General features: G+C 30.8%; 50 protein-coding genes and 1 pseudogene. 36 read left to right on the top strand and 15 right to left on the bottom strand.

Features of this window, described 5'->3' with window-relative positions:
- Positions 1 to 1,047: 1,047 nt before the first annotated feature.
- From metK to CLCHR_RS13630, 14 genes are all read left to right on the top strand, one after another.
- The gene (gene metK, locus CLCHR_RS13695) at positions 1,048 to 2,223 is read left to right on the top strand and encodes a methionine adenosyltransferase (RefSeq protein WP_079440391.1); all 1,176 of its coding nucleotides are present in this window, start codon (positions 1,048 to 1,050) and stop codon (positions 2,221 to 2,223) included.
- Between the two features lie 103 nt (positions 2,224 to 2,326).
- A complete protein-coding gene (locus CLCHR_RS13690; RefSeq protein WP_079440390.1) occupies positions 2,327 to 2,767 on the top strand; it encodes a pyridoxamine 5'-phosphate oxidase family protein in 441 nt (146 codons plus the stop codon).
- 22 nt (positions 2,768 to 2,789) lie between these two features.
- Complete coding sequence (locus CLCHR_RS13685; RefSeq protein ID WP_207652319.1) at positions 2,790 to 3,806, top strand: aliphatic sulfonate ABC transporter substrate-binding protein; 1,017 nt, start codon at positions 2,790 to 2,792, stop codon at positions 3,804 to 3,806.
- Positions 3,807 to 3,852: 46 nt separating this feature from the next.
- Positions 3,853 to 5,049 carry a radical SAM protein gene (locus tag CLCHR_RS13680; RefSeq protein WP_079440389.1) on the top strand — a complete coding sequence of 399 codons (1,197 nt, stop codon included), beginning with the start codon at positions 3,853 to 3,855 and terminating at the stop codon, positions 5,047 to 5,049.
- Positions 5,042 to 6,268, top strand: a complete 1,227-nt coding sequence (locus CLCHR_RS13675; RefSeq protein WP_079440388.1) for an MFS transporter — start codon at positions 5,042 to 5,044, stop codon at positions 6,266 to 6,268. The genes CLCHR_RS13680 and CLCHR_RS13675 overlap by 8 nt, the downstream gene beginning before the upstream one ends.
- A gap of 89 nt (positions 6,269 to 6,357) precedes the next feature.
- The gene (locus tag CLCHR_RS13670; protein ID WP_242966055.1) at positions 6,358 to 7,728 is read left to right on the top strand and encodes an MATE family efflux transporter; all 1,371 of its coding nucleotides are present in this window, start codon (positions 6,358 to 6,360) and stop codon (positions 7,726 to 7,728) included.
- 44 nt (positions 7,729 to 7,772) lie between these two features.
- On the top strand, positions 7,773 to 8,471 hold the full coding sequence (gene mtnN / locus CLCHR_RS13665) for a 5'-methylthioadenosine/S-adenosylhomocysteine nucleosidase (protein WP_079440386.1): 699 nt from the start codon (positions 7,773 to 7,775) through the stop codon (positions 8,469 to 8,471).
- Between the two features lie 464 nt (positions 8,472 to 8,935).
- The gene (locus tag CLCHR_RS13660; protein WP_079440385.1) at positions 8,936 to 9,808 is read left to right on the top strand and encodes a nucleotide-binding protein; all 873 of its coding nucleotides are present in this window, start codon (positions 8,936 to 8,938) and stop codon (positions 9,806 to 9,808) included.
- Positions 9,809 to 9,822: 14 nt separating this feature from the next.
- The gene (locus CLCHR_RS13655; protein WP_079440384.1) at positions 9,823 to 11,220 is read left to right on the top strand and encodes a nitrogenase component 1; all 1,398 of its coding nucleotides are present in this window, start codon (positions 9,823 to 9,825) and stop codon (positions 11,218 to 11,220) included.
- Between the two features lies 1 nt (position 11,221).
- Positions 11,222 to 12,526: a nitrogenase component 1 gene (locus tag CLCHR_RS13650; protein WP_079440383.1), complete on the top strand. Its 1,305-nt coding sequence runs from the start codon at positions 11,222 to 11,224 to the stop codon at positions 12,524 to 12,526.
- A gap of 507 nt (positions 12,527 to 13,033) precedes the next feature.
- Positions 13,034 to 13,870 (top strand): ABC transporter permease, encoded by an 837-nt coding sequence (locus CLCHR_RS13645; RefSeq protein ID WP_079440382.1) that lies wholly within the window; start codon positions 13,034 to 13,036, stop codon positions 13,868 to 13,870.
- A gap of 14 nt (positions 13,871 to 13,884) precedes the next feature.
- On the top strand, positions 13,885 to 14,658 hold the full coding sequence (locus tag CLCHR_RS13640; RefSeq protein WP_079440381.1) for an ABC transporter ATP-binding protein: 774 nt from the start codon (positions 13,885 to 13,887) through the stop codon (positions 14,656 to 14,658).
- Positions 14,659 to 14,755: 97 nt separating this feature from the next.
- Positions 14,756 to 15,772, top strand: coding sequence for an ABC transporter substrate-binding protein (locus CLCHR_RS13635; protein ID WP_079440380.1), 1,017 nt, complete (start codon positions 14,756 to 14,758; stop codon positions 15,770 to 15,772).
- A 71-nt stretch (positions 15,773 to 15,843) separates the two neighbouring features.
- On the top strand, positions 15,844 to 17,289 hold the full coding sequence (locus CLCHR_RS13630) for an aryl-sulfate sulfotransferase (RefSeq protein ID WP_079440379.1): 1,446 nt from the start codon (positions 15,844 to 15,846) through the stop codon (positions 17,287 to 17,289).
- 109 nt (positions 17,290 to 17,398) lie between these two features.
- Here CLCHR_RS13630 and CLCHR_RS25205 read toward each other — a convergent pair.
- The 8 genes and pseudogenes from CLCHR_RS25205 to CLCHR_RS13595 all read right to left on the bottom strand — a co-directional run.
- Positions 17,399 to 17,665, bottom strand: a pseudogene (locus CLCHR_RS25205) (ATP-dependent sacrificial sulfur transferase LarE); the annotation flags it as partial.
- Between the two features lie 40 nt (positions 17,666 to 17,705).
- Positions 17,706 to 17,963, bottom strand: a complete 258-nt coding sequence (locus CLCHR_RS13625; RefSeq protein ID WP_079440378.1) for a TIGR03905 family TSCPD domain-containing protein — start codon at positions 17,961 to 17,963, stop codon at positions 17,706 to 17,708.
- A gap of 122 nt (positions 17,964 to 18,085) precedes the next feature.
- On the bottom strand, positions 18,086 to 18,295 hold the full coding sequence (gene thiS / locus CLCHR_RS13620) for a sulfur carrier protein ThiS (RefSeq protein WP_079440377.1): 210 nt from the start codon (positions 18,293 to 18,295) through the stop codon (positions 18,086 to 18,088).
- Between the two features lie 116 nt (positions 18,296 to 18,411).
- A complete protein-coding gene (locus CLCHR_RS13615; protein ID WP_079440376.1) occupies positions 18,412 to 19,215 on the bottom strand; it encodes a HesA/MoeB/ThiF family protein in 804 nt (267 codons plus the stop codon).
- Between the two features lie 24 nt (positions 19,216 to 19,239).
- Entirely contained in the window at positions 19,240 to 19,608 is a 369-nt protein-coding gene (locus CLCHR_RS13610) for a DNA-binding transcriptional response regulator (RefSeq protein WP_079440375.1), read from the bottom strand.
- A gap of 83 nt (positions 19,609 to 19,691) precedes the next feature.
- Complete coding sequence (locus CLCHR_RS13605; protein WP_202117253.1) at positions 19,692 to 20,270, bottom strand: aminotransferase class V-fold PLP-dependent enzyme; 579 nt, start codon at positions 20,268 to 20,270, stop codon at positions 19,692 to 19,694.
- An 82-nt stretch (positions 20,271 to 20,352) separates the two neighbouring features.
- Positions 20,353 to 20,607 (bottom strand): sulfurtransferase TusA family protein, encoded by a 255-nt coding sequence (locus tag CLCHR_RS13600; RefSeq protein ID WP_079440374.1) that lies wholly within the window; start codon positions 20,605 to 20,607, stop codon positions 20,353 to 20,355.
- Complete coding sequence (locus CLCHR_RS13595) at positions 20,604 to 21,470, bottom strand: 4Fe-4S binding protein (protein ID WP_079440373.1); 867 nt, start codon at positions 21,468 to 21,470, stop codon at positions 20,604 to 20,606. The genes CLCHR_RS13600 and CLCHR_RS13595 overlap by 4 nt, the downstream gene beginning before the upstream one ends.
- A gap of 381 nt (positions 21,471 to 21,851) precedes the next feature.
- Here CLCHR_RS13595 and CLCHR_RS13590 point away from each other — a divergent pair, with 381 nt between their 5' ends.
- The 13 genes from CLCHR_RS13590 to CLCHR_RS13530 all read left to right on the top strand — a co-directional run bounded on the left by CLCHR_RS13590 (position 21,852) and on the right by CLCHR_RS13530 (position 38,442).
- Positions 21,852 to 22,271: a M67 family metallopeptidase gene (locus tag CLCHR_RS13590; RefSeq protein WP_079440372.1), complete on the top strand. Its 420-nt coding sequence runs from the start codon at positions 21,852 to 21,854 to the stop codon at positions 22,269 to 22,271.
- 80 nt (positions 22,272 to 22,351) lie between these two features.
- The gene (locus CLCHR_RS13585; protein ID WP_242966046.1) at positions 22,352 to 23,032 is read left to right on the top strand and encodes a sensor histidine kinase; all 681 of its coding nucleotides are present in this window, start codon (positions 22,352 to 22,354) and stop codon (positions 23,030 to 23,032) included.
- A gap of 118 nt (positions 23,033 to 23,150) precedes the next feature.
- Positions 23,151 to 24,338, top strand: a complete 1,188-nt coding sequence (locus CLCHR_RS13580; protein WP_242966034.1) for a response regulator transcription factor — start codon at positions 23,151 to 23,153, stop codon at positions 24,336 to 24,338.
- 442 nt (positions 24,339 to 24,780) lie between these two features.
- On the top strand, positions 24,781 to 25,854 hold the full coding sequence (locus CLCHR_RS13575; protein WP_079440393.1) for a galactose ABC transporter substrate-binding protein: 1,074 nt from the start codon (positions 24,781 to 24,783) through the stop codon (positions 25,852 to 25,854).
- Between the two features lie 87 nt (positions 25,855 to 25,941).
- Entirely contained in the window at positions 25,942 to 27,441 is a 1,500-nt protein-coding gene (locus CLCHR_RS13570) for a sugar ABC transporter ATP-binding protein (RefSeq protein ID WP_079440370.1), read from the top strand.
- Between the two features lie 215 nt (positions 27,442 to 27,656).
- Positions 27,657 to 28,883 (top strand): galactose/methyl galactoside ABC transporter permease MglC, encoded by a 1,227-nt coding sequence (mglC, locus tag CLCHR_RS13565; RefSeq protein ID WP_079440369.1) that lies wholly within the window; start codon positions 27,657 to 27,659, stop codon positions 28,881 to 28,883.
- Positions 28,884 to 29,385: 502 nt separating this feature from the next.
- Positions 29,386 to 31,002 carry a response regulator gene (locus tag CLCHR_RS13560; RefSeq protein ID WP_079440368.1) on the top strand — a complete coding sequence of 539 codons (1,617 nt, stop codon included), beginning with the start codon at positions 29,386 to 29,388 and terminating at the stop codon, positions 31,000 to 31,002.
- A gap of 11 nt (positions 31,003 to 31,013) precedes the next feature.
- The gene (locus CLCHR_RS13555; RefSeq protein WP_079440367.1) at positions 31,014 to 32,822 is read left to right on the top strand and encodes a sensor histidine kinase; all 1,809 of its coding nucleotides are present in this window, start codon (positions 31,014 to 31,016) and stop codon (positions 32,820 to 32,822) included.
- Positions 32,822 to 33,802, top strand: coding sequence for a substrate-binding domain-containing protein (locus tag CLCHR_RS13550; protein ID WP_079440366.1), 981 nt, complete (start codon positions 32,822 to 32,824; stop codon positions 33,800 to 33,802). Before CLCHR_RS13555 ends, CLCHR_RS13550 begins: the two co-directional genes overlap by 1 nt.
- Positions 33,803 to 33,883: 81 nt before the next feature.
- Entirely contained in the window at positions 33,884 to 34,942 is a 1,059-nt protein-coding gene (locus CLCHR_RS13545; RefSeq protein ID WP_079440365.1) for a galactose ABC transporter substrate-binding protein, read from the top strand.
- 619 nt (positions 34,943 to 35,561) lie between these two features.
- Positions 35,562 to 36,605: a galactose ABC transporter substrate-binding protein gene (locus tag CLCHR_RS13540; protein ID WP_079440364.1), complete on the top strand. Its 1,044-nt coding sequence runs from the start codon at positions 35,562 to 35,564 to the stop codon at positions 36,603 to 36,605.
- A gap of 71 nt (positions 36,606 to 36,676) precedes the next feature.
- Complete coding sequence (locus tag CLCHR_RS13535) at positions 36,677 to 37,723, top strand: galactose ABC transporter substrate-binding protein (RefSeq protein ID WP_079440363.1); 1,047 nt, start codon at positions 36,677 to 36,679, stop codon at positions 37,721 to 37,723.
- 152 nt (positions 37,724 to 37,875) lie between these two features.
- Positions 37,876 to 38,442, top strand: a complete 567-nt coding sequence (locus tag CLCHR_RS13530; RefSeq protein WP_079440362.1) for a beta-class carbonic anhydrase — start codon at positions 37,876 to 37,878, stop codon at positions 38,440 to 38,442.
- Positions 38,443 to 38,488: 46 nt separating this feature from the next.
- On the opposite strand, the gene CLCHR_RS13525 is transcribed toward CLCHR_RS13530, so the two are convergent.
- The 7 genes from CLCHR_RS13525 to CLCHR_RS13495 form a co-directional block, all read right to left on the bottom strand.
- A complete protein-coding gene (locus CLCHR_RS13525) occupies positions 38,489 to 39,226 on the bottom strand; it encodes a TIGR03915 family putative DNA repair protein (RefSeq protein WP_079440361.1) in 738 nt (245 codons plus the stop codon).
- A 2-nt stretch (positions 39,227 to 39,228) separates the two neighbouring features.
- Entirely contained in the window at positions 39,229 to 40,650 is a 1,422-nt protein-coding gene (locus tag CLCHR_RS13520) for a putative DNA modification/repair radical SAM protein (RefSeq protein WP_079440360.1), read from the bottom strand.
- A gap of 263 nt (positions 40,651 to 40,913) precedes the next feature.
- Positions 40,914 to 41,927 carry a LacI family DNA-binding transcriptional regulator gene (locus CLCHR_RS13515; RefSeq protein ID WP_079440359.1) on the bottom strand — a complete coding sequence of 338 codons (1,014 nt, stop codon included), beginning with the start codon at positions 41,925 to 41,927 and terminating at the stop codon, positions 40,914 to 40,916.
- Positions 41,928 to 41,939: 12 nt separating this feature from the next.
- Positions 41,940 to 43,439 carry a UDP-glucose--hexose-1-phosphate uridylyltransferase gene (gene galT, locus CLCHR_RS13510; protein ID WP_079440358.1) on the bottom strand — a complete coding sequence of 500 codons (1,500 nt, stop codon included), beginning with the start codon at positions 43,437 to 43,439 and terminating at the stop codon, positions 41,940 to 41,942.
- A 158-nt stretch (positions 43,440 to 43,597) separates the two neighbouring features.
- A complete protein-coding gene (gene galE / locus CLCHR_RS13505) occupies positions 43,598 to 44,590 on the bottom strand; it encodes a UDP-glucose 4-epimerase GalE (RefSeq protein ID WP_079440357.1) in 993 nt (330 codons plus the stop codon).
- Positions 44,591 to 44,751: 161 nt separating this feature from the next.
- Entirely contained in the window at positions 44,752 to 45,921 is a 1,170-nt protein-coding gene (locus CLCHR_RS13500) for a galactokinase (RefSeq protein WP_079440356.1), read from the bottom strand.
- 347 nt (positions 45,922 to 46,268) lie between these two features.
- On the bottom strand, positions 46,269 to 46,742 hold the full coding sequence (locus CLCHR_RS13495; RefSeq protein ID WP_079440355.1) for an RNA-binding protein: 474 nt from the start codon (positions 46,740 to 46,742) through the stop codon (positions 46,269 to 46,271).
- A gap of 269 nt (positions 46,743 to 47,011) precedes the next feature.
- On the opposite strand from CLCHR_RS13495, the gene CLCHR_RS13490 reads away from it, so the two are divergent.
- The 9 genes from CLCHR_RS13490 (at position 47,012) to nspC (ending at position 56,492) form a co-directional block, all read left to right on the top strand.
- Positions 47,012 to 47,821, top strand: coding sequence for a hypothetical protein (locus CLCHR_RS13490; protein ID WP_079440354.1), 810 nt, complete (start codon positions 47,012 to 47,014; stop codon positions 47,819 to 47,821).
- A 198-nt stretch (positions 47,822 to 48,019) separates the two neighbouring features.
- A complete protein-coding gene (locus CLCHR_RS13485) occupies positions 48,020 to 48,583 on the top strand; it encodes an HDIG domain-containing metalloprotein (RefSeq protein ID WP_079440353.1) in 564 nt (187 codons plus the stop codon).
- 135 nt (positions 48,584 to 48,718) lie between these two features.
- Complete coding sequence (locus tag CLCHR_RS13480) at positions 48,719 to 49,321, top strand: HAD family hydrolase (protein ID WP_079440352.1); 603 nt, start codon at positions 48,719 to 48,721, stop codon at positions 49,319 to 49,321.
- Between the two features lie 243 nt (positions 49,322 to 49,564).
- Positions 49,565 to 50,257: a hypothetical protein gene (locus CLCHR_RS13475; protein WP_079440351.1), complete on the top strand. Its 693-nt coding sequence runs from the start codon at positions 49,565 to 49,567 to the stop codon at positions 50,255 to 50,257.
- 186 nt (positions 50,258 to 50,443) lie between these two features.
- On the top strand, positions 50,444 to 51,262 hold the full coding sequence (gene speD, locus CLCHR_RS13470; protein WP_182629296.1) for an adenosylmethionine decarboxylase: 819 nt from the start codon (positions 50,444 to 50,446) through the stop codon (positions 51,260 to 51,262).
- Positions 51,263 to 51,279: 17 nt separating this feature from the next.
- A complete protein-coding gene (locus CLCHR_RS13465) occupies positions 51,280 to 52,737 on the top strand; it encodes an aminotransferase class I/II-fold pyridoxal phosphate-dependent enzyme (protein ID WP_079440392.1) in 1,458 nt (485 codons plus the stop codon).
- Positions 52,738 to 53,592, top strand: a complete 855-nt coding sequence (gene speE / locus CLCHR_RS13460) for a polyamine aminopropyltransferase (RefSeq protein ID WP_079440349.1) — start codon at positions 52,738 to 52,740, stop codon at positions 53,590 to 53,592. It abuts the gene before it with no gap.
- 99 nt (positions 53,593 to 53,691) lie between these two features.
- Positions 53,692 to 54,894 carry a saccharopine dehydrogenase family protein gene (locus tag CLCHR_RS13455; protein WP_079440348.1) on the top strand — a complete coding sequence of 401 codons (1,203 nt, stop codon included), beginning with the start codon at positions 53,692 to 53,694 and terminating at the stop codon, positions 54,892 to 54,894.
- 455 nt (positions 54,895 to 55,349) lie between these two features.
- On the top strand, positions 55,350 to 56,492 hold the full coding sequence (gene nspC, locus CLCHR_RS13450) for a carboxynorspermidine decarboxylase (RefSeq protein WP_079440347.1): 1,143 nt from the start codon (positions 55,350 to 55,352) through the stop codon (positions 56,490 to 56,492).
- Positions 56,493 to 56,675 lie beyond the last annotated feature (183 nt).

Genomic DNA, 56,675 nt, shown 5'->3' with positions numbered 1-56,675 from the left:
CAAACTAGAAACATAATACTATCCAGTTTTAGTATTTCAAAAGAAATATAAAAATATAACTGGAAATGAAATTTCCAGTTATATAACACATCAAATATTCAATTTACACAAGTTATTCTACATTCTCTTTTTTTATTAGATTTTACTACAAAATACATAAAATTATAGTTTAAAAGCTGTGGGGTTAGTACCATAGCTTTTTTTATTTATGCATCAGCGTTTAGAAAACCACCTGCTAAGCGCAAGATCATAAATTTAAAGAGATTCGGGGCGTTGTTCTCTTTGTACAAAAAATGTTTAATCCTTAATATATAAAGAGAATTTTAAAATAAGTAGTGTAAATACTTTGCACTAACATAATAAGTTAGGAGGTAATGATATGAGTAATGTAAAATTTATGGTACCTGAAATGTTTGCAGGAATACTTTTGCTATCAGTACTAGGAGTAGTTCTTAATTACTTTTGGTGTGGATTCAAAGGAGAGTAACTTATTGGAAAGGTGATGTTGACAATGCCATCAATGGTTTATTAACAAAGTATATGAAGAACAAGGCAAATAACTTGTAAGAAATAAACTTTTTCATAAATTAGCGAAGATGTTATTATAATTATAGTATATAAAGCATAATAAAAAGTAAGACCATGTAAGACTAGATTTACTAGTGTATATGGTCTTACTTTTTGTAAACACAATGCAACTATGCTTCAATTATAATATAGGTTTTATTAAATTAATTAGGTCAATATATGACATTATTTATATTTAACTATGTGAAAATATATATGTTAGTGTATATGAATTGACATTATACACTGACCATCATAGAATTATATCATAGCAAACAGATATGAATAATGGATTATAATATTGCCTATAAATAATTTATTTTAAAGTTAAAAAATAACGTTTAGAAATATCAGTAGGTTGACCAGAAAGACTGGAGACTAATTATAAGATAAATAATAAATGTAATTCCGAAGATTTGCATAATAAGAATATTTTGTAATTAGTCTTTTTATTATCTCAAAATGAAAGGAAGATTTAAAATGAAAAAACTATTTACATCAGAATCGGTAACAGAAGGGCATCCAGATAAAATATGCGATCAAGTATCAGATGCTATTTTAGATGCTATTTTATCAGAAGATTCAGAAGGAAGAGTAGCTTGCGAAACATCAACTGGGACAGGCTTCATACATGTGTTGGGGGAAATTTCAACAAAAAGTTATGTAGATATTCCAAAGATAGTAAGAGAGACAATTAAGGAAATAGGATATACAAGTGGAGAATATGGATTTGATTATAAAACTTGTGCAGTTCAAACATCAATAGATGAACAATCAAGTGATATAGCAGTTGGAGTTGATACTGCAAAGGAAGTTAGAGATGGAGAAGATGATACTCTTTCATTAACAGGAGCCGGAGACCAAGGAATGATGTTTGGTTTTGCAACTAATGAAACAGATGAATACTTACCACTTCCAATAACACTCGCACAAAAGCTTGCAAGAAGACTTGCAGAAGTTAGAAAAAATGGTGAATTAGAATATTTAAGACCAGATGGTAAAACACAAGTAACTATAGAATATGAAGATGATAAGCCAGTAAGAGTTGATACGATTGTTATTTCGACACAACATGCACCAGAAGCTACTAATGATCAAATACACAATGACCTAATAGAAAAAGTAGTTAAAGCAGTTGTTCCATCAGAACTATTAGATGAAAATACAAAGTATTTTATTAATCCGACGGGAAGATTTGTTATAGGTGGGCCACAAGGGGATGCTGGATTAACTGGTAGGAAGATAATTGTTGATACCTACGGTGGGTATTCAAGACACGGTGGAGGAGCTTTCTCAGGAAAAGATCCAACAAAGGTAGATAGATCAGGAGCTTATGTTTCAAGGTGGATTGCTAAAAATTTAGTTGCAGCAGGAGTTGCGAATAAGTTAGAAATACAAATTTCTTATGCAATTGGAGTTGCAAAGCCAGTATCAATAACTGTAGACACATTTGGAACCGGTAAGATTGACGAAGAAAAGATAGCAGAAATTATAGATAAAGAATTTGATTTAAGACCAGCTGCAATAATTAAGACATTAGATTTAAAGAGACCAATATATAAGCAAACAGCTGCTTATGGACATTTTGGAAGAACAGATCTTGATTTACCTTGGGAAAAATTGAATAAGGTTGATGATATAAAAAAGTATTTATAATTAAAAACTGACTAGATAGCTAGAGGTTTTAAGAAATAAAAAATTATTTCTTAAAGCCTTTTATATTAAGAAAAAGTATTAATAAAAAAGAGGAGGAATTATAATGCCAAATAAAAATAAGGAAATAAGTGAATATTTAGAAAGCAGTAAAACAGCTGTATTAGCAACAGTAGATTCTAATAATAATCCAAATATAAGAACAATTGGAGGCTTTGGTGTAAATGATATTACAATTTATTTTTCAACAGCTAAGAAAAGTAAAAAAGTAGAAGAAATTGAAGGCAATAACAATGTGTCACTTTTATTTGAACATGAAAACCAAGAAAGATCTAAATTTGTGAATATTGAAGTAAAAGGAATAGCAGAAGAAGTTAAAGGTGAAGATCAATTTGATGAAGGACTTAAATATATTGCAAAGAGAAGACCTGAATTAAAGTTAGCAGGAGATACTCATAATATTTACAGAGTAGTACCTAAAGAGATAAAAGTTTTAGATTTTTCTAAAGAAAAACCAGAAGAAAGAATACAAAAGATTGAATTTTAGATTATACAAGGAGGTGTTAATAATGAAAAAAAGACTACTTGGTGTTATTGCTATATTAGGAATATTTACATTGAATATTATAGCATGTGGAAGTAATAAAAAAGCAGAGATAAAGGAAAAAAGTAGTGTTGATACGGTAAAATTTGGGTTCGTTGATGCTACTGGCACAGGGCAAATAACCGGTACTTTAGGTATTGCAAAAGATAAAGGTTATATTGATGAGGAGTTAAGTAAAATAAATGTAAAAGCAGAATTTGTTCCTATGACAGGTGCAGGACCAGCAATAAATGAATCACTAGCGGGTGGAAACTTAGATGTCGCAAATTTAGGGGATGTGCCAGCTGTTATTGGTAAAGCCGCAGGCATAGATACAGAACTAATAGCTACATCAGGACTTCGTAATGCTGCATCACTTATAGTCCCTAAAAATTCTAATATTAATTCAGTTAAAGATGTGAAAGGTAAGAAAATCGCAACTCAAAAGGGAGCATATATGCACGAGGTATTGCTAAATATATTGCAAAATGATGGACTTACAATAAATGATATTCAGTTTGTGAACATGAATTCTCAAAATTCAGCAGATGCATTAACGTCAGGAAATGTTGATGGAATTGTTATTGGTGGAGTATCTTTAGGAAAATTAGTGTTAAGTGGTTATGCTAAAGAAATAGTAGATTACAGACAAAATCCTCAATGGAATACTTCTTCTTATTATGTTGCAAGAACAGAATTTGCAAAGCAGAATCCAGAAATAATTAAAGCCATATTAAAAGGGTTAGTAAGAGCGAAGAAACTTTCTGAAGAAGATGAGCAAGCAAATTTGCAACAATGGGTTAAAGCTGGAAATTCAGAAGAAACTTATAAGTATTTGTATCCTAAAAATGATTATGTAGATGACATCGCTATAAGTGATGAAGTTATTAATAGTGGAAAGTCTACTGTAGAATTTTTAAAGAAAAATGATTTGATTAAGAATGATATAGATATAAATAAATGGATTAATACTAGTTATTATGATGCAGTAAAAAATAATTAATTATAAATTTAAATAATTTTTTAGATAATGAAGGAGGAAAAAATAAATGAGTAATATTAAAGAAATTCTTTATAAAGAATTAGAGCTTAAGGCAAAAGTAAATGTAGAAGGTGTTAATGCAAATCCAGCTATTTTTAAACATCTTGATTTAGGAGGGGAATATCAAGAGCAGATTCATTCACTTTTTGAAATGGATCATCATGATCATGTTGGAATTAGTTTTCCATGCGGATTTACATCACCAAATGGGTTGAGATATAACTTTAATTGGGATGTTAATTCTAGACTTTCAATTAAATATCATGATGACAAATATTATCTAGCAGAAAATGATAAGGAATTATTCCCAATAGAATTTGATAAAAGGCCTAATTACTATAAATTAAATACTTCTGATGGAACAGAGATGTCGCATGTTGCAAGCTTTACTCCAGGGGGAACTGTAGGTGTGGCTTATAGTAATGAATGTTCACTCAAGGAAAAGGGATTAGATTGCCTATTTTGTAATGCAAATGCAACAAAAGATACCTATGCAGAAAAAGAAAATATAAAATGGAAAAATCCGAAGCAAATAGGAGAAACAGTAGCAGCTGCATATAAGTATGATGGTGGGAAGCATGTTAATATTACAGGTGGATTTATACCTGAGAGAAGAGAAGTTGAATATTATATTGATGTCGCAGAAGCAATTCAAGAACATACAGGATTAGTAGATTTTAATGGTACAGCTGTAATAGGAGCTCCAGATGATTTTAGTGTTATAGATAAATATAAAGAAGCTGGGTATAGAACTATAGCTATCCAATTAGAAATATGGGATAAAAATATTTTTAAAACAATTTGTCCTGGTAAGGAAAAAGAATGCGGTGGATGGCAACATTGGGTAGACTTACTAGAATATGCAGTAAAAGTTTTTGGTTTTGGTAGGGTTAGAACAGGTTTTGTAACGGGAATAGAGCCAAAAGAAAAAACTCTTGAAGGAGTAGAATATTTGGCATCAAAAGGAATTATAAGTTTAACAAATCCTTGGAATCCAAATCCAGGATCTAAATTAGAAGGGCATAGAACACCAACTCCAGAATGGCATCTAGATATGGCTAATAAAACTTATGCAATATTAAAGAAAGCTGGATTTACTTATGAGCAGTACTTTGATGCTTCACCTTCGCCTGATTTTTTTGTTCATGACATATATAGAATAGAAGAAGAGCGTCTGCCTATATTCAAGAAAAAGAATGATTAGAGAAATATTTTGTGATGATGTGAAAGCAAGAAAGTTATCAATAGATAAGAAATATATATTATTTGGATTTGTAACAATAAATATTTTAACAGGAATGTGCTGTGGGATAATTTCTATGGTATTACCTCTTTTTGCAATAAGTATGGGCGCAAGTACTAGTCAGGTTGGAATTATTAAAGGAATGTCAGGTATAGGTGCTTTGATAATGGTATTACCTTCAGGACTTTTAGTAGATAATTATGGCGCTAAGAGGTTATATGTTTTTGGAAGTATATTTAGTACTCTGACAACATTTATGTTAGCATTATCAACATCGCCAGAGGTAATAATTATTGCTATGGCACTTCAAGGATTCTCAAACTCTTTAAGATTTACATCACTAAATGCAGCATTTTTTAATAAATTAAATGAAATAGGTATTGAAAAATCAGGATGGTATAGGGGTGCAATGTCAATAGGTTTGACGTTTATTGGTCCTTTAGCAGGAGGATATTTAATAAGCATATTTAGTTACATCAACGTATTTAATATAACTGCAATATTAACTTTATTACCTATGATCCCATTATTGTTTTTTATATTTATGGAAAATAATAATGAAAAGAGTGTAAAAATTAAATTTAATATTGTAGAGCAGTTAAAGGAATTTAAGGAACTGTTAAAAGATAGTATTTTGAGGCAAACTGTAATAATTGAGGGTGTAAGTACTGCATGTTTCTCATCATTTGCAACTTTTATAGTTGTATATTTGGTTAATATATTAAATGTAAAAATTCAATATGCTTCATGGTTTTTGATAACAGAAGGAATTGCTTATGTAATAGTAGTATTTCTTGGTGGAGGATTATTATATAGATATAGTAGGAAGAATCTATATTTAACCAGTATTACTATAATGATGTTGGGATTATTAATAATAGCTGTTTACAAAAGTGTTTGGATAATAATATTTGGAACAAGCATACTTGGAGCAGGAACCGGATTATTAAATATAATAACCTATTCTAGCCTAGGGAGTGTTAAAGGTAAAAAGGGGAAAGTGTCAAGTGCGTTATCAGCTTGCACTGGAATGGGGTCAACCTTTGGTCCAATGTTTGGTGGATTTATAGGAGAGATTTTTAGTTATAGTGCAATATTTTTAGGGTATATACCAATACTTCTTATAGTTGGGATATATATATATATTAATATGGATAATAGAGTGTCTGACAATAAGTAAGTTGGTTTATTTATAAAATATTTGTTAGAACCAGCCATGTAATTATATCACAGATAATATTATTTTGAAGGAGGAGGTATCTATTGGAGATGACAAGAGTTTCACAATCGGCAAGGGCACTTTATAAAGAGTTTACCATGTTGGCAATTCCACTTGTGCTTACACGAGTAGTGGATACTTCTGTCAATCTCATCGCTGGTATCTTGGTGGGACAGCTTGGCGAAAAAGCAATTGCTGCGGTAACTTTATGCAACAACTTTTACTTTATGTTCTGTTTGCTTACATTTGGGATTTGCAATGGAACGGCGATTTTTACTGCACAGTATTGGGGAAAAAAGGATTTTAACGGTATCAGGCGAATGCTTTGTCTCAATATTCTTATTGGAGGCTGCATTGGAGTAATTTTTGCTGTTTTTTGTTTACTGTTACCCAAAAGTGTTATGCTTATGTTCACTGATGATAGTGCTGTTATCGATTTGGGGGTGCAGTATTTAAATGCCACGGCTATCAATTACATATTCTCAAGTGCAATATTTACATTTAGCAGCTTGCTCAAAAGTGTGGAACGGTCAAAATTCTCGCTTGTTGCATCCGTTGTATCTATTGGCATCAACATATTCCTTAATTTGGGTTTGATTTATGGTAAATTCGGTATGCCTGTGTTAGGTGTATATGGCTCAGGTATTGCAACAACAATTGCGCGAGGCATCGAGCTTTTACTACTGGTTATTCTCATGTTTGGAAGAATATCGTTTTTGCGTCATAGTTTTGAGGGGTATTTCAGCTGGGAAATTGGATTTATGAAGCATTATCTGAAAACTGTTCTTCCGGTGACTTTCAATCAAGGACTTTATGGTATTGGAACGATGCTGTATAGCACAATTTATGGGCGGATGGGCACATCAGCCGTTGCTGTGGTCAGCATCGTGTCTATAGTACAAAAATGTTCAAATGTATTTATGACGGGAGCTGCGGCATCAGCTAGCGTATTGACGGGTAGGGAAATCGGTGCAGGCAATATGGAGGGTACTTATCATAATTCCCGCAGACTGCACAGAATTGCACCGTTGGTAGGTATTCTTTGCAGTCTTATATTTTTGCTACTTACCCCTGTCATAATAAACTACTACAACGTTGATAATTACGTGAAGGTACAAGCATTCCATCTTACAATATTACTAGCAATATCAATCGTGTTTGAAGCGTGCAATCATATCGGCATCGTTGGAATATTAAACAGTGGTGGTGACACGCTCTACTGTTTTATGCTGGATACTATTGGTGTATGGTTAATTTCACTGCCGCTGCTTTTTATTTCTGGCATCATTTTGCATACAGGGATTGAGGTTGCTTTCGGGCTAACTCTTGTGGAGATAATTATAAAAAGCTTTTTTGTACGGTGGCGGATTAACAAATATGCATGGGCAAAAAATATTGTAAATAAAGTTCAGAAGGCATAAAGATATTATCAATAATATAAAATTTAAGATGAAGGAGAATTTATATGATAAAAATAGCATTAGTTGCCGCAATGGAACAAGAGATTATTCCATTATTCGAACAATTTGCTACGGACAGCGCATGGTATCAAAAAGATGAAAAAATATTTATAAATGATACATTGGGTATTTCTGTTTATGGAAGTGTCTTGGGAGTTGGAAAAGTAAACGCTGCATATCATACGGCTGAGATTTTGCTAGAATTTTCACCAAAGCTAGTTATTAATATTGGTTTTGCAGGTGGTATGCAGCATGGGGTATCAAGGGGAGATATCGTTATAGGAAACGACTATCGTCAAGTCGATTTTCAGGGATTTAATATGGGTAATGAAGCAGGTATAATACCAAAGTCAAAGCCATATGTTATTCCAGAAATTTTTATTAAGATACTTGTAGAAAAGAGTAAGGAATTGGGATATCCATGTCATGTTGGAAGGATTACTACAGGAGATTTTTTCCTGAGTGACAGTAAAAAAAAGCAGGAGATCATTGATAAATTTACACCTGTAGCTTTTGATATGGAGTCGGCAGCAGTAGCACATGTATGTGCTGAAAAGGGAGTTGCATTTGTTGCGGTGCGTACGCTTTCAGACCTTGCGGATGATCAAGCTGAGGCGACTATCAAGACTTCCAGTGATAATATTGAGCAGCGTCCAGTTAAGCTTGTGCTCAATACCCTAACTAGATCTTTAGCATCTATATGAGCAGGAGATACGTAAAAAAGTGTCATAAAATAAAAAACAAGACCATATACACCTATATTTTATTAGAGTATATGGTCCTACTTTTTATTGACACAATGCAATCAAGTCTCAATTAGAAAATTGGATTTTAATAAATATACATTGCTCACCATAAAATAATATAATATGAAACAGATAAGATTAAGAGCATATTATGAAATTATTTATATTTAACCATGTGAAAATATAGGTGTTAACGTATTGTAATTGACATCATAAATTAGTAATTATATGATTAAATCACACTAAACATATATGAATAATAAAATATGTATTTTAACTACTATTTAATTAAATGTTAAGTTAATTTTTTATATAACATTCAAAATAAATCTATAGGAAATAGTCAAAATGATAATACCCCAAAATGGGGTGCTAATGAAATATATATAATACACAAAATTATATTCGAGAGGAAGATTATTATGGGAAAGATAGGAAAACATATAGCGATTTATGGAAAAGGTGGTATTGGTAAATCAACTACTACATCAAATATAAGTGCAGCACTTGCAGAAGCAGGATATAGAGTTATTCAAATAGGATGTGATCCAAAGAGTGATTCAACTAACACACTTAGAGGAAATAGTTATTTGCCAACAGTTTTAGATAGTATGAGAGAAGGTAAAAAAGTTCATTTATCAGATGTATCTGCAACTGGATTTGGAGGAGTGCTTTGTATTGAATCAGGTGGACCAGTGCCAGGAGTAGGATGTGCAGGAAGAGGTATAAATGCAGCAGTAAATTTACTTCAAGATTTAAATCTTTTTGAAGAATATAAACCAGATTATGTTTTATATGATGTTTTAGGAGACGTAGTTTGTGGAGGATTTGCAGTTCCTATAAGAGATGGAATTACAGACAGAGCTTATGTTGTAAGTTCTTCTGACTTTATGGCAATCTATGCAGCAAATAATTTATTTAAAGCAATTAATAAATATGCACCATCAGGAGGAGCGAAGCTTGGGGGAATAATTGCTAATGGATTAACAGCAGGATATTCACAAGCAATAGTTGATGATTTTACATCAAGAACAGGAACTAAGGCAGTTGGATATGTGCCACGTTCATTAGTAGTATCTCAAAGTGAATTATTTGGTAAAACAGTTATAGAAGCAAATCCAACATCTGGGCATGCAGATATATATAGAGAGTTAGCAAAATATATTGCTGAAAGTGAAGATTTAGTTGTACCAAATCCATTAGGAGTAAGTGAACTTAGAGATTGGGCAAGAGAATGGGGAGATAGAATATACGATACTGAAACAGGAGTTGTTCAAGAAAGTCTTGGAATATAGGAAGGAGAGTTTTAATGGGAGCATTTGATGGTATTAAACTTCAGGGGAGAGAAAAGAGATTAAGCACTTTAAGTGCATATTTAGGAACGGCACATAATTTAGCTACAGAAGATCAAGACAGACAAAATATAAGAACATATTCTGAAGCTACATTTGATGAAGTAATATATGCTTTAAAAGCAGTTGGAGATATAGAGGATTCTATCACAGTAGTTCACAGTCCTTTGGGCTGTGGAAATGCGAAACTTCGTTTTTGGGCAGATGGAAGTAAATCAAGTTGGTACACTACTAATTTAAATGAAAGAGACACTATTTTAGGTGGAGATGATAAATTAAGAGAAACAATTCTAGAGGCTTATAAAAAACATGAACCCAAAATAATATTTGTAGTAGCAACGCCAGTTGTAGCAATTAATAATGATGATATAAGCGCGGTAGTATCAGAATTAGAAGAAGAGCTAAATACTAAAATAGTTCCTATTTTTACAGATGGTTTCAAATCCAAAGCTGCAATAAATGGATATGATTTAGTACTTCATGCTATAGGAAGATATTTAGTTAAAGGCGATGCAGAGGAAGAAAAGAGTAATGTTTTAAATTTGATTTCTTTATCAGAAAATAATGAAGATATAAAAGAGATTCTTTTGTTACTTAACGAATTAGAAATAAAAACTAATATTATTCCGAAGTTTGGTACTTATGAAGATATAAAGAATTCTTCAAAGGCAAAAGTATCTATTGCATTAAATCATGATGAAGGGTTTTTCTTAGGAAGAGGATTAGAAGAAAGTTATAATGTTCCATATATAAAAACTAATGTTCCAATAGGAAGTAAAAACACAGCTGAGTGGCTTCAACTAGTAGCAGAAGTATTTAATGTACAAGATAAAGCTGAGAAAATAATAGAAAGAGAAAATTTTAAGAAAAGAAAATTAATTGACAAATCACCTCTTTCAGGATTAAAGATATATATTGATTTAAAAACTTCTAAAGCAACTAGTTTGGTATCTTTGATAAAAAATCTAGGTGGAGAAGTTATAGGGATTACAATAGATGAAGTGGACAAAGTTAATAAAAATAAATTGGAAGAATTAAAATACGATCTTCCAGTTCATGTAGGAAGTGGACAGATATTTGAAATTGCAAATATTTTAAATAAATTAAAGCCAGACATCTATATTGGAGAAGCAAAAAAGACAGCATGGGTATCAAAGCTTGGAATTATACCAATATCTATAGGAAATGTGGCTCTTTATGGTTTTGATGGAGGCAAAAAATTAGTCGATTTAATTAATAAATCTATAAAAAATAGAGAACTAATTGATAGTGTTGCTGCAAATAGTGATTTACAGTATAAAGATGCTTGGTTAAAAAAGAGTACGAATTGGTACATAAAACAGGAGGTGAAATAATATGGCACAAGGAGTAGAAAAATCTCGTAATAGTTGCGCGCTTCAAGGAGCTATTAGTACTATATCAGAAATAAACAGAGTAGTGCCAATAGTTCATTCAACAGCAGGTTGTACAATTCAACAAGCTATGGTAAATAGTGTAAGTGGTTATAATGGCTTTGATATTCCTTCAACTAATGTAGCAGAAAAACATGTTATTTTTGGTGGAGGATCAAGATTAAGAGAACAAATAAAGAATACAGTTAAGGTTGTAGATGGAGACTTATATGTAGCATTAAGTGGATGTGCTCCAGAACTTGTTGGAGATGATGTAATCACAATGACTAATGAGGCTCAGGAACAAGGTGAACCTGTTATATATTATAAGGCACCAGGATTTAAAGGAAGATTTCACTTAGGGTATGAAGGTGTTGTAAATGCAATAATAAATCAACTTTCAACAATAACAGCTGTAAATACATCAAAACAAAATGATTTAGTAAACATATTTGGAATAATTCCTAATCAAGATGTACATTGGAGAGGTAACTTAGAAGAATTAAGAAGAATACTTGAAGGAATCGGATTAAAAGTTAATACTCTATTTGGATTTGGACAAGGAATAGAAGCGTGGAAGGATATTCCTTCAGCAGCACTAAATATAGTATTTTCAAAATGGGGAGTTAGTATTGCGGAAAATTTAAAAAATAAATATGAAACTCCGTTTTTAAACTTAGAATCTATTCCAGTAGGAGCTAAAGATACAACTAGTTTTATTAAAAAAGTTACTAACCTTTTAGTAATTGATTCAGAAGAGATAGAAGAATATATTAATGAAGAAAAAGAGAAAGAAAATTATTATCTTAATAATTTATTAAATTTATATGTTGATTATAATTTTCAAAAGAACTTTGGAATAGTTGGAGATGAAAGCACTGTTAATGGCATAAGTAGCTTTTTATCTAAAACATTTGGATTAATTTCAAAAGTGAATATTTATACAGATCCAATACAAGAAGAAGATGAGGTTCTTGGAGAAAATGTATATCGTACAGATGATTTAAATGAAATTCAAGAAATATTAAAAGACAATAAAGTTGAATTAATTTTAGGAAGTTCATTAGAAAAGGAAGTTTCAGAAGAATTAAATATTCCGCTACAAGTTATTTCATTCCCAGAAGTGGATAAAGTTATTTTAAATAAAAGTTATTTAGGATTTAATGGGGGAATTAATATACTTGAAGACTTAAGTACAGTGCTCTTAAATTATGAAAGAAAACTACAACAAAAAATTAGTGATGATATAAAGTCATTATTAGCAAAATAAGAACTACTAGAAAACTAGAGGTTTTAGGAAACAATTTTTCTTGTTTCTTAAGACCTTATTTATAGCGTTGAAGATGGTGGATATTCCAGCCTTTGAACTAATAATATTTTAGATACAAAGGTAGATGAGATCATTTGTAACCCCATAAAGAAATAAATTCATCAGTTTAATTACAAGTCATTTTAGCCTGTTTTAAATATTAAAAATAAATTGGTGGCCTCAGAATCGAAACAACCACTCTGTTTTTAGTGCCTAAATATATGAAATTATTTAGATATAACCATGTCAAAATATAGGCATTACTATATTTTAATTGACACCAAACAGTTAATAACATATCATGATATCATAGTAAACAGGTAGGGATAATTGGTTATGATTTTATGCAGAAACTAATATGATGAAGCTCGTAATAATATATGTCTAGTTTTTGAGTGATTAAGGTTATAAATTGCCACATCAAGTAAAGTTATAACAATCAACAAATTAAGTGAGGGGGAGTGTAAGATGGAAAAGGTGCAAGAAGGATTAGAGGTAAGAATTAAAAGTGAAAAATCACAAAAAAAGAATATTATTAATATAGGTGGTGAAGGAATAATTAATTATATTAATATTTCAATTTTACCAATATTAATATTAATACTTTGGATTGTAGCCACAAATCTAGAATTATTCTCAGCAGCAATATTACCATCTATATCTACAGTGTTTGATTCTTTAAAAAGTCAATTAAATTCGGGTCAGCTTTGGAAAGATATAAGTATTAGTTTAGTAAGAGTTTTGGAGGGATATTTAATTGCTGCAACTTTAGGAATTACGCTTGGAGTTCTTATGGGTATTAGTGAAAGAATAAATAAATTCTTTTTCTTAACTTTTACGTCTATAAGACAAATACCAATGCTAGCTTGGATTCCATTAATAGTTTTATGGTTTGGAATAGGAGAAAGTTCTAAAATAATAGTAATAGTTATTGCAGCTTATTTTCCAATTTTATTAAATACTATGAATGGAATAAAAAGAACTGATGCAAAATTAATAGAAGTAGGTAATATGTATAAGTTAAGTAAATGGAAGCTATTCACTAAAATATATTTTCCATCAGCATTGCCTTCAATATTTGTTGGATTAAAGCTTGGTCTTGGTATATCATGGATGGCAGTTGTAGGTGCAGAAATAATAGCTTCAAGTTCTGGAATAGGATATAGAATGAATGATGCAAGAAGCTTGATGCAACCAGAAGTTGTGTTTGTTGGAATGTTTGCAATTGCACTTATTGGAATTATAATGGATCAGATTTTATCTAGAATTTCTAAAAAAATTACTCCATGGGAAAATAATAAATAAGGAGGTCTGGTAATATGGGAGAACAAAAATTAACAATTGAACATCTTAATAAGAACTTCGAAGTAGATGGAAAAAGTGTAAATATATTAAATGATATTAATTTAAATATAAATGAAGGAGAATTCGTAGCAATTGTAGGGCACAGTGGATGTGGAAAGAGCACTTTGCTTAAGATTATTGCAGGACTTCTGGATTATGAGGAAGGAAGCGTTATTTTAGATAATAAAAAAATTACTAAACCAGATATTGATAGAGGTATGGTATTTCAAGAGCACAGATTGTTTCCATGGCTTACAATTAAAGAAAATTTAGCTATAGGTTTAGACCAATTAGATAAAAAAGAGAAAGAAGAAATTATATCTGACCATTTAAAGCTAGTTGATTTAGAAGACTTTGGAAATGTATATCCTCATCAGTTATCAGGAGGAATGTCCCAAAGAGCAGCTATAGCAAGAGCACTTGTAAATGCACCTAAGGTATTACTTTTGGATGAACCTTTTGGAGCGCTTGACGCCCTTACTAAGATTACATTGCAGGATGAAATATTAAAAATATGGGAAAAAGAAAAGACAACAATGATTATGGTTACTCATGATATAGAAGAAGCTGTATATTTAGCAGATAGAATTGTGGTCATGTCAGCAAGACCAGGTAGAATTAAAGAAATAGTTAATGTTAATTTAGGAAGAAGCAGAGACAGAGGTAGTGTTGATTTTGCTAGAATAAAAAAGAGAATTTTAGTGCATTTCTTTGAAGATAAAAGTCTTACATTAGAGTACAATATTTAGATAATTTATCGGTATTAATTTTTGTTTGTTTTCCTAGTATTTCGATAATAGAACTGAATAAAATGAATTTATAAATTTGAATTGGAGGGATTTACTTATGAAAAAGAAATTATTGTCAATGTTTTTAGCAGCAACCACGGTGTTTATGTTAGTTGGATGCGGAAATAGTAAACAAGCAGAAAATACAAAGAGCACTGAAAAGGTGGAAAAGGTAGTCAGAATTGGTTTTCCAGGAACTCAAAATTTTATCGGTGGAGTAGCTGGTGTAGCACAAGAAAAGAAGTATATAGATGATGAACTTAGCAAGGCAGGTTATAAAGTTGAGTACAAACCTTTTGCGGCGGCGGGTCCAGCTGTAAATGAAGCATTGACAGCAAAAGAAGTTGATATTGCAATATATGCAGATTTTCCAGGAATTTTAAGTAAATCAAAGGGGGTAGAAACTTCGTTAATAGGGATAGCGGATAATTATATAACTTCTGCAATTATTGTAAAAGCGGATTCAACTATAAGCTCGGTTAAAGATTTAAAAGGTAAAAAAATAGGATTTGCTAAGGGAACTTATATGCAAAAATATTTATATCAGATATTAGATGCTAATGGTATTGCACAAAGTGATGTTGAATTGATTAACACTACTGATTTTGATTCGGCACTTTACGGAGGTGCTATAGATGCATTGGTTGTAACGGATACTCAAGAAGCAATACAAGTTTTAAGTAAAAAGACAGCTAGAACAATTGATACTTCGAAAAATCATCCTGATATTACTGCACAGTCAGTAGTAATAGGAAATAGCAAATTTTTAGCGGAAAATAAGGAGGCAGCAGTCGCATTATTTAAAGCATTAAAAGAAGCTAAAACTTTAATGAAAGAAAATACAGGTGAAGCATATGACGTTTTGACTAAATCAGGCCTAGATAAAGAAGCAACAAAATCACTTTATGGCAAAGACAATGGAAAATTTGATTATGTTTCATTAAAGGTAGATGATGCAGCTAAAAAGAAGATTAATGATAGTAAAAAGTTTATGTTAGATAATAATTTAATTTCAAAGGATTATGATACAGATAAATGGGTAGATAATTCATTTTATGAAGAAGCAAATAAATAAAAGACAAAACAGCTAAGTTTAAAAAGCGTTAATAAATAAAAATATGAAGATATTTTAAGGAGGAAATTATTATGGGACATCCAACTATTTATCCAACAGGAGCAACACTTTATAATCCAAAGAAGGCTTGGAGTGGTTATACTATTTTTCAAGTAAAAGGACTAGGTGCATTATTAATCAATATGAATGGAAAGGAAGTTAAGCTATGGAAAGGCCTTCAAGGCTTTCCTAATAAAATACTTCCGGGTGGTTATGTTTTAGGAAGTACTGGTGAAAGAAATCCTAAATATGGAATGCAGGATATGATTGATTTGGTGCAAGTAGATTGGGACGGAAACATCGTTTGGAAATTTGATCATAACGAATTTATATCTGATGATGGTGAAGAACCTCAATGGATGGCAAGACAACATCATGATTATCAAAGGGAAGGCAGTACTACAGGTTATTATACACCAGGCTCAGAACCATTAGTAGATAAGGGAAATACTTTCATACTTACCCATCAAAATGTTAAAAATTCTAAAATAACTGAAAAATTACTTTTAGATGATAAGATTGTTGAAGTTACCTGGGATGGAAAGATTGTTTGGGAGTGGAGACCTAATGAGCATTTTGATGAACTTGGCTTTGATGAAAGTGCTAAAAATATACTTTATAGAGATCCTAATATGAGACCAGCAGGGGGTGGAATGGGAGATTGGCTCCATATAAATTCTATGTCACTGCTTGGGCCTAATAAGTGGTACGAGAGTGGCGATGAGAGATTTAATCCAGAAAATATTATTTGGGACAGCCGCGAAGCAAATATTTTAGCGATTATAGAAAAGAAGAGTGGCAAAATTGTTTGGAAGGTTGGTCCGTATTATGATCAAAGTGAAGAACTCAAGAAGTTAGACTGGATAATTGGACAACATCATGTACATATGATTCCAAAAGGTTTGCCAGGAGAAGGTAATATATTAATTTTTGATAATGGTGGATGGGCAGGATATGGAAGTCCAAATCCAGTAGCTCCAACAGGAAGACAAAATGCTCATAGAGATTATTCAAGAATATTAGAAATTAATCCAATTACCCTAGAAATAGTATGGCAATATACTCCAAAGGAAGCTGGCCTTATTGAGCCATTAGATTCAAGCAGATTTTATAGTCCATTTGTAAGTAGTGCTCAAAGATTACCAAACGGAAATACTTTAATAACAGAAGGTTCAGATGGTCGAATATTTGAAGTGACAGTAGATCATGAAATAGTTTGGGAATATATAAATCCATATAAAGGTGAGACTGAGATACCAAGTATGAATATGGTTTATAGGGCTTATAGAGTTCCTTATGAATGGATACCACAATTGGAGAAGCAGACTGAAGTTGAAATACAAAAAATTGATGTAAAGAATTTTAGAGTTAATGGATCAGAACCTATAGGAGCAGTAGAGGAAACAGAGGTTAAAGGGGCAAAAGGATATAATCAAAATGATGCTTTTTGCGTTATTTCTAATAGAGAATCACAATAGGTAAGTAAAAATTTAATTAAATTAACTTTAAGTACAAACTTAATTTGCATTTAAAGTTAGTTTTTTCATTAAGTTATTAATATATAGGTCACAATTTGAAATGCACATTTGACAACTCACGTATATCATTTTTAGTCAGTTCTGCTTCTTTTAGTGGACCTGACTATACCAAGTTCTTTAGCAGTTTTCATACTGGTCTATAATTTCCTGTATCATCAATATTTGAACCATCAAACACATAATTAATACCATTATCTAAGGCAATGGTATTAATCTTTGTGTATAGTTCTTTTTTGCAATAATAGCATCTATTTTTAGGATTGGCAGCAAAACCTTCGATTTCTAATCCTTCTGAAGAAATTATTATATGTTTTATTTTTTACAGATGATATTTTAGTCTCAATAGAGGTTATAACTTATTCAATCTTTTCATATTTTTCTCTAATAGCTATAGCAAGCTGATCAGTACAAGATGTACCCTTACTATTACAATTGATTCCTTTGAAGTTTTCTTCAATTTCTTCAACTGTCATTCCTTCAACGATTTTGCAGATAGCTTTAAGATTACCATTGCAGCCGCCTCCAATAAAAGTAACATTGTGAACAACATTATTATCTAAATCAAAGGATATTATTTTAGGACAAATACCGTTTGTTATATATTGATTAGACATATTAAGCCCTCCTAGCTCGTATAATTTAACATGAATATTAATTTTTTATTGAAAATAAGGATGTCTTTAAAATGATTTTTAATCATTTTAAGGCATCCATTTAAAATATAGAAGTGAATTACTTAGTTGTTTCCTCCACCCATATAGTAAAGAAATTCAACAGTATCGCCATCCTTTATAATATGTGTTCCATAATTAGCACTAGGGATGATATCTTCGTTGACTTGGACTGTTACATATTCTTGCATTTCAACGTATTCTTTTTGTAAAAGCTCGTTTACTGATACCTCGTTTTCCAAAACCGTTTCTTTTCCATTAATAATTATTTTCATAATAAATATGTCCTCCTAGAATTATTTCTTTGATTGTGCCTTAATGTACATAAAATAAATAATAGACAAGCATGCTGGCCTATTATTTTTTAATTTCGACTAAAATGTATTTCAATTTAGCCACAAACATTTAACTCATAATCAATTAATTTATTAATAGTTGGTGCTTCACCGCAAATTGCACAATTTTTATCATGATGAATATTAATTGTTCTAAAATTCATTTTTTTTGCATCAAATGTTAGCAGTTTTCCAGCTAATAAATCACCAACACCTGTAATATATTTCAAAGCTTCACTTGCTTGGATAGAACCAATTATACCACCCATAACTCCAAGAACCCCTGCTTGCTGGCAAGTTGGTACTACGTCTGGTGGCGGTGGGGTTTGGAAAACACAACGGTAGCAAGGACCTTGTCCTGGAACGTAGGTCATGGTTTGTCCTTGAAATCTAATGATTCCAGCATGTGAAAATGGTTTTTGAAGCATAACGCAAGCATCATTGATTAAAAATTTAACGGGAAAGTTATCTGTTCCGTCAATAATAAAATCATAATCTTTATCTTTTATAATATCTAAAATATTTGAAGCTGTAGCGCGTTCTTGATATGTAACCACATTAACATCTGGATTTATTGCATTAATAGTTTCTTTTCCAGAAATAACTTTTGGTTTTCCAACATCCTGAGTTGAATGAATAATTTGTCTTTGAAGATTAGATAAATCAACAGTATCAGCATCAACAAGTCCAATAGTTCCAACTCCAGCAGCTCCAAGATACATTGCAGCAGGTGCACCAAGTCCACCTGTACCAATGATTAGAACCTTACTATTTAATATTTTTTCTTGGCCTTTAACACTGACATCATCTAAAATGATTTGCCTTGAATATCTTTCAAGTTGTTCATTAGTAAAATTCATAGTTTACCACTCCTTGTAAATTTTTTACCTTGCTATAATGTTTCTGACTAAAATAGCAAGTTGATGTAAGTTTTCTTTTAAAAGATATGCACAACATCTGTTTTTCATTGCAAATTTAATACTTTCTGGTGAAACATCTTCTGACACAATGATAAAAGGTGTTTTAGGAGAAAGTTCATTTCTTATAAAAAGAGCTTGAATAGCATTAAAGTGAGGTGTTGAATTATCAGATAGAATAATATCAAATTTATTTTCTTTTAATGCATTCCTCATAGCTTCTTCACAGTATATATGCTGGCTATAAACCTCAAATCCCCCTCGTTTTAGTTCAAGAACATTTAAGTCAGCAATATATTTAAATTCTTCAATAATTAGAACACGTATATTTTTCATTATAATCTCCTTTTAGCATTTGAAAGAAAATAACTAGTCAAAGGTATCATGATATTGACTTGCTATTTTTAAATATGCCTTAACTAAATTTTACTGATTGTATTTTCAAAATCAGTAATTAAATCCTCAATATCCTCAAGTCCAACACTAATTCTAATTAAATCATCAAAAACTCCAGTATTTTCTTTGGCCATAGCTCTTATGGTTAAAATTGCACCAAAGTATCCATTAAATTGTTCAAGAGCTAAGCCATTTAAAAATGCATTAAAGGGAATAAGACAGGAACCTAGATTCTTAAATAATCCGCCTCTAAGCTTTGAATGGTAGGAAAACCTGCCAAATTTCTTCGATGTTGCTAAATTAGGATAGTGCTCAAAATCCCATTTGAAATTTCCACTATCAATAATAACTCCGCTAATTGAAATCCCACTTCCATTAATACATTTAGATGAGGAGTGAATTACTATATCAGCTCCTAATTCAGTTGGTCTAATAATAAATGGAGTTGCAAAAGTATTATCAACAATTAAAGGAATATTATAAGAATGGGCAATACGTGCAATTGCATTTATATCTACAACATTAAGTTTTGGATTACCTATGGTTTCAATAAAGATTGTTTTAGTATTTTCATTTATGAATTCTTCAAAATCCTGAAACAAAGCAATTGTTCCACCAAAAATTGCACTGCTTTAAATTATTTCATCGTCACTTTTTAGAATATTTAAATGTAAAAGAGCAGTATTATACTTCAAGCAAGCCACCCTTTACAACTGCAAGGGTATATGTTCCATCTTCATTTTTATCTACACTCAAAACTTTATGTTTTTCATTTTTTAAGCTTCGAGGTACATTTTGAATTGGTTCTCCATCGTTTAATTTTATTTCAAGAACTTGACCATTATTAAGATCTTCAAGTGCAACTTTTGCTTTTACAAAAGTTACAGGGCAGATTACATCAGTAATATCAACAAAGGAATCAGTTTTTATTTCACTCATTTTATAACCCCCTCTAGTTTTGCTTTAAGTTTGTCTATACCAACTCGGTCTAAAGTAAATTTAAATCTTTCACTTGCATTTCCATTTTCTTTGAAAAATTCCACGGTGGTATCAACAACTTTAAATAAAGTTTCCTTATCTGTGATTAAAGGAAGCAGGCTTTTTCCAGAAGCTATGTTATTTCCAAATAATCCACCAAATGAAATAATATATCCGATTTCTCCATTCCAAGCATCTGTAGGACAAGATTTAACGCATTTTCCGCAATATATACATTTATTTTCATCAAATTTAAGCTCGTTAGTTTCCTTATTAATTTCTATAGCCGTTGCAGGACATACAGCCTTACAAACCCCACAATATGTACAGGAATTTGTATCCCATTTAGGTTTTAATCCACCTTTTATACCTAGATCATTTTCTTCAGCTTTTAAGCAGTTATTTCTACAACCTGTAATGCCGATTTTAAATTTGTGAGGTAAATCCTTAGCAAAATATTTTTCATCAAGTTCCTTTGCTAAATTACTTGTTTCAATTAATCCACTTCCACAAATTGCATTACCTTGGCATGCCGTAATTGTTCGGACACGAGGACCACAAGCCCCTGGCTCTAAATTAACAGTGGCAAGTTCTGCTTTTACAGAATTAATATCCTTAAAATCTATGAATGGGATTTCAATACCTTGTCTTGATGTAAGATGAATGTAACCTTGACCATATTTATCAGCAATTTCACTTACTTTTTGAAGTTGGTTTGCATTTATTTGTCCTCCTACGCTTCGAAGTCTCAAGGAAAACTTTTCATTTTGCACTTGTCTCATAAAGCCGCCTTTTTTTAGTTCCTTATATATCAATTCGTCCATTTTGCTCCTCCTGAAATATTATCTTAGGCTTATGAATGAAAACAATAAGTCTATGATTTTATGAAGACTTATTATTTTTTTATGTGCCTAGTATACTACCAATTATAGAATGTAATAACTTTTAATTACAATAAGACTAAGTTTAGTATTATATTGGAATTTGTTTGGAAATGGATTTTTCTCAATTGACTTTAAATGGTCCTATGGTAAAATCTAATCAAATATTATAGAAAAACACTCACTAATGAACTTTGTACAAAAAAATGTAAGTTTTAGTAAAGAGTTTTTGACTAATAGAATAAATTGGTATATACTAAATTCATAGTAATCCTATTAGATTAATATGAATAAATTCAAAACAAATAATGGGAGGACGTAATTATGATTATATTTTCAAAGGATCAATTTAATGAGATTAGAGAGCATTGCATTAAAGTTTTGCCAAATGAAGCGTGTGGACTTTTGGCGGGAACTATTGATAATAGTAATAATAAAATTATTCAGAAAGTATATTTATTAAGAAATATTGATGAGAGTCCAGAACACTTTTCAATGGATATTAAAGAACAGTTTAAAGTAATAGCTGATATTAGAAGAAACGAATGGAGTTTAATTGGAAATTTTCACAGCCATCCTAAAACACCTTCAAGGCCATCAGAAGAGGATATTAGGTTAGCATTTGATCCAAATTTAAGTTATGCAATATTATCTTTAGCAGATAAAGAAGAAATTATTTTTAACAGTTTTATTATAAAAGATAATATAGTCTCAAAGGAGAAGTTAATAGTAATGGGGGGATAGCTATTAATACATCAAGCAAATCAAATAATATAGATGAGATTAAGGAAAAAACAAAACTACTTGAAAATGCAAATAATGAATTGATAGCTTTTAATTATACAATTTCACATGAGATAAAGGCTCCTGTACGTGCTATAGATGGTTATGCAAGAATTTTCATTGAGGATTATGGAAAAGAAGTTGATAGAGATGGAATTGAATTAATAAAAAGCATCAGACATATTTGTGGTGATACATTGCTGCTCATTAATAAACTTTTAGAATATATAAAGTTTGCAGATATGGAACCTAATAAAGAAACAATAGATTTAGAACAGTTGATACAATCTACCTTCAATGAATTGGTTGTTGGATATAAGGATAAGAAGAATATTCAATTAAAATTTGAGAGTAAGCTGCCAATTATATTAGGTGATAGCATATTAATGAAGCAGGTAATAATTAATTTAATTTCGAACTCACTAAAGTTTACTAGTAACAAGGATTCTGCAATTATTACGGTGGGGTATGATTTAGAAAATAACGAGAATGTATTTTATATTAATGATAATGGAGTTGGGTTTGATATGAAGTTTTCAGAAAATCTTTTTGGAATGTTTAAAAGGATGCATTCTGAAAGCGAGTTTGAAGGCAGTGGAGTTGGACTTGCTATTGTGAAGAAAATAATTCAAAAATTTGGCGGGAGAGTTTGGATTACAGGAGAAGTTGGGAAAGGTGCCTGCACATACTTTACCATCGGTGAAGAAAGCATTTTAAAATAAAATTATTAAGGCACATGAAAATAAATAACAAGTCCAAAGCTACTATGCATATTTTTCATCAGGCAAGGAAGCAAAGTGACATCATAGCAGATCTATTATGACATTTTGCTGACGCAGGATGATGGAAAATAGGCTAGCAGATAGACTTGTTATTTATTTGATTGTGCCTAAGGTAGGAGGTAAATATAAGTTGTATAAAATTCTTGCAGTTGATGATAGAGAAATATTTTTGACAGAATTAAAAAGACTTAAACTATGGGGTGAAAAAGCTGAATTTAAAATTATAGATACGGCTTCAAATGGTAAAGAAGCTCTTGAGTTTTTACGTAGGAATTCATATGACCTAGTGCTTACTGATATCAGAATGCCAGTAATTGATGGATTGCAGTTACTTAGGGAAATTCAGAAAGATAAATTATGTCCATGTGTAGTGATTTTAAGTGAATATAGTGAATTTAATTATGCTAGGCAGGGTATTGTATTGGGTGCATTTGATTATCTTGTAAAGCCTGCAAATGAAGAAACTATGACTGAATTGCTTGAACGAACAAAAATATTCTTAGATAATACTAGAAATGAGACACAAAAATCATTAAGAAATATAAGAGATACGGCTGATTTAACAAAAGATAATTCAGAATGGATGTATTTAGCAGCTGATGAGAAGCAAATTATTAAGAAATTAATTAATAAAGAAGATTATGCTCTAAAATTATTTAGCATAACCACAGAAAATATTTATAAAGCTTTATCTAATAATATAATTAAAGCCGATATCATTATAAAAAAAATGTATCACAATATTATTGCAGGAGTATATGAAAATTTTAATTGGTTGAATGATTACATAGGTATTGAATATTTTGAAACAATAGATTATGTAAATGAAGAAGATTCAAGTAATTTTATAGAATTCTATTGCACAAAGATAACATATCTTTTAGATTTCTTAAAAAAATTTTATCTTGAAGCATCTGATGAATTAATAAAAAACATTTGTGAATATATATTAAAAAATCATAACGCAGATTTAAAGCTAAAAGTTATAGCTGAAAAATTTTATATAAATAATACTTATTTAAGTAATAATTTTGCTACAAAAACAGGCACACGATTTAATGATTATGTGACTATGGTTAAGATGGCAAGAGCCAGGTATTTGTTAATTAACACCCAGCTAAAGACTTATGAGGTTGGATATCAGCTTGGTTATCATGATATTAATTATTTCTCAAAATTATTTAAAAAATATTATGGAGAAAATCCATCAGAATATAGAGTTAATCTGAAAGATAAGGAAAATTAAGATAAGGACTAAAATAAGATTATAAGAATATAAATCTTATTTAGTCCTTATTTCTTCAGAAATAATACTAGCATATTAATACAATAAGATAAAATTACTGCTCTTCTAATTTGATTGTGGAAACAAATATCACCAATAATAAAAATGAAGGAATACATTGAAGTAAATCTTCATTTATTGTATTTAGAATACCACCCATTAGAACCAACATCATGAATTTAACCAGATCTGATATAGTTTTCAATGTTTCTAAGATTTTTCTACTAATTTATCCCTATTACTTAAGAAATTCGATAAAAGAGTGAAGAATTTCGTATGGAGACTCTTTAATAAAGTCTTTATAATTAAGCATGTAAACGAAAAACAAATAAATCAATTAAATAATCTATTGATTTATTGATATTTGTTTAAGAGGATTTATATGAAATATGGAGGGGTAAAGATGAAAAGGTTTAAAAAATTATTACCAATAGTTATGTCAGTGGTAGTTGTAGCAGCTACAATGGCAGGATGTGGAGCAAGTAAAAGTGGTGGTTCTGGAGCTGATACAAGCAAAAAAGCAGACAGCTCAAAAGTTTTAGTTGGTTCTGCAATCTATAAGTTTGATGATACATTCATGACAGGTGTTCGTACTTCAATGGAAGGACAAGCAAAAGAAAAAGGGTCAACTATTGAATTAGTGGATTCACAAAATAAGCAACCTACTCAAAATGAGCAAGTTGATACATTTATTACAAAAGGTGTAAACGCTTTAGCTATAAATCCAGTTGATAGAACTGCAGCAGGTCCAATTATAGAAAAAGCTAAAGCTAAGAAACTTCCAGTGGTATTCTTAAACCGTGAACCAGAAAAGGCTGATATGGATAGCTATGATAAAGTTTGGTATGTAGGTGCTAAAGCTGAACAATCAGGAACTCAATCAGGTGAAATTATATCTGATTATTTCAAAGCACATCCAGAAGCTGATAAAAATAAAGATGGAGTAGTACAATATGTAATGCTTCAAGGTGAACCAGGACATCAAGATGCAACTCTTCGTACAGAATATTCTATAAAAGCTATAGAAGCTGCTGGACTTAAGACACAAAAGCTTGCAGCAGATACAGCAATGTGGGACAAAGCAAAAGCAACTGACCTTATGAAAGCATTTATTACAGGTCAAGGTATTGATAAGATAGAAGCTGTTCTTTGTAACAACGACGATATGGCTCTTGGAGCAGTAGAAGCTTTAAAAGCTGAAGGATATAATAAAGGTGATGCAGCTAAATACATCCCAGTAGTTGGAGTAGATGCAACAGCACCAGCATTACAAGCTATGAAAGAAGGATCACTTCTTGGAACAGTTTTAAATGATGCAGAAAACCAAGGTAAGGCTACTGTAAATATTGCTATAGCAGCAGCTCAAGGTAAAGAAATTAATAAAGAAAACATTGGTTATGATGTAACTGATGGAAAATATGTATGGATCAACTATGTAAAAGTTACTCAAGAAAACTACAAAAACTATATGAAATAAGCTATACCCAACATTAAAACTATATAGGGATGTGAAATTTTTAAAATTCTCATCCCTAATTTATTATTTGTAAAGGAGGATGGTTGTATGGGGGAATATGTACTGGAGATGAATAATATAACCAAGGTATTTCCAGGCGTAAAAGCATTAGATGGTGTTTCATTAAAAGTTCGTAAAGGTAGTGTCCATGCACTAATGGGAGAAAATGGTGCTGGAAAATCAACCTTAATGAAATGTCTTTTTGGTATTTATCATGAAGATGGTGGAGAGATCATATTAGACGGAAATAAAATGGAGATAAATAGTTCAAAACAGGCATTAGATTTAGGAGTATCAATGATACATCAAGAATTGCACCCAATTCGTTTCCGTCCAGTTATGGAAAACATTTGGCTAGGTAGATTTCCTATGAAGGGAATTGCAGTAGATAAGAAAACAATGATTAAAAAAACAAAGGAATTATTTAAGGAAATAGAACTTGATATTAATCCAGAAGTATTAGCTGGAACACTTTCATCATCAAGTCTTCAATTAGTTGAAATAGCTAAAGCTGTTAGTTATAATTCAAAAATTATTATTATGGATGAGCCAACCTCATCATTAACTGAAAATGAAACTAAGCATTTATTCAAGATAATAAAGCAATTACAAAATAAGGGATGTGCAATTATATATATATCCCATAAGATGGAAGAAATTCTTAAGATATCAGATGAAGTAACAATTATGAGAGATGGTCAATATGTGGGAACTTGGCCAGCCAAGGAACTTACAACGGACTTAATTATAAATCGTATGGTTGGTCGTGATATGACAAATAGATTTCCACCAAGAACATATACACCAAGTAAGGATGTAGTGCTAAAGGTAAAAGATCTTAGTTCTCCAGCTCCTAAATCCTTTCAAGATGTAAATTTTGAATTATGCAAAGGTGAGATATTGGGAATAGGTGGACTTGTTGGTGCGCAACGTACAGAATTAGTAGAAGCGTTATTCGGGCTTCGTGAAATACAATCCGGAACCATAGAGAAGGACGGAAAAATAATTAAAATTAAGACTCCAAGGGATGCAAAGGAAAATGGTTTAGCACTGTTAACTGAAGAAAGACGTGCAACTGGAATATTTGGAATACTTTCAGTATTAGATAATACCGTAATTGCAAGCCAAAAAGATTATGCAAAAGCGGGTGTACTGCAAGATAGTCCAAGGTACAAGGCAGCTAAAAAGTCTAATGAAGAATTAAGAACTAAAACACCAAGTATGGAACAATTAATTAAGAATCTTTCAGGAGGAAACCAACAAAAGGTTTTAATTGCACGTTGGCTTCTTACAAATCCAGATATTCTTATATTAGATGAGCCAACTAGAGGAATAGACGTTGGAGCTAAGTATGAAATTTATTCTATCATGCATGAATTGGTTAAGAAGGGTAAGTCGATTATAATGATTTCTTCTGAAATGCCTGAATTACTTGGAATGTCAGATAGAGTTATGGTTATGTGCGAAGGAAAGGTTACTGGAATTCTAAATCAAAGTGAAGCAGATTCAGTAAAGGTTATGAATCTTGCAACAAAATTTATGCAATAAAAGTTATCTCCTTTATCAAGTGAAGCTTGATTCAGGTGGGGAACCCACGGCTGAATCTTAGTTGAACTTATACCCTCAAGGGGTACAATGTACAGGAGCGTACAGCTGTTAACGACTGCTTAAAGAAGTAGGAATATTACGGATGCTAGCTATCGGATCAATAGATTGTAGTAACAAATGATTTTTAGTAGGAGAAAGAAAGTGAGGTATATAATATGAATGGGGAAAAGATAGTTTCGCGAAAAGACTTTGGAAAAATATTTTTAGGTATTGGTGCTCTTTTTGTGGCTTTAGGAATTGTATTTAATTTTATTTTAGATCCAGATGTATTTTATGATTTACCAATTTACATAGATGGAATTGGTATAGCATTGCTTATATATGGAGGAAAACAGTTTTTGGATAAGAATAATGCAGATATGGAGGTTATTTTTTCTAATAAAACTGTAAAGAACTTTTTAACAGATAATGCAATTATTATAGCATTATTGCTACTAGTAGTGGTAATTATGGTAATCCAACCACGTTTTATGCAATATGCTGTATTTCTTGATATTTTAACACAATCATCAACAAGAATGATTGTTGCTCTTGGTATCTGTTTCACACTACTTATTGCAGGTACTGACTTATCAGCAGGACGTATGGTTGGACTCGCAGCTGTAGTATCAACTTCAATGTTACAAAACCCAGACTATGCTAATAGATTCTTCCCTGATATGCCACAATTAGCAGTTATTATCCCTATATTAATAGCAATAGCTGCATGTGCTATATTTGGAATACTTAATGGTTTCTTAGTTGCTAAATACGATATGCATCCATTTATAGCAACATTGGCATCGCAAGTTATAGTATATGGTGTGACTTCTTTATACTTCGATTTACCTCCAAATAAGTCACAACCTATTGGTGGTATCCGTCAAGATTTTATTGACATTGGACAAACAAAGTTATTTCAAATAGGAAGTTTTCCAGGAATATCAATTCTAGTTCCAATTGCGGTTGTATTCATAATTTTGGTTTGGTTTATTCTAAATAAAACTGTTTTTGGTAAGAATGTATATGCAATCGGAGGTAATCGTGAAGCAGCTGTAGTTTCTGGTGTTAATGTATTCGTAACTATCATGGGAATATTCATCTTTGCATCACTTTTATATGGTGTAGCAGGTGTACTTGAAGCAGCTAGAACGGCCGGTGCAACAAACAACTATGGTAATGGTTATGAACTTGATGCAATTGCAGCCTGCGTAGTTGGTGGTGTTTCACTAAATGGTGGTGTTGGTAAAGTAGGCGGAATCGTGGTCGGAGTATTAATCTTCACTGTTATTCAATATGGATTACAATTTATTGCAGTAAGTCCTATGTGGCAACAAGTTATCAAAGGTGTAATAATCGCAGTTGCAGTTGCAATTGACCTTGCAAAATATAGAAGAAAATAAAATTTAGAAATGTTTATATAAAGTACAGATAAATCTATGTGTTTAAAAGCAGAAGATTTGTCTGTATTTTTATTGTTTAAAATTAGCAAATGGAAATGTTTGCAATTACACTAGAAATAATATAATACTTAATGTATAATAGTATCTGAATCTTGTAAGATATTACTAATAATTTTGGTTATTATTATATTATAAAGTAAAACTTTTCGGGTAGAGTTTTGCACTCCAGCCGAATTTAGTCGAGTTTATGCCCTCAGAGGGTATCACATCTAGAAGCATGCAACCGTTATCTACCACTTAAGCAGATAAGTGAAAGTCCAAATTTATGATTTGATGATGGTCGTTTACTCTGTGAGTACTCATCTGACTTTAGTAAGAGGCGTTACATATATAGAGGGAATTCTTGGGTGACAAGTATTGAATAAAGGTAAAATCCTTACACAGCTAGTTTAGGTGATAATTATATTTATAATAGTTAATTCATCTATTTGGAGGAGATTAAATGAGCTTATATAGAATTATGATAGTAGATGATGAAGAAGAAATTAGACTTGGAATTATAAAAAAAATTGATTGGGAATCTAACGGATTTATAGTAGTTGGAGATGCAGAAAACGGACAAGATGCTCTCGAAAAAGCAGAGAAACTTCAGCCTGATGTTATAATGACTGACATAAAAATGCCTTTTATGGATGGCTTGGAACTAGGGAAGAAACTTGTAGAGTTAATGCCTTCTACAAAGATAATTGTATTTTCAGGGTGTGATGATTTCGAGTATGCACATAAAGCCATAAAAATTAATGTAGTAGAATATGTTCTGAAACCGATTAACTCCATTGAACTTACTGAAGTATTAGTAAGATTAAAAGAACAATTAGATCGTGAATATAATGAAAAAAGAAATCTCGAGACACTTTATAAGTATTATGTTAAAAGTTTGCCGGTAATTAGGGAGCAATTTCTAGTTGGGGCAATAGAAGGAAAAATAAATGAAGGCCAATGGAATGAACAGGCTGAAAATTTGGGGATAGATTTTAAGTATGAAAATTTTGCTGTAGCATTAATCCATGCTGATGGCAAAATAAATATTGAAGAAAGTGAAAGTAATATGTCAATTCAAAATGAATTAACATTAACACCTATTTCAATAAAAAAAATTATTGATGAGAATATGGACAAATACTGTAAGTTTGTCAGTTTCCTCTATTCTAATATGGTTGTAGTTATAGGGAATTTGCAAAATAAGGAAGATATATTGCTATTTATAAAAGGAATTAATGAAGTTTGTAAAATATATAAGCGTATTATGAATTTAACTATATCATCTGGAATAGGATACGTTTATAATAACACTTCAGAAATACGTTACTCCTATAGAAGTGCCCAAAGTGCTTTAGATTATAGGTTTGTTCTTGGCACAGGAAAAGCTATATATATTGATGATGTCGAGCCAGATAATTCTATTCAGCTTCAATTTGATGAGCAAGAAGAGCGAGCAATGCTAAATGCTATTAAGATATCCTCTGAGGATGAAATTGCAATAACAATCGAGAATTTATTTAAGAAGATAGAAGATTTGCTCTTACCATTTAATCAATATAGAATTTATTTTATGGAGATAATCACTTCTATTCTGAAACTTGTTCAAACATATAATTTAGATGTTGAAGAACTTTTTGGCAAGAATTTTGATTGTTACAGTTTCTTGGAAGGGTTTAATTCTATAAATGAAGTAAGAGAGTGGTTTGTCCAAAAAGCTGTTAAGGTGAATATTTATATAAAGAGAGAACGTATAAATTCATCAATGCTGCTTATTGAAAAGGCAAAGCAATATATAAAAGATAATTATAGTGATTATGATGTTTCAGTAGAGAAACTTTGTTCAGAGCTTCATGTTAGTCCAACGTATTTTTCCACAATATTTAAACGTGAAACAGGAATGAATTTTGTAAATTACCTCACGACGCTTCGTTTAGAAGAAGCAGTAAAACTTTTAAATACTACTGATGATAAAACATATATGATAGCGGAGAAAGTGGGATACCCAGAGGCTAACTATTTTAGTTATGTTTTTAAAAAGAAATTTGGAGTATCGCCATCAAAGTATAGAAAGAATTGAGTTGATTTACTATGCTTAAATTAATAAGAGCAAGTGTACAAAGGATTGTTGGATATTTTAAAAACGCAAGTATACAGCATATAATATCAATCTCATTTACAGGGATTGCAGTTATAGGAATGATTGTTGTTGGGGGGGCGCTATATTTACGTTTTATTAATTCTACTGAAGATATGGTATCAGAGAATAATAAGTCCATGTTGGATCAAGTGAACTTGAATTTAGATAACTATTTAAGAAATATGATGAAGGTATCAGATGCAACTTACTATAATGCAATAAAGAAGAAAGATTTGGCATCTGATAGTATAGATAAAGAATTGGACTTATTGTATGAAACCAATAAAGATTCGCTTATCAGCATATGTGTTTTTTCACAAAATGGTGAAGTTGTAGCAGCATCTCCTGTTGTTCAGCTTAAAACCTCGGTTGATCCGAGGGAAAATGATTGGTTTACTATAGCAGGAAATAAGAAAGAAAATCTGCATTTTTCAACACCCCATGTCCAAAACCTATTTCAGGATCCAGACTCTAAGTATCGTTGGGTTGTATCGTTAAGCCGTGCGGTTGAGCTTACAAATAATAAGAAGACCACATCTGGTGTTTTATTAGTTGATATGAATTTTAGCGGAATTGAACAGATTTGCAAAAATGTAAATATGGGCAAGTCTGGATACGTATATTTAATCGATAGAGAAGGAGAAATAATATATCATCCTAGGCAACAGCTAATTTATTCTAATTTGATTGAAGAGAATAATAAAGCTGAGGCGGATTATGAGGATGGAAATCATGTAGAGACATTTCAAGGAGAAAAAAGGCTAGTTACAGTAAAAACTGTTGGTTATACAGGGTGGAGAATTGTAGGGATTACTCCGATGCTAGATATTACTTCAGATTATTCTCAGATGAGCATATTTGCAGTGTTTATTATGACTTTTGCTATTTTCATTCTTGTGTTTCTTAATATGTTTGTTTCTTCTCGTATTGCAAATCCTATAAGATCACTAGAGAAATGCGTGAAAAAACTTGAAAATGGTGTGAAAGATGTAGATATATCAGTTAGAGGCTCGTATGAAGTTCAACACTTGGGGAAAGCAATAAAATCTATGGTGAACCAGATGCATATACTTATGGAAAATATAATGATTCAACAAGAATCAAAAAGGAAAAGTGAACTGAATGCACTTCAAGCACAAATTAATCCACATTTTTTGTATAACACACTAGACTCTATTATATGGATGATAGAAAATGAAAATTATGATGGAGCTATTACAATGGTAACAGCTTTAGCTAAGCTTTTTAGAATAAGCTTAAGTAAAGGAAAAAATATAATAACAGTAAGAGATGAAATTGAACATGCCCGTAATTACTTAACAATTCAAAATATACGTTATAAAAATAAATTCACATATAGCATTGAGGTAGAGGAAGAGACTCTTGATTTGGCAAGTATTAAGTTGATAATTCAACCATTAATCGAAAATGCTATTTATCATGGAATGGAGTTTATGGGAGGCGATGGAGAAATTTTAATAAAAGCATATGCTAAGGAAGATAATCTATATATAGATGTAATAGATAATGGACTTGGTATGTTGCAGGAAGTAGCCGATACTCTTTTGACTAATGAAAGTAGGATCGAAAAGAAAAGTTCAGGTATTGGACTAAAGAATGTTCATGAAAGAATACAGTTATATTTTGGGACGAGCTATGGCCTTGAAATATACAGCGAACCAGATGAAGGCACAACAATTCGTATTCATATGCCAGTTAAGGAGTATAGTAAAATTAAAAAAGAGGAGGAATTAAGATAGTGAGAAAGAGAAGAAAGCAAACATTTTTTGTTGTGTTATTATTACTAATGCTATCATTCCTGCTCCTTTTAAGTGATACATTATGGCATGAAAAGGATAAAAAAATTTATAATATCTCAGTTGTAACTAGAGGGAAAAATAGTGAAAGTTTAATGATAATGAAACAAGGCATAGATCAAGCTGCTTCGGAGATGAATGTAAATATAAGTTTTATTACTCTATCAGAAGAAAATAGCACCCTTGAACAAACTGAACTTATTTCTCGGGAAATTAAAAATAAAGCAGATGCCATAATTATATCACCAGTAGATTATGAAAAAATGGCGGAACCTATAGAAGAGGCAATGAAGAAGGTACCAGTTATATTATTTGAATCATCTGTTAAATCGGACCAGATATTACCAAGCATTTCTTGTGATAATTATAAACTTGGAGTTAGTTTAGGTGAGGAAGTAACAAGGAATGGAAATGGCATTAGTACTATTGCTATCGTAAAAAATAATTTAGAGTGTAGCAGTATAAAGGAGCGATATGATGGATTTATGAGTGTCATGCAAAGAACAAAAAACAATTGTATGTTATGGGAAATATCTAATGATAAACAGCAGAACTATTATACTGGAGCTAAAAAATTATTAGAAGACAATAAGGCTGATGTAGTGGTGGCATTTGATACAGGTATATTAGAAAGTATTTCTCAAGTAAAAAAGGATTTAGCAAATACAAATAAAGAAAAGGCGAATATTGAAATCTATGGAACAGGAAGTACGAGTAAAATTATATCGTTTTTAGAAGATAGAGTGATTAATGCGACTGCTATTCAAAATGAATTTAATGTGGGGTATTTGAGCGTAAAAACAGCAGTAAATAAAATTAATGGAAATAAAATAGATAAAAATACTATTTCTTCTACCGTAATTAATAGGAATAATATGTATTCTGAAGAAAATCAAAGATTACTGTTCCCATTTGTTAGATAGATATTACTTCAAAGACTAATATTTTACCTTAATGTTTTAAATTTTGGTACCTAACAAGATCATATGGCGGGGGGATTTTGAGTGAAATTGATTAAGAGGTTATGTGGAATTTTGACAACGACATTAATTGTTAATTCATTAGCAGCATGTAATGTAAATGTAAATGTTGGAAATAAGAATACCTATATTAAAGAGATAAAAATAGGTGTAACGTTATATAAGCAGGATGATGTTTTTGTATCAACAATTACTAAAAATCTTGAGGAGATAGCAAAGGAAAAAGAGAATGAGGGGAAATATAAAATAATAATTAATATTGTAGATGCAAAGGGAAGCTTGATTAATCAAAGTAACCAAGTAGATAAATTTGTAGCGCAAAACTATGATGTTATTTGTGTTAATATGGTTGACAGAACGGCAGCCTCCATGATTATTGATAAAGCAAAGTCAGCAAACATTCCAGTTGTTTTTTTTAACAGAGAACCTGTGGAAGAAGACATGGAAAGGTGGAATAAGCTTTATTATGTTGGAGCTCAGGCAGAACAATCAGGTGAGTTACAAGCAGGAATAATAATGAATGCATATGAAAAAGATAATAGAATTGTAGATAAAAATGGAGATGGAAAAATTCAATACGTAATGCTTGAAGGAGAACCGGGTCATCAAGATGCTCTAATTAGAACAGAGTATTGTATAAAAACTTTAACTCAAAAGGGAATTGAGTTAGAAAAACTAGCTGATGACACAGCAAATTGGCAGAATGCTCAGGCAAATACAAAAATGACACAATGGATTAAAAATTTTGGTAATAAAATAGAAGTTGTTTTTTGTAATAACGACGATATGGCCCTTGGAGCTATACAGGCATTAGAAAATTCAGGTTTGACAGAAAAGCCGCTTGTTGTAGGAATTGATGGATTGCCTAAAGCGTTGGAAGCAGTGAAAAATGGATTAATGATTGGTACTATTATTAATGATTCGAAAAAACAGGCAAGTGCAATTTTTAATATTGCTTATACACTGGCTACCAATGGAGATGTGAATTCTGTAGAAGGATTAGAAAAAGGAAAATATATTAAAACCCCACATACTCAGGTTACAAGTGAAAATGTAGATTTATACTTAGAAAATAAGAAATAACTATAGATAAACAATACGAGACTTAGATTTATGAGGTAATTTGCCGAAAGGGAGTAGACTCTGTTATTCAATAGATTGAACGTCTGATTTTCCATATCTTGATGTATAAAAAAGAATTTATCACATCCTTCTATATATGTAGAAAGTTAAATAACGAACGATGATATCTAAATATAGAATTATACCTAGTTATTAAAGTTAAGGTTATATGAAATTTTTAAAATTTGTATAACTTTTACTTTTGGATTAGCGTATAGTTCTATTTTTTGGTTATGAGACTTAAATACTTGAGTCATTAGATAAACATGTCTGAAAATTTACGAAAACTTTAAATTGATATCTTAACTAAGAATTGTGCAATCTATTGGAATTTAGTATTAATGATAAGTATAAACTTATATATTAGATGCATAATAAAATTATAAGTAATTTAGAGAATCATAATACATGAGTTTAATAATTTATCCTAGTAAAAGAAGAAAATATGACTTATTCTGATCAAGTATATTTGACGAGACAGGAGTTTAAATTCGGATTCCTCATAAGGAGTATATGATAACTAATTAAATAATTAAATTCAAATCGCAAGATTTCGATTGAAAGATACTGGAGGGTAAGAATGAAGAAATTTATAAGAGTTTTAACATTCACTATATTTTTTATAATAATAACTAATATAACTAGTCATTATAAAATGACATATGGTAGTGTAAATGAGGAAAAGCCTGTTAGAATAAGTATATTAATACGTACTTTAGAGGATCCATACTCTGTATTGCTTAAACAAAGCTTTGAAGAAATTCAAAAGAAAAACGAAGGTAAAGTTGAAATGACTTTTTATGACTGTAAAGACAATCAAGCAATACAAAATCGAAACCTTGATTTAGTACTTAAAAGCGATAGTGCAGATTTAATACTATTAAATTTAGCAGATTCTAAAGGATCGCAATATATCATAGACAAGGCGAAGCAAAGCAATATGCCAATAGGTTTATTTAATATAGAGCCGCCTAGCATAGATGCTGTAAGATCTTATAACAAAGCTTATTTTGTGGGAACAAATTCAGCAGAAGCGGGAATACTTCAGGGAAAGATCCTTGTTAATGAATGGAATAAACGTAAAAAAGATATAGATAAAAACGGTGATAATATATTGCAATATGTTATGTTAACTGGACCTCGTGATAATTTGGAGGCAATTGGTAGAACCAAATATTCTGTTTTAACTTTAAATGATGCAGGTATAAGAACACAAGAAATTGCTTTAAGAGTATGTGATTGGAAGGAAGATTTAGCTAGAGATGCTATGGAACAAGTATTTTTACAAAATGGTGATAAAATTGAAGCGATAATAGCTAATAACGATGCGATGGCAATTGGTGCAATTGAAGTGTTACAAAAGTATGGTTATAATAAAGGCGGTAACAGTAAGATGATACCGGTTGTAGGTGTAGATGCTATTCCGGAAGCTCGTGAGTTAATTAAACAAGGTGTTATGACAGGCACTGTTTTGCAGGATGCTAATGAAATGGCTCAAGCGACTTATGATATTGGATTAAATCTAGTTTTTGGCAGACCACCACTTGAGGGCACTAAATATACATTTGATGAGACAGGAGTTGCAGTTCGTATACCTTATAAAGAATATATAGCGAGTAGTTAAAATATTATTAAGAATAATTATAGTAAAATTTTAAAATCATGTCTAGAAAAGTAAGGAGGGATTGAAGGAAGATGTTTAAAAAGGTATTAAAGTTTATTGGACTTTTCGTTATTATGGTTACAATAATGTTAAGCTATAGTGAAAATTTAGCGGAGGCTGATATGCGACTTACTGAGGGGAAAATTATTAATGTAGGAGTATTATTATATAGATTTGACGATGATTATATTTCTTTTGTGCGTCAAAGCCTAGAAAAAATTCAAAAGGAAAATGAAGGTAAAGTCCAATTTACTTTTTTTGATGGAAAAAATCAACAATCAATTCAAAATAAAACTCTTGATGTATTACTTGAAAAAAACAATATGGATCTTTTATTGGTAAACTTAGTAGATACTAATAGTACACGAGATGTAATAAATAAAATTAAAGAGAAAAATATTCCTGGAATTTTGTTTAACAGGGAACCAGTTTCTATAGAAGCTATTAAATCCTATAATAAATCGTACTACATAGGAACAGAAGTAGCTGAAGCTGGTGTGCTTCAAGGAAAAGTTATTACGAATGCTTGGAATAGCAACGAGCCACCAATAGATAAAAATAATGATGGAATATTACAATATATTATGTTGATGGGAGAAAGTGATAATCTTGAAGCAGTTACAAGGACAAAATATTCTATATTATCAATTAATAATTCAGGAATAAAAACACAAGAACTTGCTTTAAAGGTTTGTAATTGGAATAAAGATGAAGCTAAAAGTGCTACAAAAGCATTACTCTCACAACTTGGAAATAAAGTTGAAGCAATAATTGCGAATAATGATTCTATGGCAATAGGTGCAATTGAAGCGTTGCAAGAGTATGGTTATAACAAAGGGGATAAAACTCAAACAATAACAGTGGTTGGAGTGGATGCGATACCAGAAGCCCAAAAATTAATAAAGGAAGGGATTATGGCAGGTTCTGTACTTCAAGATCCTGATGCTTTAGCTAAAGCACTTTATAAAGTTGGAACTAATCTAGTTTATAATAGAAATTCTCTTTATGATACAGAATATAAATTTGATGAAACAGGAGTTTCAATCCGTCTTCCATATAAAAAATATATGCCTCAATAATTGTTTTTGTATAAAATGTAAAATAATTAGCTTTACAATATCATAAAGTTAAATTAGTATATAAATTAATAAAATATTCACAAATAAAAAAAGCAGCTATGCTGCAATCAAGAACTTTTCATAAATAAAATTATAAGGATGTGGGGCTAAAAATGAGTAAATTAGAACAAATAATTACGTATAACAAAAACTTTATACATAATAAAGAATATGAAGAATACGTAACAACTAAAATACCAAAAAAGAAAATGGTAATATTATCTTGCATGGATACTAGACTAACAGAATTATTACCAAAGGCAATGAACATTAAGAATGGTGATGCTAAAATCATCAAAGATGCAGGAGCGACTGTTATGCATCCATTTGGAGGGGTAATGAGAAGTATATTAGTTGCAGTGTATGAATTTGGAACAGAAGATGTTTTTGTAGTAGGACATCATGGTTGTGGAATGAGTAATTTAGACACAAAAAGTCTAGTTAATAAAATGATAGACAGGGGCATACAAGAAGAAACCATATCAACGTTAAACAATGCAGGTATAAATGTTGAAGGATGGCTTCATGGATTTGAATCAGTTGAAGAATCTATAAAAGAAAGTGTTAAGATGATTAAAAATCACCCATTAATGCCAAAGGATGTGAAAGTCCATGGTTTGATTATATCTCCAGATACAGGAGAATTAGAAATAATAATAAATGGTAGTGAGATTAAATAAAGTATTAAATGCCCTTAGATAATCTAAGGGCATTAATAATTAAATTTTAAGTTTCCAAGATGTGTTTCCAATATCTTTTAGGCATCATTCTAGACTGAAGTTTTAAATTTTTCCGTTCCTCAATAGTTGTTGATTTAAAGTAAGTTTTCCAAAGCGTTGAATATTCATCACTATGAGATTTAAGTTCCTCATAGCTTTGATTATCCATATGAATTATTTCATAGGAGGACTTATTGTATATTAAAGCCTTCTCTCTTGAAATATCATGAATTATAAAATATTCTTCTGGATATCTACTTTTAAAGTGGTCGCCAAGAAGTTCTAGAATGTCATTATCAGGCTCGATTGAAGAATATAAAAACTTATCATCTATATAATTAAATCTAACAAAGCCCTCAAATCTATGGCTTTCCAATGAAACTCGTCTATTTATATTATCTACGTGTCTTATTATATCTATATTAAGAAAACTATGAACATCATGCCCGAGTTTAAATGCTGCTTTCAAATATTTAAAAATAATCATAGCTTTTTCTTCAGTGCTACTTAAATATACTAGATATATCTTTTTTAAAGCTAGAAAATCTATTTTGTTTATTATTGCATCTTTTACTTTCTTAAATTTGTCTTTTTCAGTAGATATATCGATAATATTCCCAAGCAAAAGGGGAGTGTTCGATTCATTTCTTCCATAGATAGATGTAGGACTATCTTTAGAATAAAAACCATAATATATTGAAGTCAATAAACCTTCGAAAGTATCATCATATATGTAGATATTCATAATTAAAACTCTCCGCTTATAGAAGTAAATTTATCATTTATTAGTGAAATATTATGCTCAGGTAACAACAGATTAGGCTTATTAGATATATTATTTAATTTATCTAATGAAGTATTAATTTCTTTAGGAATTATAATGCCTGATGGCATAGTTTTTTCTTCTAAAGGATACATATCGAAAAAAGACAATTGATTAGGATTTAAATTTACACCTTTAGGAACATTTTGCTCTAGAAGTTTGTTTTTTATTTTGATATCATCGAATAAAACATCACCATAATATTTCCCACTGCAAGTAATAAAGTATTTTGCTCTTTTGAGAGTCACTCGTATATTTCTCAAATCTTCAAAAGTTAAATTGTGAACTCTTCTGATTTTTAGAATCTTTTTGGCAGAAGTTACTCCTATACCAGGTATACGTAATAATTTTTCGTAGGAAGCTTTATTAATTTCTATTGGAAATTCGGTTAAATTTGACAAAGCCCAATGGGTTTTAGGATCAAAATTTAAATCAAAATTATCATTTTCGTTCTTTAAAAGTTCATCAGCTTTAAAACCATAATATCTAAGCAGCCAATCTGCTTGATATAATCTATGTTCTCGAAGCATAGGAGGATGAGTTATGTCAGGAAGAAGTTTATTATCTTTTATAACAGGAACGTAAGCAGAGTAATAAACCCTTTTTAAACTAAAGTTATTATAAAGAGCTTCAGAAAGCTTTATTATTTTTCTGTCACTTTCAGGAGTAGCTCCTACAATTAGTTGGGTGCTTTGACCGCCAGGAACAAACAAGGGAGTACTTTTTATACTTTTTTTCATCTCACCATAGTTAATTATGGAATTTTTAATAGTCTTCATGGGACTTAGAATTTTATCCTTACTTTTTTGAGGAGCTAAAAGTTTCAGGCTGTCACTTGATGGAAGCTCTATATTTACACTCATTCTATCTACATATGTACCAGCCTTTTCAATTAATACCTCATCTGCACCTGGAATCGCTTTAAGATGAATATATCCATTAAACTTTTTTTCTTCGCGCAGCTTTCTAACAGTTTGTAGTAAAAGTTCCATTGTATGATTGGGATTATTAACAATGGCAGAGCTTAAAAACAACCCTTCAATATAATTACGTTTATAAAAATTAACTGTAAGATCGCAAACTTCATCTGGGGTGAAACTGACTCTTAAGAAATCATGTGATAATCCGTTGATACAGTATTTGCAATCAAAAACGCAGTCGTTTGAAAGTAATATTTTAAGCAAAGAAATACAGCGTCCATCAGGGGTAAAGCTATGACAGATGCCGCTTTCAGATGCATTCCCAATTCCATTATTAGAATTTTTTCTCTTTGATCCAGAAGAAGAACAAGAGACATCATATTTTGCTGCATTAGATAAAATTTTTAATTTGCTCATTAAATCCATACATTACACTTCCTTGAAATAAAAAATATATAAGTTTTAAGGAATAGTATCCTCGAACATATATTCGTAATAATATTATATACGAATATATGTTCTGGTGCAACGGGGTATTAATATTTTGTGAAACTTTTAATAAAACTTAAGTGGTGTAAGACTTTTTTATTAAGACGCAAAATAAAATTAGATACATGCTTGCACAATAACATGTATCTAATTTATTTTGGTTCATACGTAAAATTAAGTTACGATAATTTATATTTATTTTAAGCAGGACCTACAGTATCACGCTCAATCAAGGAGTTCATAAGTATTATTCGCTTACTGTATGAATTGTCATACTCTATTTTTTCTATTAACAACATTGCGGCATTTGTTCCAAGAAGAAACATGTTTTGATCAATTGTAGTCAGTTTCGGTTCTACAAATTTACTTAAGTCAATATTATCAAATCCAATGATTGATAATTTTGAAGGCACGTCTAAATTCAATTTCTTACAAGCATTGAGAACACCAACAGCCATAAGATCATTACAGGCAAAAACTGCAGTTGCAGATGTAGTTTTTAGGATATCTAAGAACATATTAAGAGTATTATCCACAGTCTCGCTGCTATTACCATTGCCGATGTTGATAATATTTTCGGGTTTATAATTATTTAATTCTTGCATTATTTCTCTATAAACTTTTTCTTTTACATCGTAAGAATAACTATCTTTTCCTCTAACAAATAGGATGTCTTTGTGATTGTTATCTATGAGATGATTCAAAGCCATATTTGCACCCATAGCTTCATCATTAATCACTGATGAAATATTATTAGATACTGAGTACCCATTTACAAATACAAGGGGAGTTTGCTTTGAAATATTATGATAAAATTTAGATTTTACATTTTCTGTATTAGGGTCTATAACAATTATTCCAGATACATTCCTAGATAATAAATTATTTATACATGTTTGTTCATCATCTTTATCATTATTACTACAAGCTAAAACTAAAGACAAAGAGTTGAGTTTTAAGCTATTTTCAATGCCATTAATAACCTCAGGGAAAAACATATTATTAATACTAGGAACTACAACACCTATAGTAGCTGACTTTTGCTGCGTAAGTTCACGTGCCTGCATATTAGGAATATATTTTAGTTCATCTATTACTTCTAATACCTTTTTTTTGGTTTCTTCCTTTACAGGGTAGTTTCCATTCATTACTCTTGAAACTGTTGCCACAGATACGTTTGCTTTTTTAGCCACATCTACTATAGTTATCTTCATAATTATTCCACCTTACAATATATTTATAAATTTATCAAAAGCAGCTAATCCTAATTCATTCCTTTTGAAAACACCTGCATGACATAATACTTCCAAGAATTTTAAGCCGACTTCTTCTTTTAATAATTCATCAACATTTTCCTTGGATATGTTAACATGCTTTTGTAAAAGGTATTTATACCAATCAGAATGTTTTGCTACCATTTCATCATCTGAAATATCAGCTTTTCTATTAATTAAATAATCCTTTAGGGAATTTAATTCCTCCTTAAGTCTTGCAGGAAGAACTGCAAGCCCCATAACTTCTATTAATCCTATATTTTCTTTCTTAATATGATGTACTTCATCATGAGGATGGAAAATACCAAGAGGATGTTCATCGCTAGTTCTATTATTTCTTAAAACTAAATCAAGTTCATACTTACCATCTCTTTTTCTTGCAATAGGAGTTATAGTGTTATGTGGTTCTTCGTTTGAATGGCTCATTATATCTACAGATTCATCAGAATAACCTCTCCAAGAAGACAAAATATGTCCTGCTAAATCTAGTATTTTATCTTTATTAGTACCTGAAATTCTAACAACAGACATAGGCCACTTAACTCTTCCGACTTCAATATCTTCGTAATTTTTTATAGTATATGTCTTTTCTATAGGGGCTTCTTCCATGGCAAAAGTATAATGACCACCTTGGTAATGGTCGTGAGATAGTATTGAACCGCCCACAATAGGTAAATCAGCATTGGAACCAGCAAAATAATGAGGTAGTATATCAGTAAATACTAATAAATTCTTAAAAGTATCTTTGTTGATTTTCATAGGTATATGTTCGCTATTAAATATAATACAATGCTCATTATAATAAGTATAAGGGGAATACTGCAAGAAATATTTTTTTGTATCAAAATCCAGCGGTATAATCCTGTGAGTTTGTCTTGCGGGATGATTTATATGTCCATAAAACCCTTCATTTTCTTTACATAGTAAGCATTTTGGATATGAACTGGATTTTACTAATTTTGCTTTTGCAATATCTCTTGGATCTTTTTCAGGTTTTGATAAATTAATTGTGATATCTAGGTCTCCATATTCTGTAGGAGCTTTCCAAACTACGTTTTTATCAATTCTATCTTTTCTTATATAGTTTGAAGCAATGCTTAAAGCGTAGTAGTATTCAGTAGCTTTTTGTGGAGATTCTTTATATAATTCGTTGTATTTGCTAATAACTTCAGAAGGCCTTGGCATAACGCAATTCATTATAGCGGTATCAAATAAGTCTCTTTCAGTTACTGTATCTTCAATTAATTTATTTTCACAAGCATAATCTAAAATATTTTCTAAAATAGGAGTTGGAGTTTCAAGGTTGTCATTAACATTAGAAACTTCATACTCGTTTATATTTAAAGTGCCAAGTAACATATTTGTAGAATATATTACGTCATCAGTATTTATCAGTTCTTTTTTCAATGCAAAATTTATAAGTCTGCTTATCTCATGATTTATATTTATCATGTTAAAACCCCCGTAATTCTTAATGACAAGTAGCAAGTGAAAAGTGATAAGTTTAATGATGAAATCACTTCTGGTGATTTCTAAAAAAGTTCTTGAAAAAGTCAGTGGCTTTTATTTTTAAACTTATCACTTATAATTTTTAATTTGTCACTAAACTTTTATTTATCTTCATAGCCGTTTGGATTATTTTTATGCCATGTCCAAGCTGTTTTTATAATAGCTTTAACATCTGTATATTTAGGTGTCCATCCTAGAAGTTTTCGAGCTTTTTCATTTGAAGCTATTAACCTTGCAGGATCTCCAGCACGCCTTTCACCTACAACAACATTAATTTCTTCATTAGTAGTTTCTCTTGCTGAATCAATCATTTCTTTAACACTAAATCCAAATCCGTTACCTAGGTTGAAGATGTTACTTTCATTACCTTTTTGTAAATACTCAACAGCCTTTATATGTGCATCTGCTAAATCAAGTACATGAATATAATCTCTTATACAAGTACCGTCTGGAGTATCATAATCTTCCCCGAAAACAGTTATAGCATCTCTTTTTCCGAGTGGAACTTGAAGGATTAGTGGAATTAAGTGGCTTTCAGGTGAATGGTCTTCACCGATGCTTCCATCTTCTAGTGCACCAGCAGCATTAAAATATCTTAAAGAAACATAATTTATTCCGTTAGCTTTGTTAACCCATTTCATCATTTTTTCCATAGTTAGCTTTGTTTCACCATAAGTATTTGTTGGATTGGTTTCATCACCTTCAGAAATTGGAATTCTCTTTGGTTCTCCGTAAACTGCTGCTGTTGAAGAGAAAACTATATACTTAATATCATGTTTAACCATGCTTTCAAGTAATATCTGCATTCCATATACATTATTATTGAAGTAAAGCAGAGGTTTAACCATACTTTCACCAACTAAAGAATTAGCAGCAAAATGTATGATAGCTTCAACATTATTTTCAGAAAAAACTTTATCTAAGAATTCTGAATCACGGATATCACCTTTATAAAATTTTGCTTTTGGATGAACAGCCTTCAAATGGCCTGATTGTAGATTATCAACAATTATAACGTCTTTATTTTGTTTTATAAGCTCATGTACTGTATGTGAACCAATGTATCCAGCACCACCACAAACTAATATTGACATATTAACATCTCCTTCATTTAAAGAATATATATTCTAAAATTTGATTAGCTAAATCTATTTTTTAGTTCATAGCTATAAAAGCATTTCTATATATTAAAGTTTGAAAGTTTTAGAATACATTTATTATGATAAACTTAATTTGGTATAATTCCAATTAGTTTCTAAATAATTTTTCTAGTTCCATCTGAAATGCTAACTACATAGAAACTAGGTTCATGACCAATCTTATTAGTATATTCAGCTTTTACTTTTTCGATGAATGAGTCTATACAGTCTTCTTTTACAATATTAACTGTGCATCCTCCAAAACCAGCACCTGTCATACGAGCGCCAATTACTCCTTCGCTTTCCCAAGCAAGAGCAACTAAAGTATCTAATTCTAATCCAGTAACTTCGTAATCATCTCTTAGAGATACATGAGAGTCATTCATAAGTTTTCCAAATAGAGCTAAATCATTTTCTTCTAGAGCTTTTACAGCTTTCAAAGTTCTTCTGTTCTCGTATACTGCGTGTTTAGCTCTTTTTGCTTTAATAGGATCTGAAATACAAGATTTTATTTCTTCAAATTCTTCTTCCGTAAGTTCACCTAAAGCATTTATGTTTTTAACTTTTTGGATTTCAGCTAATGCAGTTTCGCATTCACTACGTCTTTCGTTGTATTTAGAATCAGCGAGTCCACGCTTCTTGTTTGTATTTGCAATTACTATTTTATATCCGTCCATAGCTAGCTTACTATAAGAATATTTTAAAGTGTTGCAATCTAAAAGAATTGCACAGTTTTCTTTTCCCATGCCAATAGCAAATTGATCCATAATACCACAATTTACTCCGATGAATTTATTTTCAGCTTCTTGGCACATTTTTACTATATCTACCATATTAATATTTAAATTGAATAAATCATTCAATATTGCACCAGTTAAAACTTCTATTGAAGCAGAAGAAGATAAACCAGAACCGTTAGGAATATTTCCATAGAATAGTATTTCAAAACCGTTAGGAATTTTATATCCATGATTCTCAAAAGTTTTAATTACACCCTTAGGATAATTAGCCCAATCATGCTGTTTTTCATATACCATATCTTCTAGATCAAATTCTAAGATGCCTAATTCTTTGAAATTTAAAGAGCTAACTAATACTTTTTTATCATCTCTTTGTTTTACCAAAGCATAAGTCCCTATAGTAAGAGCACAAGGAAAAACATTACCTCCATTATAATCAGTATGTTCACCAATTAAGTTAACTCTACCAGGCGAGAAGAAAACATTTTCAGAGTCCTTCTTAAATAGTTCACTAAAATTACCTTTTAATATATTGATATCTTCCATATTTCATTCCTCCTTCTTATATTTATAGTAAGCGATTACTATAAAAAAGTAAAGGGGGAATTTTATAAAATCATAATGATATTTTATGAATTTTCAGGGTGTAAAACATGAGTATTGCTGGAATGTATAAGGAGATGCTTGGTTTTAGCGGGTTTGAGGAAAATATGAAAAAATATCCTGTTCCTTCATAGAATTAAATTTTGTAGGAATGTACAAAAGATAATATAGAAAAGGCTTACTATAATCAAAGCACTAAGATTACTATAGATATTGAATCTATATGTCGATCTATTTATACAAAATTTAATAGGCAGCTTAATTTATAAGCTACCTATTTGGCATCCTTTTTACTTTTTTGAATGGCGAGAATTTCTGCCCATGTTATTCATATTATTCATGTTATTTGCATTACCATTCATGTTATTCATTCCCATGTTGTTTTGGTTGCCCATTAGCATGCTTAAAAGGGAATTAATATCATTCATATTATTTCCGGCATTACCATTATTGTTCATATTATTCATTGGATTATTATTGGCATTATTCATATTGTTCATTGGGTTATTATTAGGATTACCCATGTTACCCATGCCCATATTGCCCATTAGCATATTCATTAATGGATTACCATTCATATTACCCATACCGCCACCCATTGATCCCATGAGCATATTTAATAAAGGATTGCCACCCATCATATTGGGGTTCATACCGCCTGGGCTGTTGCCGCCATTTGGGTTAGGCATCATAGGATTGCCTCTCATGCCTCCACCCATACCGTTAAAAAATGAAGCTAGTAGCATATTTATTAATGGATTCATTTTAACCACCTTGCTATAAATTGTTTTAATATAGTTTATTGCAGTTAGGCATAAAAGGATACAAAAAAGAATAATTAACTATTATAAATATTATATAAAGTATCTTTAATGACAATAAACAAAGAATAAAAGAAAGAAAAATGAATAAAATAAATATAGAATCTAAGGCTGAGAAATATAACCTTAGTTCTTTTTTATTTTTTTGATTGCACATTAATGGAGAATAAAGAAAACTAGAGAATATAAGGTAAAAAACTTAGGAGAACTTTATGAGAATAGGAGAATTAGAATTAGCAATAATCGATATAATTACATTTATAGGTTTATTAATTACATTTTTAACTGGGGTATTAAACTTATTTCAAAATAAAAAGACACTTTATATAAATAATATTACGAGATTCAGAGTAATATGGATAACTACACTTAGAACCCATATTTCAAGTCTTAAGGAGTTAAGTAACATAACGAATTTATATGTAAGAACTAGAGATGGAAGAAATAAGATAGAATTTAGAAGGGAATTAGAAAGGGTTGTTTCTTTAATAAAGATGCAATTGAATTTTACAGGGACCCTTGATTGTCAGTTAATATGTAAGGTGGATGCATTAAAGGCAGCACTAAATAGTTATTTGTTAGCATACTATTGCAAGAACACTGTTAACAAGGCAGAAAATGATAATGAAGTCATTGATAAATTTAAAGAAGTTATTGATGTTATTACTGAAAAGAAGTTACTAGAGCAGCTTCTAAATATAGCCATAAGCAATAAAAAAATTGAAGCAATTAATAAGGCAGAAACTCCAAGTTTATTAGAATTAAAAAATGAAGTTAAGCTGGCTTACATGGGCGATTCAATATTAATTAAGCAAATGATTAAAGAAATTGACTATATGATAATAAATTATGAAAGTGAAATTGAATGTTTAAATTGTGATATAGATAAAATTGTACAGATATACTTAAAAGCCGAGTGGGTTAGATGTAAGATAGAAACTAAAATGTGGCCTTATAACAGGTATGATGAAGACAAGGTAATTAAAAGATTGCAAAAAGAATATGAAGATCATTGGAAATAAATGCAGGTTGTATGTTTAAATAAACCTGCATTTAGTTGTTAAATTAGTTGAATTTTTATACTTGATATGCCTTAACATAGAAAGGGTAAGTGAATTTACCAAAATGGATATTGATTGGAAAATACTATAGTGATATTATTTTATTTAAATAGGATATATAAAAACATAACTAGATATATCTTAAGGAGGTATTATATAATGGAAGAAAAAATAGATAGAGAAAAAGCGTGGGATCTTCTTTGTAAATATAATAAAAGTGATGCACTTAGAAAACATGGCTTAGCAGTAGAGGGAGCAATGAGACATTTTGCAAAACTTTATGGTGAAGATGAAAAGTTATGGGGAGTGATAGGACTTTTACATGATATTGATTATGAAATGTATCCAGATCAACATTGTGTTAAATCTCAGGAAATAATGAGAGAAGAAAATTTCCCGGAAAGTTATATTAGGGCAGTGGCATCACATGGATACAATATAGTTGTGGACATTAAGCCTGAAAGCAATGCAGAGAAGGTGCTATATACTATAGATGAACTTACAGGACTTATAAGTGCAGCAGCACTAATGAGACCTTCAAAAAGTGTTATGGATTTAGAAGTTAAATCAGTAAAAAAGAAGTTTAAGACAAAAGGATTTGCAGCAGGTGTAGATAGGGATGTTATTTTGAATGGATGCAAAATGATTGATATGGAGTTAGATAAAGTCATAGAGAATACTATTTTAGGAATGAGAGATGTAGCTGAATCAATAGGTCTTTAATTCAAACTTTGATATAGAGATTATTATTGGTATGGATAAATTGTTGTTAATTTAGAAGTGAGATAAATACTAGATTTTGAACATAAAAATTAGAAAGATGCCGATATTTAATGAGAAGGGTAAATGGGGGAGAACATGATTAAGAATATAATATTTGATATAGGAAATGTAATGTTAGAGTTTGATCCAAAAACATATGTTAAATCCAAAATTGGTGAAGATAAATTAGAAGAAATATATAAATGTATTTTTCAAAGCGAAGAATGGCCAATGCTTGATAGAGGAGTAATCACAGAAAAAGAAGCTATAAAGAACATAGTTTCTAGAAATTTTGAAAATGAAAATTTATTAAACATGGTGTTAGAAAATTGGTATGAAATGTTGATACAAATAGAAACCAGTGTGGATATCTTAAGAAAATTAAAGGAAAAAAAGTATAACGTTTATTACTTATCTAATTTTCACTTAGCGGCATTTGAATATATAAATAAGAAGTATGGTTTATTTGAATTGTTTAACGGTGGTGTAGTTTCATATAAAGAAAAGTTGCTAAAGCCAGAAAAAGAAATATATGAAAAAATTATAAAAAAGTATAAATTAGAAATAGATTCAACAGTTTTTGTTGATGATATGGAAGAAAATGTTGAAGCAGCTATTAAACTTGGATTAAAAGGAATTGTGTTAAAAAATCCAGTAGATCTACAAATAGAATTGGAAAAATTAAATATTAGTATTTAGATATAAGGCACAAGAAGATTAATCATGTATTAAAGTATATTTATTGGATAACATAATGTATAATATATGTTCCAATAAGGATTAAGTTTATAATGAATATTTTATTAGAAACTCGTATCATAATGATATGAGTTTTTTTCTAAAAGTGTTAAAATAATAAAGTAAGCATAAATAATGAATATATATGTTTATAGGAAAAAAATAAAATTTATACGAACTTAATCGATGTAAGGAGATGTATTAATGAGTGATTTACGTGACCTAAAGGAATTGACGAAAGCGAAAGCAGACCAAGAGATGCAAGAATTGAAAGATAAAATTATAGAAAGATTAAGCTCAATTAAAAGAGATGGAATAGATGAATTAATAAAATACCTTGTGGAAAGAACAGATTATTTTACAGCACCAGCATCTACAAAATTTCATTCGAATTATGATGGAGGCCTCGCATATCATTCCGATAATGTAGTTGAATTACTAATCCAAAAAAATAAACAGTATAAGATAGGATTAAGTAATGATACGATGTATTTAACAGGATATTTACATGATCTTTGTAAATGTAACCTTTATGAAAAAACTATGAGGTTAAAAAAAGATGAGATGACAGGAAAATGGATAGGGTATGCATCTTATGAGTTTGATGATAAGATCCCTCTAGGGCATGGAGAAAAAAGTGTAATTTTACTTCAGCAATTTGTTAAGTTATCATTAGAAGAATGTTTAATGATAAGATGGCATATGGGAGCGTATGTACCTAAGGATGAATATAGAGATTATAATAAAGCTATAGAAATGTATAAATCAGTTTTAGCTTTTAGCAATGCTGATGCTGAAGCTTCGCATTTCTTAGAAGAAGTTAGAGAGCCAGAAATTTATTCTATAGAAGAATATAATCAATATGTAAAAGAAAGAGCAATGAGAAAAAATAGTTAATGATATATTGATTTATTTGCAAAGGAAATCAGAGGAATTTAAAATAAAACAGAGTATAATCGAGTTTAAATAAATTTATTAAAGCTATTAAAGAAATATTGTCATAAACAGTAGCATTTTTAAAGATAATATAGTAAAATGTCAATGTTGTATGATAAATAGAACTTAATTTATGCCAGAAAGGTTGTGATGTTAGGGTTGGAAAACAAGCTGAAGTTATACGGCTTTAACAACCTCACAAAAACACTTAGCTTTAACATCTATGATGTATGCTATGCAAAAAGTGAGCGCGAGCAAAAGGACTATATTGCTTATATTGATGAGCAATACAATTCAGAAAGACTTACTAGAATTCTGTGTGATGTAACGGAAAGTATTGGCGCACATGTACTTAATATTTCAAAACAAGACTATGATCCTCAGGGAGCAAGTGTAACTATTCTAGTATCAGAGCAGACTCTAGCAGTCAAAGAAATAGATGCATCTTGTAATAAAGGTGAAATTGACATTTTGAATACTAGGGATACTGTTGTAGGTCACTTAGATAAGAGTCATGTTACTGTGCATACTTACCCAGAGTATCATCCAGATAACTCAATTGCTACTTTTCGTGTTGATATTGATGTAGCCACTTGTGGAGAGGTTTCTCCTTTAAATGCATTAAACTATCTTATAGGAAGTTTTGATTCAGACATCATAACAATAGATTATCGTGTAAGAGGCTTTACTCGAGATGTTGATGGTAAGAAACTGTTTATTGATCACAAAATAACATCAATACAAGATTATATTGATGAAGGCACTTTGAAGAAATACGATGCAATGGATATAAATGTATATCAATCGAATATATTTCATACTAAAATGTTAATTAAAGAAATTGAACTTCAAAATTATCTTTTTAATAGAGATGTTTATGAAATTAGGCCAAAACAAAGGCTTGAAATTGAAAACAACTTAAGGAAAGAGATGATTGAGATTTTTAGTGGAACTAATATATATTAATGGGGGGATGAATGGAAATGAAGAATAAAGAATCCCACTCAAGAGCACCAATTTATGAAGCGTTAGTAGAATATAAAAAGGCTAGGGTGGTTCCATTTGATGTACCAGGACATAAGCAAGGACGAGGAAATGATATGCTTAGGGAATTTCTGGGGGAACAATGTCTATCAGTAGATGTAAATTCAATGAAACCACTTGATAACCTTATTCACCCGGTATCAGTTATAAGAGAGGCTGAAGAGCTTGCAGCTGATGCATTTGGTTCAAAACACGCATTCTTAATGGTAAATGGAACAAGTTCAGCAGTTCAGGCAATGGTTATGAGTGTATGTAAAAAAGGCGAAAAGATTATAATGCCTCGTAATGTGCATAGAAGTGCTATAAATGCTTTAATAATTAGCGGAGCAATTCCAGTTTATATAAATCCAGGTACAAATAAGCAGCTTGGAATACCACTTGGTATGTCAGTTGAAGATGTAAAAAGAGCAATTAAAGAAAACCCAGATGCAAAAGCGATATTCGTTAATAATCCGACTTATTATGGGATCTGCTCAAATTTAAAAGAAATAACAAAACTAGCTCATGAAAATGGAATGTATGTACTAGTAGATGAGGCGCATGGGACGCATTTTTATTTTGGAGAAGACATGCCAATGTCAGCTGTTGCTGCAGGAGCGGATATGGCAGCAGTTAGCATGCATAAAACTGGTGGTTCTTTGACTCAAAGTTCTTTTTTATTGCTTAATTGTGACCTGCAAATTGGATATGTTCGTCAAATAATTAATTTGACTCAAACTACAAGCGGTTCGTATCTTTTAATGTCATCACTTGACTTGGCAAGAAGAGATCTTGTGCTTCATGGTAAAGAAATTTTCAAAAAGGTGAAGGAAATTTCTGAATATGCTAGAGGTGAAATTAATAAAATTGGTGGTTATTATGCTTTTTCTAAGGAACTAATTGATAATGACGCGGTTTATGACTTTGACACAACAAAGTTATCTGTATTTACTAGAGAAATAGGTCTTGCTGGAATAGAAGTATATGACCTATTAAGAGATGAATATGGTATACAAATTGAACTAGGGGATATTGCTAATATTTTAGCAATAATTTCTGTTGGAGATCGTAGCCTTGCGATCGAAAGATTGATATCTTCGTTATCTGAGATTAAGAGATTACATTCAACAGATAAAATGGGAATGTTTGATCATGAGTATATAGACCCAGAAGTTATACTAACTCCTCAGGAGGCTTTTTATTCGCAAAAAACTTCAGTTCCATTAAATGAAAGCAATGATAAAATATGTGCTGAGTTTGTTATGTGTTATCCACCAGGAATACCGATTCTTGCTCCGGGAGAAAAGATAACAAAGGAAATATTGGATTATATAAGTTATGCAAAAGAAAAAGGCTGTTTTTTAACTGGAACGGAAGATACTAAAATTGAAAATATTAATATTGTGGAGGACAAGTAAATGGAGTTATGGTATACAGAACAACATACAGAAAATGTAAGATTTTCAATTAAAGTTGAAAAGGAAATACATACTGAAAAAACTGAATTCCAAAGAATAGATGTACTTGAAGCTAAGGAATTCGGAAGGTTTTTCACACTAGATGGATTAATGATGGTAACTGAAAAAGATGAATTTATTTACCATGATATGATAGTTCATGTACCAATGGCGACTAATCCAAATATTAAAAATGTTTTAGTTATAGGTGCTGGTGACGGTGGAACAATAAGAGAACTTGCAAGATATGACTCAGTTGAAAAAATAGACATGGTTGAAATTGATGAGAGAGTTGTTGATGTTTGTAGGGAATACTTTCCACTAACTGCATGTATGCTTGACGATAAAAGAGTAAATAAATTTTATGAAGATGGCTTGAAATTTATAAGAGATAAGGAAAACGAATATGATTTAATCATAGTAGATTCTACAGATCCTTTTGGACCAGGGGAAGGATTATTTACTAAGGAGTTCTATGGGAATTGCTATAAAGCATTAAAAGAAGATGGAATTTTAGTTAATCAACATGAAAGTCCATACTATGATAATGATGCAGCTGCAATGAAAGAAGCTCACGAAAAAATAACAAAATTCTTTCCAATCATTAGGGTATATCAAGCTCATATTCCAACATATCCATCAGGACATTGGTTATTTGGATTTGCTTCAAAAAAATACCATCCTATTAAGGATTTAAATGCAGAGGCGTGGAATAAATTAGGAATAAAAACAAAATACTATAATACAGATCTTCATGTAGGCTGCTTTGCATTGCCAACTTACGTTAAAGATATGTTAAGTGGACTTACTGATTAGAATAATTATTATATAATAGAATTAAATTGTTTGCTAAATTCAGTTGGAATATAAGTTTCAACTGAAAAGTTTCACTTTATAGAAAATGGAGGAATCAAAATGGGAAAAGCTTTAATTATTGGTGCTGGTGGTGTTGCTAGCGTTGCTATTCATAAATGTTGTCAAAACTCAGAGGTATTCGAGGAAATTTGTATAGCTAGTAGAACATTATCAAAATGTGATGCTATAAAGGCTTCATTAGAAGGAAAGACTAAAACTATAATACATACAGCTCAAGTAGATGCTGATAATGTGCCAGAATTAGTAGCACTTATAAATAAATTTAAACCAGAAGTTGTAATAAACCTTGCACTTCCTTATCAAGATTTAACAATCATGGATGCTTGTTTAGAAACAAAAGTTCATTATGTAGATACAGCTAATTATGAACCACTTGATACAGCTAAGTTTGAATATAAGTGGCAATGGGCATATAGAGAAAAATTTGAAAAAGCAGGTTTAACTGCATTACTTGGAAGCGGATTCGATCCAGGTGTTACTGGGGTATTCAGTGCTTATGCTCAAAAACATTATTTTGATGAAATAAATTATATTGATATATTAGATGCTAATGCTGGTGACCATGGATATCCATTTGCAACTAACTTTAACCCAGAAATAAATATTCGTGAAATCACGGCTCCAGGTAGTTATTGGGAAGAAGGTAAATGGATAGAAACAGAACCTCTTGAAATAAAGAAAGTTTATGATTTCCCAGAAATAGGACCAAAGGACATGTATTTATTACATCATGAAGAATTAGAATCTTTAGGAATAAATATTAAAGGAATTAAGAGAATTAGATTCTGGATGACATTCTCTCAAAAGTATATAACGCATTTAAATGTACTTGAAAATGTTGGTATGACTTCAATTGAACCAATTGAATTTGAAGGAAAGCAAATAGTACCATTACAATTCCTAAAAGCAGTTTTACCAGATCCAGCATCACTTGGACCAAGAACAAAAGGTAAAACTAATATAGGATGTATTTTCCAAGGTAAAAAAGATGGAAAAGACAAAACTTATTATGTTTACAATGTTTGTGATCATGAAGAGTGTTATAAAGAAGTTGGATCTCAAGCAATTTCTTATACAACTGGAGTTCCAGCTATGATAGGTGCAAGCTTAATCCTAAGAGGCTTATGGAAGAAACCAGGAGTATATAATGTAGAAGAATTTGATCCAGATCCATTTATGGAAGAATTAAATAAATGGGGATTACCATGGAAAGAAGATTTTGCTCCAACTTTAGTTAAATAAACTTGCGAAACTTCTTAATTATGTGATAACTAACCGAACTGGTAGGTACTCTGTTGTTTCGGTTGCTATAAAATATAGATGTGGATTTCTAACAGTAAAAGTTGCACAAAAATGCTAGCCTCAAAGGTAAACGCTCAAAGAGAAAGTTCGAGAATCCAAATATAAAATTTGGGTTCTCACTTTTTGAACTAGCATTTTTGAACAACTTTTACTGAAGAAATCCATACATCTATATTTTAAATGCAACACTGCACAAAAGAGTACCTACCAGTTCTGATATTGAGCACAACTCAAGGTAAGAATATATTCCGCAATAATCTTGAAATACTTTGATATAAATTATAAAAGAAGTGACAGGTGTAAGCAAATACTTAAGAGATTTTATGCAAGTTATCACATAAGTTTAAGCTTAGGCCGTTTATCTGCAAAATATAATTAAAAGGTTTGGTGATTTAATGAAAGATATAGATTTAAGTAAGTTGCCTTCACCATGTTATGTGGTTGATGAAAGGCTTATTAAGAAGAATTTAGAAACTTTAGATTATGTGCAAAGGGAAACTGGTGCAAATATTATACTTGCAACAAAGGCATTTTCAATGTACTCAACTTTTCCTTTAATTGGGAAGTATTTAAAAGGTGTTACTTCAAGTTCTTTGCATGAGGCTAGACTTGGATATGAAGAGATGGGTAAGGAAGTACATATTTACGCACCTGCATATAGGGAAGACGAGTTTGATGAAATAATGAAATATAGTGATCATATAGTATTTAATTCATTTAGCCAGTGGAAAAAATATAAAGATAAGGTTAAGAACTATGAAGGAAAGAAAATTGAATGTGCTATTCGTATCAATCCGGAATATTCTGAGATAGAAACAGACATATATAATCCATGCTTTGAAAATTCAAGGATGGGAGTTACCTTAGCTAACTTTGAAGAAGATGAGCTTGATGGAATAGACGGATTACACTTTCATACAATGTGTGAGCAAAATTCTGATACTCTTGAACGTACAATAAAAATAGTAGATGAAAAGTTTGGAAAGTACATTAAGAAAATGAAGTGGATCAACTTTGGTGGAGGTCATCATATTACTAGAGAAGATTATGATTTAGAGACACTAATAAGATCTATTAACTTCATAAAAGATAAGTATGGTGTAGAAGTGTATCTTGAACCAGGTGAAGCCATTGCTTTAAATACAGGCTTTTTAGTAGCAACAGTTTTAGATACAATGAAAAATGGAATGGATATAGCAATATTAGATACATCGGCTGAATGTCATATGCCAGATGTACTTGCGATGCCTTATAGGCCTAATATTATAGATTCTGGGAAACCAAATGAATTTGAATTCACTTATAGATTTGGAGGGCCAACTTGTCTTGCAGGTGATATTATAGGGGATTATTCATTTAAGGAACCATTAAAGCCAGGAGATAAGCTTGTATTTTGTGATATGGCTATTTATTCAATGGTTAAAAATAATACCTTTAATGGAGTTAATCTTCCTGCAATTGTAAAGTATAGCGAGGAAAAAGGTGTTGAAGTAATAAAAGAATTCGGATATGAAGATTTTAAATCTAGATTATCGTAATCTTATACAATCAAAGAGTAAGAAGTGTGGTATAAATCCGTTATTTGGAAAAATGTAAATTGTTTTATAATAATATTCTAAAAGACGAAAATGAATCAATTGTTCAATGGATAATAAGATGTCGAATAGTTTCAAAAATGAGAGAGTATATATTTCTAATAAAAGAGATATATACTCTTTTAT

It is taken from the genome of Clostridium chromiireducens (assembly GCF_002029255.1).
In the GTDB taxonomy this organism is placed as follows: Bacteria; Bacillota; Clostridia; order Clostridiales; family Clostridiaceae; genus Clostridium; species Clostridium chromiireducens.
This window is presented reverse-complemented; position numbering and strand designations above follow the sequence as displayed.

Excerpts from the sequence above, each read along its gene's own strand:
- CLCHR_RS13515 (WP_079440359.1), bottom strand. The coding sequence starts at position 41,927 with ATGAAGATAACTATAGTAGATGTGGCTAAAAAAGCAAACGTATCTGTG.
- CLCHR_RS13495 (WP_079440355.1), bottom strand. The coding sequence starts at position 46,742 with ATGAATCCATTAATAAATATGCTACTAGCTTCATTTTTTAACGGTATG.
- CLCHR_RS13615 (WP_079440376.1), bottom strand. The coding sequence starts at position 19,215 with ATGAATTTTACTAATGAACAACTTGAAAGATATTCAAGGCAAATCATT.
- CLCHR_RS13595 (WP_079440373.1), bottom strand. The coding sequence starts at position 21,470 with ATGGACGAATTGATATATAAGGAACTAAAAAAAGGCGGCTTTATGAGA.
- galE (WP_079440357.1), bottom strand. The coding sequence starts at position 44,590 with ATGTCAATATTAGTTTGTGGTGGTGCTGGATACATTGGTTCACATACA.
- CLCHR_RS13690 (WP_079440390.1), top strand. The coding sequence starts at position 2,327 with ATGCCAAATAAAAATAAGGAAATAAGTGAATATTTAGAAAGCAGTAAA.
- CLCHR_RS13465 (WP_079440392.1), top strand. The coding sequence starts at position 51,280 with ATGAAGAATAAAGAATCCCACTCAAGAGCACCAATTTATGAAGCGTTA.
- CLCHR_RS13590 (WP_079440372.1), top strand. The coding sequence starts at position 21,852 with ATGATTATATTTTCAAAGGATCAATTTAATGAGATTAGAGAGCATTGC.
- CLCHR_RS13520 (WP_079440360.1), bottom strand. The coding sequence starts at position 40,650 with ATGGATTTAATGAGCAAATTAAAAATTTTATCTAATGCAGCAAAATAT.
- CLCHR_RS13560 (WP_079440368.1), top strand. The coding sequence starts at position 29,386 with ATGAGCTTATATAGAATTATGATAGTAGATGATGAAGAAGAAATTAGA.
- CLCHR_RS13570 (WP_079440370.1), top strand. The coding sequence starts at position 25,942 with ATGGGGGAATATGTACTGGAGATGAATAATATAACCAAGGTATTTCCA.
- CLCHR_RS13480 (WP_079440352.1), top strand. The coding sequence starts at position 48,719 with ATGATTAAGAATATAATATTTGATATAGGAAATGTAATGTTAGAGTTT.
- CLCHR_RS13530 (WP_079440362.1), top strand. The coding sequence starts at position 37,876 with ATGAGTAAATTAGAACAAATAATTACGTATAACAAAAACTTTATACAT.
- CLCHR_RS13655 (WP_079440384.1), top strand. The coding sequence starts at position 9,823 with ATGGGAGCATTTGATGGTATTAAACTTCAGGGGAGAGAAAAGAGATTA.
- CLCHR_RS13555 (WP_079440367.1), top strand. The coding sequence starts at position 31,014 with ATGCTTAAATTAATAAGAGCAAGTGTACAAAGGATTGTTGGATATTTT.
- mtnN (WP_079440386.1), top strand. The coding sequence starts at position 7,773 with ATGATAAAAATAGCATTAGTTGCCGCAATGGAACAAGAGATTATTCCA.
- CLCHR_RS13630 (WP_079440379.1), top strand. The coding sequence starts at position 15,844 with ATGGGACATCCAACTATTTATCCAACAGGAGCAACACTTTATAATCCA.
- CLCHR_RS13680 (WP_079440389.1), top strand. The coding sequence starts at position 3,853 with ATGAGTAATATTAAAGAAATTCTTTATAAAGAATTAGAGCTTAAGGCA.
- mglC (WP_079440369.1), top strand. The coding sequence starts at position 27,657 with ATGAATGGGGAAAAGATAGTTTCGCGAAAAGACTTTGGAAAAATATTT.
- CLCHR_RS13575 (WP_079440393.1), top strand. The coding sequence starts at position 24,781 with ATGAAAAGGTTTAAAAAATTATTACCAATAGTTATGTCAGTGGTAGTT.
- CLCHR_RS13500 (WP_079440356.1), bottom strand. The coding sequence starts at position 45,921 with ATGGAAGATATCAATATATTAAAAGGTAATTTTAGTGAACTATTTAAG.
- CLCHR_RS13660 (WP_079440385.1), top strand. The coding sequence starts at position 8,936 with ATGGGAAAGATAGGAAAACATATAGCGATTTATGGAAAAGGTGGTATT.
- CLCHR_RS13580 (WP_242966034.1), top strand. The coding sequence starts at position 23,151 with ATGATGGAAAATAGGCTAGCAGATAGACTTGTTATTTATTTGATTGTG.
- CLCHR_RS13685 (WP_207652319.1), top strand. The coding sequence starts at position 2,790 with ATGAAAAAAAGACTACTTGGTGTTATTGCTATATTAGGAATATTTACA.
- CLCHR_RS13635 (WP_079440380.1), top strand. The coding sequence starts at position 14,756 with ATGAAAAAGAAATTATTGTCAATGTTTTTAGCAGCAACCACGGTGTTT.
- CLCHR_RS13670 (WP_242966055.1), top strand. The coding sequence starts at position 6,358 with ATGACAAGAGTTTCACAATCGGCAAGGGCACTTTATAAAGAGTTTACC.
- CLCHR_RS13645 (WP_079440382.1), top strand. The coding sequence starts at position 13,034 with ATGGAAAAGGTGCAAGAAGGATTAGAGGTAAGAATTAAAAGTGAAAAA.
- CLCHR_RS13540 (WP_079440364.1), top strand. The coding sequence starts at position 35,562 with ATGAAGAAATTTATAAGAGTTTTAACATTCACTATATTTTTTATAATA.
- CLCHR_RS13485 (WP_079440353.1), top strand. The coding sequence starts at position 48,020 with ATGGAAGAAAAAATAGATAGAGAAAAAGCGTGGGATCTTCTTTGTAAA.
- galT (WP_079440358.1), bottom strand. The coding sequence starts at position 43,439 with ATGATAAATATAAATCATGAGATAAGCAGACTTATAAATTTTGCATTG.
- nspC (WP_079440347.1), top strand. The coding sequence starts at position 55,350 with ATGAAAGATATAGATTTAAGTAAGTTGCCTTCACCATGTTATGTGGTT.
- speE (WP_079440349.1), top strand. The coding sequence starts at position 52,738 with ATGGAGTTATGGTATACAGAACAACATACAGAAAATGTAAGATTTTCA.
- CLCHR_RS13610 (WP_079440375.1), bottom strand. The coding sequence starts at position 19,608 with ATGAAAAATATACGTGTTCTAATTATTGAAGAATTTAAATATATTGCT.
- thiS (WP_079440377.1), bottom strand. The coding sequence starts at position 18,295 with ATGAAAATAATTATTAATGGAAAAGAAACGGTTTTGGAAAACGAGGTA.
- CLCHR_RS13490 (WP_079440354.1), top strand. The coding sequence starts at position 47,012 with ATGAGAATAGGAGAATTAGAATTAGCAATAATCGATATAATTACATTT.
- CLCHR_RS13625 (WP_079440378.1), bottom strand. The coding sequence starts at position 17,963 with ATGTCTAATCAATATATAACAAACGGTATTTGTCCTAAAATAATATCC.
- CLCHR_RS13525 (WP_079440361.1), bottom strand. The coding sequence starts at position 39,226 with ATGAATATCTACATATATGATGATACTTTCGAAGGTTTATTGACTTCA.
- CLCHR_RS13455 (WP_079440348.1), top strand. The coding sequence starts at position 53,692 with ATGGGAAAAGCTTTAATTATTGGTGCTGGTGGTGTTGCTAGCGTTGCT.
- CLCHR_RS13600 (WP_079440374.1), bottom strand. The coding sequence starts at position 20,607 with ATGAGTGAAATAAAAACTGATTCCTTTGTTGATATTACTGATGTAATC.
- CLCHR_RS13535 (WP_079440363.1), top strand. The coding sequence starts at position 36,677 with ATGTTTAAAAAGGTATTAAAGTTTATTGGACTTTTCGTTATTATGGTT.
- CLCHR_RS13675 (WP_079440388.1), top strand. The coding sequence starts at position 5,042 with ATGATTAGAGAAATATTTTGTGATGATGTGAAAGCAAGAAAGTTATCA.
- CLCHR_RS13640 (WP_079440381.1), top strand. The coding sequence starts at position 13,885 with ATGGGAGAACAAAAATTAACAATTGAACATCTTAATAAGAACTTCGAA.
- metK (WP_079440391.1), top strand. The coding sequence starts at position 1,048 with ATGAAAAAACTATTTACATCAGAATCGGTAACAGAAGGGCATCCAGAT.
- CLCHR_RS13475 (WP_079440351.1), top strand. The coding sequence starts at position 49,565 with ATGAGTGATTTACGTGACCTAAAGGAATTGACGAAAGCGAAAGCAGAC.
- CLCHR_RS13650 (WP_079440383.1), top strand. The coding sequence starts at position 11,222 with ATGGCACAAGGAGTAGAAAAATCTCGTAATAGTTGCGCGCTTCAAGGA.